The sequence below is a fragment of the Paenibacillus gorillae genome, from assembly GCF_000513275.1.
Classification (GTDB): domain Bacteria; phylum Bacillota; class Bacilli; order Paenibacillales; family Paenibacillaceae; genus Pristimantibacillus; species Pristimantibacillus gorillae.
Genome location: NZ_CBVJ010000015.1, coordinates 1 through 55,510 on the forward strand (window position 1 = coordinate 1; position 55,510 = coordinate 55,510).

A 55,510-nucleotide genomic window follows, 5' to 3' on the forward strand; every position below is an offset into this window, starting at 1 on the left:
TCCGCATCTGCCTTTTTATAAATTTAAAATGGTGAAATGGTTATCGCTCTACATATTCTGTTGCCCATCTATCAAAAGAATAGACAGTGTTTCCGTATGTATACGAGAAATTGCCCCCAATTTGACCTTCGACGTAAACTAGCAATCCAACACCTGATTCATTAAAATCCCAATTTACCCCAGGGTTAGGGAAGCTTGTCGTACCTGTCGAGGTAGGACCTGTAAAGGTTTTTGTTTCAGTTATAATTGTGCTACTACCGACTAAACCCCATGATGAAATTCTGACTTTGGGTGTAACAGTCGCATTTTTGACGGAATTTTTATCTACAATTTGAGTAATAATATTTCTTCCAGAAGCGGTCCATTTTGTAGAAACATGTGTCAATGAAAGAGTCAACCATCCACCTACACACATATTGCTAAGAGTTGTAATATTACATGAGATAGTAGCATCATAAGTTTTTGTTGTGTTAGTAATGGGGTTGCCAAATGTTTGCATGCCGCCGCCATCAGAATTAGAATCGATTGCATTATACAGAGCAGAAGCTTGTGGTGCAGAATCTTGACGTTCTTGAATAATCCTTTGCAAATCGTCAACATTACCATTTAAAGTTGTTCTTTCAGTCGTAATTTCAGTACCATCTACTACTTCTGTAAAGGTCTCAGTTGAAATTACTTCAAGGCCGTACAAGTCTTGCGGAGGAACTACTGTTTCCGCAGAAACAGGTGCAGCAAGTGACATCAACAAAACGCCAACCAGTAAAACACTACCAAATCTTCTTTTAAACAAAATTTCCTCATCCTTCCTTTTCGTAGATTCGTTTTACATTATGAATTAACTTTGATAAAATGTCTATAGTAAAATACAAAATAAGGAATGATATTTTAGTTGGAGGAGTGATATAGTATGGGTATTGGTAGTTTAATTGGAGGTTTGTGGATTCTTTTATTAATAGCAGTGATACTTATTATATTATTTTCTATTGTTAAATTTTCTGTTGATAAATCTAATTTAAGTAAGGATATTAGAAGTGAATTAAAAAGTGTAAAGAACGAGCTAAGAGAGATAAAAGCAATGCTTGAAAAAAAGAGTGATTTTTTTGTCCTGCAACTGCCACCTATAAGTGAGAGGACAAACAGCAGCGCCCGACACATACACTTACCTGTTTGGTTAGGCGATGAGCTGCAAAAGGTAGATTGCGGGTTGGTATGCGGGTCCTCGAATCCTGATGGCAGAAGTAATCTGCCGGAGGTGATCCTTAATATCTCGTCACAGACACACAACTTTCGCCACGAACATGCGTTCTCTTATTGCTTCCTGCATTGGGAGCATGAATATTTACAGCGTCTTAAAAGGGCGATTCTGAGCGTCTAGTGATGTATGGTTCGTGGTGGCGGAATAGGAACGCAACGCCTGTGCGTCTAGAAGTAGGGGGCGAATCCCGGCGTTTAAGTTGCTGACGTTAGTCAGCTATAAAATCCAATGCGGCTTTGCGGTGAAGTCTGGTCCGTGCATTGTGCTAACTGGCGACCAACGAGAAACTAAGAGCAAACCGTAATAAGGTGCGAATCATTGTCCACGATTAGCCAATTTTCGCACTGCCGGATGGCAACCGAACTTTTGAAGGGATGGTGAGAACCATCACCTCTAGTGATACACTTTGCGGAGACATCCAATTGAGACAGCACACTGAGGGGAATACCCCGGAGCGTTAAGTGTGCATTTGAGCGGCCCAATCCGGGCACGGCGCATTAGCGGTAGGCGCATGAAGAAATTGCCGCCATTTCACAAGCTATTTCCAAGGAGCCGTCCGGCTCCTTTTTTTGTTACGCCGATTCTGGTCCATATTGGCATTGGACTTTGTTCCCCCTTCTGACCTTGACTGCAAGGGTTAAGATTCGGCTCGCAGGCGCAATCCGACGAGTGTTAATAATCGTCGGGCTTACAACAAAACCGCTCCTTAATAAGAGGGGGCGGCTTTGTTGTGTGCTTCATGTTTAGGCTATTACGTAGAATTCAAATGCTTCGGGATGGCTCCAATAAGATTGGCGGACAAAAAGTAGACTTCTTTACTCGCAGCAATTGCGTAAAAGAAGTCTTCGTTAGTTTTGAGAGTGTACCTTTTTGGTTTCATCAGTTCGCCCCCTTGCTCCAAACTTCAACAGCAAAAGAGGAATATCCTTCCTTTTGTCGAAAGGGGTTGTTTGTATATAAGGGGGAGATTGAGATTAGACAGGTTATGATGTTATTAAGCTTAATTTTTGTAAGTATTTTTCTATTTATGGCGGTGTATTTCTCCATTAGTAATACGCCCATTATAAAGGACGTTCAAGGATTTGACGCTGGAATTTTTGTGGGGGCTTTAGGTGGGGTGTTAGGCGGTTCATTTACTTATTTTGCTGTGAAAAAGACTTTGGAGAATGATCGCCTGCGCGCAATTGAGGACAATAGATCTTATTTATCCATTACAAATAGAATCACTACTTACACTGCTATTATGAAACAAGGATCTACACGGATTTTGAGTACTGATGAAATCAGAAAATTACACAAAATTTACCCTGTAAATCAAAATAATGAAGTATTTTATTTCGAGATAAATCATAGTGGAAATCCTTCTGTGATCTATGATGTTAATTTAAAAATAACATATCCCAATAATAAAGTTGCGAATAACTATTTGGGGATTATTGAAAAGTCAACTAAAATATTAGTACCACTTTATCCAATATATTTACCTGAATCGAAGAAAGAAAATCCATCATTCGCAGAGATTACATATAGAACTTTAGGGGGGGAAAGAATTATTTACAGAATTAAATATGATCATATTAAGAATACAACAAAAGAACAATATTTAACTATTGAAAATAATAAAGAGAAATTAATTATTGATTCACCTGAACATACAGCTGTATCTTATATCAATTTATTGGAGGGAAAGTAAGGATGAACGTCAAACTACGGCAGAGTAGATTTCTTTACTCGCGGCTAATGTGAGAGGTGGTTGGTCTAATCTTCGACAACTAAAGAGGGATTTCCTTCCTTTTGTCGAATGGTTTGTGCGGGAGGGGTCAATGTGAATTTAAATAAAAGAGATCATTTCTATATTTTCGTAATAATGCTGATGGTTTTCTCTGCAGTTACTCTTTGCACAATTGTATTTTACAACTCAGAAAAAGCAGTGATGGGGATCAGCGTTGCTTCGACTCTTATTTCAATCGTATTAGCTGTGCTGGCAATAGCATACACCTTTATGGACAGCATGAGTTCGAAAAAACCATATTCATGATCTGAAAGTGACCACAGAGAAGTTAGCAGATTCGGTTGAGTTAGAAAAAGAGTTGATTAGTAAGTTTCAAACTCAATTGGGGGAAGTAACGTCGCTAAAAGACGAATTGTTCAGGAGTATCGTGGATACTGAAGAGTGGAGAACTACGTTAATAAATCGATTAGATGAAATGAAAAGTAAGAGTGACAGTGACAGTGATAGTGTAGTTACACTTGATAAGGTAAAAGAAATGTTGAATGAATTGCCGGCTCATCGACCGGAAACAAAAATGGATAGAGTAGATGCAATTTTGTTGCGCAATAGAATTGTGGAATTCTTGAAGGACTCGGAACCGACTTCGATAATGAATATACGTAATTATTTTGAAATTCAATCTGGTCACACCAGAAATGAAGTAACTCAAGCATTAGCATATCTTATCGGTTCCGGCCAACTGAAACATGTGATAAGGAATGGTGATTTATATTATAAGTATAATATGCCATTAACAGATGTGATTAGTTAATCTACCAAAAAGTCATCTCTCCTAGTTAGCAGGAAGAGATGACTTTTTAGATTCGGAGGAATCAAGCAATGAAAGTTAAATGTAATGGCCGAACCGGCTGCGGCAAGGGATTCGAGATTAAAGTTCAAACAATATCGCTGCCTGACGGAGTTGAGCATATATATATGCTTCAATTGCCCCTACTGCGGATACCGCTACACTGGCGGTTATATAGATCATGAGATTCGTCAGCTGCAGATGAAAATACAACAAGTTCAAAAGCGGTTCGGCGACAAGCGCTACAATAAAGAGGTTGTGATTAAGCAGGAGAAGAAGATAAAGCAAGAGATATCTAATAAGATGGATGGGCTGCGGAAGAAGATCGAGGATGCCGCAGCTGCTGAACAAGGGCGCTCAGATGAGTAGCCTTTTTTATTTTGTCCATTAGAGAGGATGAGACGGGATGAGTACAACGAAGCTTATATATGTTGGGCCAACAATCGAAGGTTTGCGGCAGAGCGCTACATACACCGGAGGGCTGCCAGCTAGCCAATCTTATTTGCTGGAGAAGTATCCGGAAATCAATATACTTCTTGTACCTCTCACTGCGAGTGCTACGACCATTGCTGCAATAAAGATCTCTGGCACACCCGAAAATGCTGCATTTAACAAATTGAGCGGCGGAGGCAGCCAGAAGGATCCGGAAAGATCAGGTGGAGAATCGATACCGCGCCCGTCCGCCGGACCAGTTGATGTGGAGCTGCTACGCGCAGCTACTAGCGGCAACGGGCCACAGCCGGTAATGTCGATTTGGCATTCACAGTTCGCGGGACAAGCGCAAGCCGAACAATATTTTTCGAGCTTGGCGAAATGAACGGAGTGTTTGTGCAATGCACCGTATTTAGCGCAACGGATCCTCAGAAGATGGTGACCCAATCTTCGGGAGGAAACGACGCTCATCCTGCGGACCGCTACTATTACGACAATGAAGCAATAAAATAGCCGGGTGGTGCAAGACGAATGGGCAAATGGTTTCCGTGGTGGATCTTACACAGAGGGAAGCACATTCGATAATCAAAAGGGTGGAAAGCGAAAGGCGAAGGGAAACTTCAAAGTTCCCACTGGATGGGATACGGAAGCAGGGACTCATACTTCTATTCATCGAACCGGTAGAAGTCGAGCAAATTCTTTTGCGAGATCCGTTAACGAATCATAGCCACCAGGCCAGCAAAAGCAACAGCGTTCGGATCGTGAGGATGTTGATTATAGCGGTATGCGAAACAAGCGGAGCGTATGGACCGTGGCAACTCAACCATTTCCAGAAGCCCATTTCGCCACCTTCCCTGAAAAGTTAATAGAACCATGCATCTTGGCAGGTGCCCCTGTTGGTGGTCGGGTAATTGATCCATTTGGCGGCTCTGGAACAACTTTAAAGGTGGCGTTAGAAAATAACCGGGAGTGTACGATCAGTGAATTAGGTGAGCAATACGTAGAGATTGCGGAAAAAAGAGCATCCACGATTCAACCGAAGATGCAATTCTAAAACAAATTAAAAAGGAGAGGGCTGCAGCTACTCTCCTTTTTAATTTTATAAGCATCACCCTCTGTACGCGATATCATTGATCGCGGGCGAGCTAACATTATGGGTTGATGACGGTCAGAATCTTACAGAAATTATATTCAATAAACCGTATTGTTACTAGCGGTAATACAAGGAAGGAGATGGATTGCGAATGGAAAAAGTCACTCCCACTCAACATCGAGAATTAACTGCTCCCCAGCACCGGGTGCTGCTCTTTGTTAAACATCACATTGCATCCAAAAGGTACCCCCCCCATCAATTCGAGAAGTTCAGGTTGGCTTGGGGTATGCATCAGAATCTAGTGTTCATGGACTTATGAAACAGCTGATCAAAAAGGGCTATCTATACCGGGATTCAAACGGTCCTCGAGCAATCAGAGTAATCGAACAGGGGAATAGTATTTCTCCGCGACCGGAAGTGCAATGGTTTACAGAACGCATGGAGGAAACTCTGCGGGCCAACGACCACAAAACAGGCTGGGCGGATTGTTCGGCGGACTGGCTAGCAAACCAAATGCACAAGAAATTGATGACACTGTGGCAATTATCTGACCCAGAGACAATCGTTACGCTGGCAGCCGATATTGCCAACTATTCCATGATGGTTGCAGATAACGCCCGCCGGCAAAAGGAGGCGAACAAATGAAAGTCATATCTGTTATGCAGTCGTGGGCGCAGCTCATTGTCTTGAAAGAAAAGTGGAACGAGACGCGGAACTGGGCGACAAAGCATCGTGGGCCGCTGGCAATCCACGCTAGTAAGAAAATAGATAAGGCAGCATGTGAACTGGAGCCGATCCGCTCCGTTCTTGCGAAGCATAGATTTCATGCCGGGAATCTTCCTACAGGCGCGATTATTGGCACGACCATCCTCGATGATTGTCACAAAGTAACGGCTAATGATGGCGAGTCTGCGCTAGTAGATCCTGGCATCCTCGTGGTCGGTAATGAGTTTTACTTTGGTGATTACTCTATTGGGCGCTATGCTTGGTCATTGCTGGATATTAAGCGCCTTGCTCCCCCCCCCCCCATTCCAGTTAAAGGAAAACTAAGCTTAAGGGAACACCCAATAGACACTGGTAATCGAACGGAAGCAGGTTGTTGTTCAGATAAGCAATTTACTTGAAGGCAGTTGTGCGAATTGCCCGAAGCGTGCTGAGCTTGGCTTGCTGCACGGGACCACATTCTCAAAAATCGACGGATTCTGTAATCGTGAATGCCAGATTGGTATGCAACTGCAGGATCTGGGAGGCCAACTCCGGTCGGCTATACGACCCCGAGTTAAGGTGGATTTTGAAGAATAGGAGGTTCAAATGATAAAGATCGCTGATGTAAAGTGGTCGGTTATATAGGTTTTGATCCACAACATGGTTCCTCTTAGTTTTAATACATCTTCACAATCTACAGTTTCTGCAGATAAGGTTTGGATTCTTTTTAATAATTCATCAGTTGATTCCAATTCAAAACACCCCTTACATCATGAATTATTGTAAGTAAATAAAAGCATATATAGCCTGTACAGGGTGTAATTTGACTGGTTTTGTCACATTTCGGAGCATAGAGCGGGCTGAATACATTCAAAAGAATGAACCAGTTGGAATTTTAATAAACCCCTGAAAGTTCAGGGGTTTGAAACTAATTGATAGTATTACCTAACAAGGATTAACAAATAAAAAGCGTGTAATGTGAACCGGCTGTCTTATAGGTGCAGGGGCACCAACTAGGGAGATCCAAGTATCAACTTGCTGACCGTCAGGTGATATACCGACGGGGTTGATAGCTACGGCACTAACATATGGACCAAAGTTGATGATAGCTAAAGTCCATTTAAAAAAACATGATGGTATATCGGCAGTAAAACTTTTATAGACATCTTCAGGTTCTGAGAGAGGTTTGATAGGTCTTCTGTCGGGGGGAAGTTGTTCTAGTGGAACAACATAAGGGTACAGAATTAATCTAACCCTCTCAGTAGGATTTGCATTGAAATAACGTGCCCAATCAAGGACTTGAGCCTGGGTAGCTCCCATTAATGAAGATGGAGCTTGTTGATTTGATTGTGTAAAAGTCAATTTATCATATCCCTTCAGTTCAATTAAGCCCATCGTATGCCCTTGAATTACTAATGGTTACAGTAATGTTTTTTACTGGTGAATAAACTGGCTAAGTAATACTGTTTATAGTTTGACCATCTTGATTAATGCTGAATGTGGAGGCGAAAAGATGCAGAGATGCGATTATAAAACATGTCAGGCGGAAGCTACGACTAAAGGTTATGTATTCGGGCGTGTGAAGGGAAGCGGAGATGATTTTTCATATTTACCTGTTAATGCCTGTGATGATGACAAAAAAATTGACGGTTTCTTTGAGGAAATCGACGGTGCGAGAAGCAATACACCGGACGCCACTGATGAATTTGCTAAAGCCTGCAGGGAGTTGAAAAGAAGCCTGGAGGAACTAGCAGAGCGATTGGGTGTATTTCGATTCTTATATTGGCTGGAAGCCAAGTTAAAGAATCACCTTAAAAAAGGCAGGTGAAGAAGTTCTATGGCCTTTGTAATTCAGGACATTAAGTCTGAGAAGTACCTCAAACATGACGGAACGGATAATGATCATCCTTATGATGACGTTGAAAAGGTAGAAGAGGCAGAGCAGTTTCCTAACTATAAGCACGCATGCTTTGCAGCCTTCTGGTATGCAGATATGACCGGAAATGGCGTGTTATTGATCGTGAAACCGGCATTCGGTACATCCAAGATAGAGGCGAGAGATTTAAACCAGAAGTAGAATCGGATCAATAACCATGAGCAAATTGATCACTACTTTTCAGACAACGACCCGACTCTTCCGCCAACCTAAGAAAATTGGAGATGTGCTTGAGTATAAAGATAAATCGTATTTGATACTTGGAATCGAGAAATTTGAACTTTACGGTAATAAGTTGAGAATATGGTTTACATGTCAAGACTTGAGCCAAACGGAATATATCTCGGTCAAAAAGGCATATCCCAAGGCGCATTTCATCGAATTGTTTGTGCAGTTCCGACATGATGATACTGAGAAAATAAGGCGAATGGAGCTCGGTAAGACGTGGACGGTACATGGCAAAGTTTACAAGGTTACGGAGTACACGGAGATAAAGCTGATCGGTACCGACATCTATATTTCAATGGCAGCTTGCCCAATTCATCCAATTGATCGCAAGGAAGCAAAGCGAAGCTGTTCACGGAGCGGCTAAAAAAACTGAATTTAGAATTGCTTTAATCGATTGAAAGGAGAGGTTCCGGATGGCAGGCAAACACTACGGTCCACCTGAGCAGTATGAAGACAAGCTCGTTAAGGTTATGCAGTGTTTGGGAACCACAGATTACAATTTCGACTGGGGCCGGCGCGGTGGCTGGGTAGAGTTTCGCATCAATGGCCAGCTTTACCGGTTCGACCGTTCCGTTGAAAAAGCTCAGGAAAACGGTCAAAAGATTTAATTTAGCAGCGATGCCTTCGCGCAGCTCGTGCTGGCGCTCGAGGATCTGGCGCGGCTTGCAGAGCGTGGTATTTATAAGCTGCAGACGTGGATCGAAGGTATGCGATACCTGCCGACACTGCTGGAGCTGTCGGCATGCTTCCGAGTATTAAGTTTTGACCACCTACCGGATATTGCCATGGTGACGGGCAGGTACCGTTCAATTGCTAAACAACAGCATCGAGATAACGGCGGGAGCAATGTACAATTCATTGCACTCCAAAAAGCAGCGGAAGAAGCAAAACGATATTTGGAGGAAGCATAATGGCGAAAATCACAATTCAATATGACAATGATAGGCCGGAAGAGGTTCATGAGGTTTCACAATTCGTATTGGTACATGTGCCGCCAAGTGAGCTGGAGGAGAATTTGATCATGACGGCCCAATGTTCCAATGAATTTCTGCGGAAAGCAATATCGGATGAAAATGCAAAGGATTACTATAAACAGGCATTCAAGGCAATGAGCAATAAGAGGTTAGGAAAGCAATTCTGAACATTCCAGAAATAGTGTATTAAAATCATAGCTACAAGATGCACCAGGATGCGCGCTGCGATTCTGACGGCAAACTGCTACCATTAAACCGAACATATGTTTGGGGTTGTTGCTATTGAGCGGCCCTTTATCAAGGATGCACGAACTTGCTAACCTTCTCGTACTTCAGAGATTCAAGACAATGCAAGAGAAGCAGATGCAAAATAACGTTGAACAGTTTTTGAATGAACGAAACATTCCTTATGAAAGGGAAAAAAGGTTGGATGACAAGGATATTCCTGACTTTTTAATCGATGGAATCGTCCTCGAAGTAAAAACGAAATGCTCAAATAAAGCGATATATCGACAACTCGAACGATACTCCCGCCATGAAAATGTAACTGGCCTGTTATTGCTAACTGGAACGAGTATGCATCTACCTCCAACAATTAACGATAAACCAGCTTTGATCGCTCCACTTGGAATGGGGTGGCTATGAGTAAGACATACGGCAAGTTGGAGCTGATAGAAGCTCAATGGCGGCTCTCAGGTATAACACCGCATGTTGCGATCCGGTTGAAACAAATATTCCCGCGAATCGCGAAATGGGATACTGGGCCGTTTAACTTCCCGACCGACAGCGCCCACAGTGCGGACTTATCCTGGTTCACGCAACGGTACCCGATGCAAATGGATGAAGTCAGCCAGCGGGCACTAATCCAAGGCCGTGAGCAGTTTGAGGCGGAACAAGCGCGAATGGAAGAAATTCTGCGACGTGATTACATGCCGCCGCCGCGAGTGGGATTTAAGCCGGGGCAAATGGTGCGACCATATCAAGCGCAAGCTGCTGAGCTGACGTTGTTCAGAAAGTCGCTGTTGCTCGGTGATGCGGTGGGATTAGGTAAGACATACAGCGCCGCCGCATTGATGCTTGACGGGAGAGCGCTTCCGGCAGCAGTTGTGATGCAAACACATCTTCAAGATCAAATGGAAAAACATGATTGAGGCATTCACATCGCTTCGCGTTCACAAAATCAAAGGCACTCGTCCATATGAGCTGCCGCCAGCAGACGTTTACCTCTACAAATACAGCCAACTGCTCGGCTGGATAGATACCTTTAGCGATGGATTTTTTAAAGCAGTCATCTAAGACGAAGTGCAGGAACTTCGAAGGGGCACTGATAGCGGAAAAGGGCAGGCGGCGAAGCGACTCTCCGGATCCGTCGAATACCGCCTAGGGCTGTCAGCGACGCCAATCTATAACTATGGAGTGGAGATACACAACATTATGAGTTTTCTCGATGGCAATGTCCTCGGCAGCTTTGACGAGTTCATGCGAGAGTGGTGTGTCGGTTATCGGGAAGTTAAGGATCCGGAAGCGCTGGGCTCATTCCTGAGAGAGCAAAATGTCTTCCTGCGCCGGACGAAAAAAGATGTCGGTCAGCAAATGCCGCCGGTGAACCAAATACCGTCCATGTTGACTCAGACGAAGAATCTCTGAAATCGGTAGAAGATTTAGCCTGGCAGCTGGCAATTAAGACGACGATCGGCTCATTCATGGAGCGCGGGCGTGCTGGCCGTCAGTTGGATTTGCTTATGCGGCATGCAACTGGAGTTGCAAAAGCAAAGTCTGTCGCCAGGTATGCAAGGATATGGTTGGAGTCATATGTCCCGATTATGCTGATGGGCTGGCACCGAGACGTTTACGATATTTAGCTGCAGGAACTGGAAGAGTTTAATCCGGTCATGTATACGGGCAGCGAGAGTGAGCACCAAAAGGCCGAAGCAGTTCGGAAATTTGTATCGGGCGAGACTAACATCTTCATTATGTCACTCTGAAGCGGCGCCGGACTCAACGGTTTGCAATTTAGATGTTCCACCGTGGTGTACGGCGAACTTGACTGGTCGCCAAAAGTACATGAGCAGATTAGCGGCCGGTTGGACCGGGAGGGGCAGGAGGAACAGGTAACTGGTATTTACTTGATTTCTGATGACGGCTCAGACCCGCCAATGGTCGAGATACTCGGTATCAAATCGTATCAGTCTCAGGGCATTGTCGATCCCGGCCAGCAACTAGAAGCTAAACATTCCGATAAAAGCTGTATTCAAGCTTTAGCAGAACAGTTTCTCATCAAGAAGGAGGCGGCAGCAGATGATTGAACTAACTGTTCCTCAGTACGATCTCATGCAAGTGATATCGAAGCATCCCGGCATCCGATACGGCGAGATACTTGAGAAGGAATTAATTCGTACAGAAGTCATATCTGGTCATTTGCACGCCCTAACAAAGAAGGGTCTGGTTCGTAAAGAAGGCGAAAAAAGCCGCTTCAAGTTTTACAGTACCGGCCTTGAATACAGACTTGAGTCAGAAACGGGTGTTTCTGGCACAACAATCAAGCCTAACAAGGTCGACAAGCTTATTAATGACGCCTTGAACACTGAGCTGACTGCAGAGCAGCAGCGGATCCTTAAAGAGAACAAACACCTGCCACGGACGGAATTGTCCAGATTGATCGGCATATCAAAATTCACATTGAACCTGTTAATGGATAGAGGATTGAAATTAGGAAGCCAAAATCGAGAGGAGCAATAAAATCATGAAAACAACGATTAACGTTGATTTTACAAAAAACAATACCAATAAAAAGAATGAAGTAGAGCTTGGCTTTTTCGTTCGCGGGGTGCGCTTACAGACGAACAAATCATTAAGTTAGCACGGATGAAGGCTGTCGGCGAGGTTGTTATCGAGATTAAAACACCTCAGACCGATTTTGATGATTATGATCGTGAGCAAACGACTCCTATGAGAGAAGGCATTCGGGCTAAATTAAATCCCGATTACACGGTTGATATTGAATCTAAACAAGAAGAATCCGGCGAGCAGCTCAGCATCGATGATGTAGGCAACGAGTGCAGAAGCCCGCAAGATGAGTCGTCTGGGACAGCGGGTGAAGGCAACGGAGCTGAGGAATCTGAAGAGTGGAAGCCGCAGAGGATGATTCGACGGATACAGAAGAATCCGATGACGGAGCTGACGATGACGATGCGCAAGATGATGAAAGTGATGAGGAAGAGTCTGCTGCCGGCGATTCTGGTGATGGGGCGTCAACTGAAGAAGACGCATGGTAATGCGTAAATGGAATTGGGGTTTAATTGCTGCGGTTGTTTTATGTCTCATGTTTTGGTTGTTAGCGTTTTGACTGGTTTATAAGCTGTAAATTGTTTTGGGCTCCCGGCGATCCCGGGGCCCACTCCCACAAAGGGGCGTGAGGGAAGTGGGTGATCGGAAACGAAAACGTGAAGCAATTCCTGAATTGGATGAACGGGGGTTCCTACTCGACTTAAAGGATCTTGAGGCGGGTTACCGGGCCACTTACAGAAATCTACGTGCAGCTCTGGTTGCAACGGGTTAGAACGGAACCCATCCAGATGAACCAATTTTGCGCAGCACTATTTCGGATATAAATTATGTAATCAACTGGATGCAAACAGGACGCCGGCCGCACAGTAAGCGCGGAATAGAGCGACGCGGCGTGTATGCAAATACAAAACTTATAGATCCGATGATTATGCAAAATTATAGCAACAACTATAACTCCCGCAGCGAATCGACTCTGACACCAGAGCAGAAATTCAAGCTAGAGCAGGCGCTGAAGATGTTGAGCCCGCAGGAACGCGAAGCTTACGAATTAGCGCATGGCCGGGGACTCCCGCACAGTGAGATTGCCAAACTGCTTGGAATAACCAAGGGAGCAATCGATAAGATGATCCAGCGAGCTCATAAGAAAGTATCGGGTGAGGAACAGGGAAATTTATTTCTTCTGGTGACGGATGAATGAAAGCAAGAAGAAACTCTTAGGAGGAATGGGAATGAGTGATAGGGATGAACTTCCAGATTCACTGGAAGTTAAACATATACAAAAGCTTTTGAATTGTGGCCGAAGACAAGCATATGAACTCGTTAACTCTGGACAATTTCATGCTGTAAGGGTTGAAACTAAGATAAAGGTTTCCAAGAAAGTCTTTTTTCAATGGTATGAAGGACAAGAACGCAGTAGTTAAAGGAGAGGTAGTCGGGAACAAAAGGAGCAAAGGTGACGGATTATTGACCTTTGCTCCTTTTGATAAACCTGTCCTTACTAAAAATAGAATTTATTTCGCTTGCTACAGGTGTTATCCATTTTATGTAATTTTAGACATGCATCAATATAAAATGTCGATTGATGCAAAATTAGAAGAGGAGGAATTAGCTTGGCAGTAATTAAAGATAAGACAATCAAAAAAAACCCTGGTACTTTGTTATTGAGGCGAAAGAGAGTAAGGGGAATGGTCGAATCAAGAGGCGAGGATTTGGAACGAAAGCGGCTGCGGAAAAGGGACGAAGAGAACTGCTTATTGAAATCGAAAAAGGGATTGATTTAAATGGCGACAAAATGCTTTTTAAAGATCTGCTGCATAATTGGTTGCGCGGGAGAAAAAAAATGGGGATGAAACTAGAAGGATTTATAAGTGGTTAATTAATGACCATATAATACCGGCATTTAAAGAGGAGGACATATTGGTTAAAAAAATCACACCATTAATGATAGAGAACATTTATCAAAGATGGGAAGAAGCCGGAGAAGATAGTTTGTGTAGTGACAATCAAAGGAAATGCCACACTATAATTAAAGCAGTCGGTTGGGGGATCATAACTATTAATCCGGCTGACCACGTAGAAACGCCTACTATTAAAGCGAAGGAAATGGATTATTGGACTTCTGAAGAATGTCATAGGTTTCTACGGGAAGCAGAAAAAGATAGATATTACCAAGCATTCTTACTAGCTATTGTTGCAGGAATGAGACAAGGTGAGATACTTGGAGCCGAAAAAACTGATGTTAAATTCACTGCAAAATCCCTTTCAATACACCAGACATTAGAACACGACGGAAAAAAATAACCCCGGGAACTAAAAGAGGGTTCGGACGGTCAATAGGTTTAGACATATTTACTCTAGAGAAACTTGAGAAACTGATTTATAGATCGAAAGTAGAGAAATTAAGAGCAGGTGATTTATATAAGGATAATAACTTGTTAATCTGCACACAGTTAGGAACACCTGTATAACCAAGAAATCTTAATCGATCTTTTAGTAGAATCATTGAGAGGATTAATCAAAATCTCCGTTGGAATGAAGAACCTCTTAAGAAAATCAGATTTCATGATCTTCGACATTCGCATGTCGTAATGTTATTGGAAATGCGAGAGAATTTAAAAAGAATAGCCGAGAGAATGGGTTGGTCCAGTGTAAAGACGCTTGATAGATACGCTCATATTACTCCACATATGCATCAAGATACCGCCGATACTTTTGGGAAAATGTTTTATTCTAAATCTAAACATCAGATCGTTTAGGAGTCAAAAAATGATCCAAATAAAACGCACCAAAAACGCGCCAATAGTGAAATTCATCCATTTTTCATCGAATCGTCTAAACGTGCTCATAAGAAAAAACCCTAACGTAGTAAGGGTTTCAGTGGGTTTATTATGGTAGGACGGATGGGGATCGAACCCATGACCCCTACCCTGTCAAGGTAGTGCTCTCCCGCTGAGCTACCGTCCTGCGATAGTTAATATAATATCACAAATTAAATTGAGAAATCAAGTATAAATTTAAGGAATTTATACTTGATCGTTTAGTAATGCCATTCCATTAAAACTTCACAACCGGCTCGGATGGCTGATGTGTCTCCTTTTTGCTTCTAGTGCCGATCCGTTTGCCCCATTTGATGGCAGGCACTTCGATATAGTTATAGGATGCTGCAGCTATGAGGATAGTCCAGAAGAAAGCCAGTACATAGATTATTGAAAGCGGTAGTTTGCCATGAAACAAGTAGATGAAGCTAAACAGCACGAGCAGGTGGTACAGGTATATGCTATAGGAAATATCGCCGAAAAAGGCAATGATACGAATGCTGAGGAGTCGCGTCACTCGGGCTGAGCCCAGCGCGATGATGATCAGTATGGCGCAGCTAACAGTTGTCGTGTAGTCATCGAGTATTTCTTGGTAATGGCGTAATCCGACGCGATTTCCTACTGCCATCGCTAGCTCCGAGTAAGTGAAGAGAATGTAGGCTAGACCGAGCAGGCTCCACTTCCATGCTTTTGAGCTTTTTACGAAAAGGCCGACAATGAACTCTCTGTGCTTGGCCAGCAGTCCGCCGATGAGGAATATGGTGGTGTAGTGAAGGGTATCCATGAAGCCAGTGTGAAATCCATAGCTATGATCATAACCGAAGATGTTTTTGGTGCCGCTAATAGCAGAGAGAGCCAGACACAATCCAAGCACCGTTTTCCAATTCCACTTCATAATAATGAGGGCTAGCAATGGGAAAATGATCGAGATTCGCATCTCTTGAACCAATGACCAGATAACATTGTTATATAGGTTGGAGTTATAGTTCCCGATAAGAAGCAGGTTTTCGACTACTGATTTTACAGTTACCGGTTCGTTCCATGAGGAGTTGAACCAGCTGCCTAGCGATGATATTCCTCCGGTGGACAGCCAAGAGCAGAGGAGGATCGAGAATACCATGGCAAACCAGAATGGAACGTAAATTCTTAATATTCTTTTTAATAGAAAGGTTTTGTAGGAAATGGCGTTGTTTTTCAAAAACGGGAGCATGAGAACGAAGCCGCTAAGCAGGAAAAATAAAATGACAGCGCCGTGTCCATTTTTTATAAACGCAAGGGGCGAGAATTTAAACAATAGAACGGATAGGGCCGGCTTGACCTCAACTTGATAATAATGACTGAAGACGACAGCAATCGCTGCCAAGCCTCTCATTGCGTCCAACTGTCCAATCCGGTTTTTATTCATCACTCTCATCCTCAATCTCTTTATTTGATACAAATTGTATCATAATGTTCGGAAATTGAGAAGACTTTGCTGGTATTTTTATGGGCCAGCGAGCATAGTTGACCGGGAGCGGGCATACATATACGAATCAGGCTTGCAGCTTGCAGGGCAAGTATGCAGCGGAAACCTATCTTTGAGGAGGGCGTTCGTTTGGCGGCGGAATATGCCCATTTGGCCATATGGTTAATTGGTCTGTTTGGTATTGTCATTACTGTAAGCGCTTGTGTTCTCAAGCTTGTTGTTGAAGATTCGCTCAGTTATGATCAAACCTTTCTCTGGAGAAGGAAGCTTCCTGCGGAATGTCTCGAAAAGGAATAATAATTGCCCTCTGCTGGGCATGCTACTGGAGTGTTTGAATTCAGGCAGCATATTAATGTATGAATCGCTGTCTACAAAAAGGAGAGTGCAAGCATGAGTCCAGCAGACGAGGGGCAGCGCGAGCATATCGTGGCGGTTCAGAAAAACGGAGACGGAGATTTAACATCGTTCAAAACGTCATCAGGCCGAATTCTTGATTACGCTACAGCACTTCAAGAGGTTCAAGATGGGCATATTGCAGGCGTGAACGCCTTTAAAGGAAGAGATGGAGAACTTCATATTCGCGGAGATGCGGATGGCGATCCAACAAACAATTTAGATCAGCTCCCTATTTTCTAAGTGCTTGATACAAAAATAGAACAGCGGCAAACGCTTGTTAAATCCAAGCGCTTGCCGCTGTTTTTTTATTTATACGAATAGGATTGTCGTTGCTTAACGAACTGCATAGGTCCTGTCCGGCCGATATATTCCTCCATCGTATCCCCGTAATGCATCAGCATGACTTTGGATTGAATATCCTCCGGAAGCGTTAACAGCTCCTCCAGCGAGGCGTGGACAACGCCCGGTGATTGCAGCTGGCAGTCATGGTAGATCGTCTGAACGCCCTCATCTACCAGACGCTGCATCAGCTCCCCATTGAACTTCATATCTGCGGAGTAAAAGAAACGGTCATTAAATAGGAAAGAGTAGCTCAGCTTCCCTGTTATATGATCGGTCTGAAACAGACGGACATGAAGGCCAGGGTGCAATTCGTAATTAATACCTTCTTTAAGTGGCCTTACCTCGAAGAAATCGCTCATCGCGTTGAGCGGCTCTTGCGTCAGTCCGCCCCTGAGCGTCTGCTCCCATAGTGGATCGACAAGCCCTTCAGCAATATACATAACCGGCTTTTTGCCGTAAAGAAACATCATTTGAAACGCATATTCCTCTAAGCCGCCTACATGATCGGCATGGATGTGGCTGACCAGCACGGCATCCAGATCGTTGAACGAAAGTCCGGCTGCATGCAAGGAGCTTGGCAGCGTAATGCCACAGTCGACGAGAAGCTTATAACCGTCCAGCTCGATGAGGCCGTTGTTGTTGTCATATTTTTTGGCAAATGCGCTCCCTGTTCCGAGCATCGTAATATTCATGGTTTACTCCTCCAATGGTTACGGACTTCTCACCACTTTATCAAAAGATGCGCAAACTGACAAACCAAGATACACATTTGGCCCGATCTACATATAATGCATCAGCATAACGGTGGAAGGGGCGGAAGTTAGAATGAGCAAAGGGAAGGGCAAGGCCAAAGTAATCAAGAAAAAGGCGGCAAGTGAAAGAAAGCAGTACCATTATAAGCTGGTGCTGTCGGGCACCTGCGGCGTATGCAAAACGCCATGCGCGCGAGGCATGAAGTACTGGGAGAGAATGCAGGAGCCGGGGTCGCTGGGTAAAGGCGTGCCTTGCATTTTAACCCGCACATACGGGTAATACTGGGCTGGGAGATGTGGAGCATTTCCCAGGCAATCGCGTTATTCTACAGCATTTTACAGCCGGGAACGGCAATGATTTCCACCCTGAGACTCAAGTGAAAAATATGCTTTTTTTACCGCAACTTTCATCTATAGGCCGAGTATAACCTTACATCCAAAGAGTAACCGGATGGAGGGTTTTCATCGATGAAATTCAGTAAAATTGCTATCCTTCTTGTCGTGCTGACACTGTGCGGAGGAACGTTAATGTTTGCGGATGCGGCCTCGCAGAAGGTACGTGTTATATTGAACGGCAGCGAGCTGGACGACAACGGACTGATTGTGGACAACAAAACCTATTTGCCGCTTCGGCAAATTGCGAACGGATTGCAGGCGATTGTCAGCTGGGACAATCAGACCAAGAAAGCAACGCTGTATAAACCGAATGTTCATATGATTCTGTTCCAGGACAAAGTCGTGTTCGGCAATGTGGACAAAGGCAACCGTTATACGTTCAACGTGCTGTCCCAGATCGATAATCTGACGACGGAAGTGTCCGCTGTTAAAGTTTCGATTACCGATCCTAACGGAACGGAAAAAGTCATTCAATCACAGTCAGTCAACATTACGAAAGATAATTTCTGGTATAGAACCGAGGATATCAAATATAACTTTGAGTTTGCCGGAAAATATGCGGTCCGCTTTTATATGAAGACAAGCGCGTCAGATGAGTGGACGGTTGTGTCCGAGAAGCTTATTTCCTCACAATAATTTTGGTAGAAAAGCGTAGTTTCATAAGCGATTTGCTCTTATTCTCGATTGAGGATAGGGGCTTTTTTTTACCTAAAACGTCTGCCGTCATTATGGTTTGACCGCTTTACTGTCTCATGGTACGATACGAGAGTATGTATATATAATTGAAATGGGGTATTCTGCAATGAGCGAGCATCAGCATGGAGACAACTGCGGCTGCGGACATGACCACGATCACGATCATGATCACGAAGAGCATGTGTTCATAGTAACAGACGACGAAGGCCAAGAACGTGAAATGGTTATGGTCTATACGTTTGAATCGGAAGATAAAGCTTATGCCGTATTGCTGGATCGCAATGATCCGGAAGCGGACGGTGTTATTTTCCGTTTTGAAGAAGAGAATGAAGAGACTTTCCTGGTTGGCATCGAAGATGATGCAGAGTGGGATCGCGTAACGGCGATTTATGAAGAAATTGCTCGCGTGGAGAATGAATCCCAAGGTTAATCGGGAGAAATTCAATAGTTTACAGGGTCAAAAAGAGAAAGGGCTGTCCTAAACTGACTTAGGGACGCCCTTTTTTTATGTCGTTCATTTCCGGGGATTATAGTAAATCGTCCGTCCATTGAAGAGCTGAAGCTCCGCTTGCAGCTGCTTTGCTAAATATTTGCATAGCTCGTTAGCCTTGGCCTTGTCTCCATGAGTGGATTGCTCGGGCAGCACAGCTTGAATCGTTGTGCCAGCTTCGTCTGTCCCAAAAATAATGTATTTGTAAGAGGGATGAGTGCCTTTCAAATAAAACCACCGGTCGTCCTGCTTCGTCTCAATCGTATAAGGAAAGGCTGCTCCTGCATAATCCCAATCGAGCTGCTGGCCGGTCAGAGCCGTCTGATCACGGTAATGAAGCAGCTTCTCCTTTAATTGAGCAAGCGACAGTTCACCTTCGGCGGAGCCTTGCACCAGTTTAATGTAAGCGCTTTGACCCATGCGTCCCACCTCCACGCCCATCATAGCATGCGGCAGCTTCCTTTTACAATAAGTGGAACAGCAATGCAAAAATACATTTTGTTTGTTGAGGAGGTACATCTGGTCCGGTGTCGAGCCAACGGCAAACGCCGGTTACGCTGCCTTGGTAGATCAGGCTGCATAACCGGCGTTTCTTTTCGCAGAGTAGAACTAGAAAATTGCGTTTTCCTCCACAATTACTTTCACAAATTGAATGCTGCGGTCCTCTGGACCCTTAACCGGCAAGCCAACCTCTACATGATCGATGATATAGTCGATGTTGTTTTGGGAAATGACCTCTCCCGGCAGAAGAATCGGAATGCCCGGCGGGTACACATAGATAAACTCGGCAATAATACGTCCAGCCGATTCCTTGAACGGAACAACCTCAGTTTCCCCGTAAAAAGCGTCACGCGGCGTCAGTGAAAGCTGCGGAATGTCCGGAATTTTAACGACCAGCTCACGCGCTTCAGCGCCTTCGTGGAACGCTGCGGACAAGCCTTTTAGCGATTCAATCAATTTATCGACAGAATCAGACGTATCTCCAGGGGTAACTAGGCAAAGAATGTTATACATGTCGCTCATTTCGATCTCAAGGTTATAATGCTCACGCAGCCAGTTTTCCGTCTCGTAGCCTGTCAGGCCAAGATGGCGGATATGAATGGACACTTTCGTAGGGTCAAAGTCATAAGTGGCTTCGTCGCCTAGTATTTCCTCCCCGAAGCAATGCAAGCCGGGGATCATATTAATCTGCTCGCGCGCATATTGGGCCAGATTAATCGCTTTTTCAGCAATATCATGACCGTTGATGGCGAGATTGCGCCGTGATGTATCAAGGGACGCAAGAAGCAGGTATGAAGTTGATGTTGTTGTCAGCATGCTGATAATGGTCTGAATACGATGCGGATTGACGCGGCCTTTGCGTACATTCAGCACAGAGCTTTGCGTCATGGAGCCGCCAAGCTTATGAACACTGGTTGCAGCCATATCGGCGCCCGCTTCCATTGCGGACATTGGCAGCTTCTCATGAAAGTGAATGAGCACACCATGTGCTTCATCGACGAGTACTGGAATGTCGTAGCCGTGAACGAGATCTACGATTTCTTTCAAGTTAGCGCAAATGCCGAAGTAAGTCGGGTTGATAACCAGCACAGCTTTAGCATCGGGATGCTTGTCCAGCGCACGTTTGACGGAGCGCGTCGTAATGCCGTGGTCGATGCCCAGATTGGCATCGCGGGCAGGACTAATGAAGACAGGGCGTGCCCCGGCGAAAATAATAGCAGCCATAATCGATTTATGCACGTTGCGCGGCACGATAATTTTATCGCCCGGCGCGCAAACTGTCATAATCATCGTAATAATGGCACCGCTTGTTCCTTGTACGGAAAAATAAGTGTAATCAGCGCCGAAAGCATCGGCTGCGAGCTTTTGGGCTTCTTCAATAACGCCGGTCGGTTGATGCAAATCATCCAGCGGGGCTATATTGATCAAGTCGATCGACAACGCGTTGTCGCCGATAAACTCTCGAAATTCGGGATCGCTGCCTAGGCCTTTCTTATGTCCCGGAATATGAAACTGTACCGGGTTCTGCTCCGCATGGCGGCGGAGTGCGCTGAAGAGCGGGGTTTGGTTATGGTCCATCGCTGTAATCCCTGCCTTTCGGTATCGTCAAAAAGTGCAAACAAAATTGAGTATAGCAAAAACAAGTCGGAATGCAAGCAGCATTTTTAGATTATAGAATCGGAGTGTACAAGCTATGAACCAAATCGAAGCGCCGGCAAGGCGCAAAAGCCCAGTGTGGAGCTCGCCGTTTGTTATTCAACTGCTCATTATTATGCTGCTTGTAGAATTTGTAAAAGGGGCATTGATCGTATCCATACTGCCCGTTTACATGGGTACGGTGCTTGGCCTGTCAGCTTATGCGATAGGCTGGTCGCTCGCGCTTCTATATATAGGAGACAATGCGTTCCGCAGTCCGCTGGGCTGGTTGATCGAACGGGTTGGTTACCGGCAGACGATGCTGTTCGGCATCATCCTGACCTTTGCCGCCGTGCTGATTGTCACTTTTATGCATCACGTCGGCTGGCTTATCTTTGCCTGCCTGCTGCTTGGCGTCGGTACTTCGCCGTTATGGCCTTGCGTCATTACTGGAGCAACAGCGGGCGGGGAATCGAGCGGTACGGTCATGAGCGTTGTCTATATGTCCTGGCTGATTGGAATCGGAAGCGGGCCGATCGTAATTAATTTTTTCATTGCGCATACGTATACACGCGCTTTCCAGATTTTAATCGGAGCTATGACGATTGCAGTTATTGTTACGCTGCTGCTTCCAGGCAGGAAACAATCGAAGGCGATGGAATCGGCGTCGGCAGATGCGTCAGGGGAAGGCAGCGCTGGACAGAATCTGACGGCTGCTAAGCCGATACACATTAGAGCTGTGGAATATATGAATAAACTTCGTGATTCCCTGCACGTTAGCAGACTGCTATATCCGGCTATGTTCGCGCAAAACTTCGCCCTAGGGCTGCTGACGCCGATTCTGTCGCTTTATGCGCGAACGGTGCTTCATCTCACTCCCCAGCAATACAGCTACTTTCTGGTGGCTGGAGGGGCTGTTACGGCGCTGGGGCTCATTCCCGTCGGCAAAGCTGTTGACCGCTGGGGTACGCGCTGGCTGCTGCATATTGGCTTTCTGCTCGCTGCAGTGTCATTGCCGCTGCTTGGGATGACCAGATATCTCCCGGCGGTTCTCGTCATTGTGGCTATCATAGGCATCGGTTACGCTTGCATTATACCGGCGTGGAACGCATTTATCGCTGAGCAAATTCCGAAGACGGAGCGCGGTGCGGTATGGGGATTTTTTCTGACGATTGAAGGAACGGGCATGGTGCTGGGCTCCATTATGTCCGGCAGGCTGTGGGACAGCTTTGGCCCGCACATGCCTTTTCAGTTGAGCGGCATCGTTATGATCGTGTTATTTGTTCTTCATTTGTTCATAACTAAGCGGCAGCGCGTTATGGTACGATAGCGAATGGAGGCGAATCGGCTATGCGAGACAAACGACTATTAATTGTAATGGCTATTCTAATGACAACTTTCCTCGGATTCGGGATCATCATTCCCGTTATGCCCGAAATTATCAAGGAAACTGCCCATCAAGGCTTTGAGAAGCATACCGGCTATATGCTTGCTGTGTATTCTCTCGTATCATTTGTGCTATCTCCTTATTGGGGAGGCTTGTCCGACCGGATCGGCAGACGTCCGATCATCCTGACTGGCGTTGTCGGTTTTGCGGTTAGCTTCGTCCTGTTTGGACTGGCATCGGGCAACTTGCCGCTCATGTATATATCCCGCGTGCTTGGCGGCCTGTTCTCTGGTGCTGTCACTTCCGTAATCGTTGCTTATGTTGCGGATATTACACCTAAGGAGCACCGGACTAAAGGGATGGCTCTTGTTGGCATGTCTATCGGCGCTGGCTTTACATTCGGCCCTGCTTTTGGCGGATTCCTAAGCATCATTTCGCTGGAAATGCCTTTTTATGTCGCATCCGGCCTAGCGCTCTTTACGTTTGTATTGGCTTACTTGAAACTGAAGGAATCGCTTGCTCCTGAGCAGCGCAGATCGGCATCCGAGCCTCGCGTGTCGCGTTGGAGCGCTTTTACAGGTTCGTTGAAGTATTTGTATGTGCTGGCTTTTTTCGTGACCTTTACACTTGCAGGCCTGGAGGCCACGCTGCAAATCTTCGGGATGAAACGGTTTGACGTGACGCCGCTTCAGGTTGGCGTGTTGTTTTTTGTATGCGGTTTTGTCGGGGCGCTCGTGCAGGGCGGCTTCGTGCGGCGCCGTATCAAGAAGGGAGACGAGCCGAAGTATATCGGTATCGGACTCGTCATTTCGGCAATCGGCTTTTTCATGCTGCTAGGCGCGCATTCGCTCTGGTGGGCAACTGTATCGCTGGCTGTATTCGGCATCGGCAATGCGTTGATCCGTCCATGCGTAACCTCGCTTATTACACAGAAAACGACTGTTGGTCAAGGGGTAGCCTCGGGCTTAAGCTCATCAATGGACAGCCTTGGCCGTATCGTTGGACCGTTGTTTGGAACGTTTCTATTTACGGTCGGCGATAACCTTCCATACGTATCCGGCGGTGTGCTCTGTCTGGCTGCGCTGTTGCTGCTTGTTCAGTTCCGCAAGCTGGACAGCCGACTGCGGCCTAGCTCGGAGACGAGCAGCACATAATAGTCTGATAATGATGAAAAAGAACCAATTCCAAGTGGAATTGGTTCTTTTTCATTATAGAAATTCATCTAGGGTTCATGGTTTTAAGACAAGAGGAATAGCCGCCGGTGTTTTTTGAGAGCGGACACGTCCAGTAGCGCCGTTGTATGTGTACATGAATTTGTAGTGAGGTTCAAGCGCGGAAGGCTACACTAGCGAGCGGTTATTTTTCAATATCGCTTGTTTTTATTCTCTAGACAATGGTAAGATTAATGGGAACGTATGTTTGTTTTTTGTATTATCCACGAATAGGGGGATAGGCGTGGTTGAAATCGTTGAAAAAGAGCAATTTCCGGCATTAGGAAAGAGGGTTGCTAATGAAGCTCACAAATGGATACCGCCATTATGGCAAGAAGCAAATAATAACTTTATTGAGATAAGCAACCTCGCCATCCATCATCATGTGCAAGCGGCTCCCGTTTGTTTCGTTAAGGAGTCGATACGTACATGATCCAATTGACGAACCGCCAGGCACGGCAATTTCTGTTATTGAAGCACGGGCTGTTAGGTGAATATCAATTTGCTGGAAAGCAGGGAGTATTGGATTTTGTGCGGCAGGTCGGCTGTATTCAATACGATCCCATTGATGTTTGCGGAAAAAACGCCGAATTGGTGCTACAGTCGCGAATCAAGGGATTTACCAAGAACATGCTCAACGAGTTGCTGTATAAAGATAGATTCCTGATCGATTATCCCGACAAGAATCTGGCTATTACCTCTGTCGAGGACTGGCCGTATTTTGAGCGGTATAGGCAGGCTGCAAGGCAACATGCCAAGCGCTATCCCGAAATGGAAGTGTTAACAGAGCAAGTGCGGGTTCACATCCAAAATCACGGTGTGCTAAGTTCGGATGATCTAAAATTGGATGGGAATTTCTCGTGGCAATCGGCCATCCACTGGAGCAGCGGAAACAATCCATCCCGGTCGGTGCTGGAACAGATGTACTCGACAGGCGAGTTGATTATCCATCACAAAAAAGGACACGTAAATATTACGATCTTGCCGGGAAGCACATACAGCCAAATCTGCTGAATACATCGGAGCCGCTGAAGGGCGAGCTTGAGCATCACAAGTGGCGTGTACTGCGCCGGATCGGCGCTGTTGGCCTTTTATGGAATCGCGCATCTGATGCTTGGCTAAACATATGGGGAATGAAAGCGGAGCAGCGCAATGAGGCTTTCCGCCAGTTGTTGGACGAAGCTCGCATTGTTGCTATTGCCGCAGAGCAATTGAAGCATACGCTGTACTGCCGCGCGGAGGACTTGCCGCTTATTGAAGCCGTCCTGCAAAATCCGGAGCCGAAATTTCGCTGCGAGCTGATTGCCCCGCTGGACAATTTGATATGGGACAGAAAGCTGATCAACGAATTATTTGGCTTCGATTACACCTGGGAGATTTACACACCCGCTATCAAACGGAAATTCGGCTATTATGTACTGCCTCTATTATACGGAGAAAGCCTCATCGGACGAGCCGAGGTCATCGCGGAGCGAAAAACCAGGACGCTCTTTGTTAAAAACATCTGGTACGAGAACGGCATAGAGTCAACAAAACAATTGCGAACAGCCTTGAACAATTGTTTACAAAATTTTGCATTATTCAACGGCTGCGAGACGATTTCGACAGAGTCTGTGGACTGATATTTCCAGTCAGTTAATTACATTTCGGGGTTAGCGCAATGATTTTCGGCAGCTTCGTTTGGTTAACGGAGTAATTTAAGTAAATGTAAATATCCACTTAGGAACTAGTGTTCGGTGCAATAAACTTAAATTCATTACAAAAAGGAGCTGTTGAATTTGTATAAACACATTAAAGATTTTGCCGCAACTTGGCAGTATGAAACGGAAGCAACTATGCGGACACTGGAGATGCTGACCGACGAGTCTCTTGGCCAACAGGTAACAAGCGATCATAGGACGCTTGGACGTGTTGCATGGCACCTTGTACAAACGTTGCACGAAATGCCATCTCGGACGGGACTGTCTTTCGAAGGACCGGGTGAAGATATGCCGGTGCCAGCTTCGGCAGCAAATATCGCGTCAGTCTATAAGAGGACCTCACAAGCGCTCCTTGCTGCTATACAGTCTAGTTGGAAAGATGAGAATCTGCTTATCATGAGCGATATGTATGGTGATCAATGGCCAAACGGCTTAATGCTGGATATTCTCGTAAAGCATGAGATTCACCATCGTGGTCAGATGACAGTCCTGATGCGTCAGGCAGGCCTTCGTGTGCCGGAGCTTTACGGCCCGACTAAAGAGCAGTGGGCTGAGTACGGAGAACTACCTCCAGTAATTTAGAGAAAGATTATATCGGCTTTGGCCATTTGGCTATAGCGGGATTTATAAGTATTTTATGATAGGATTGAAAGTGATGGCTTGAATCATAGATAAGAGGATACGATCGGACTGAAACTGTTGATTTTATTGAACTCCCAATGTATATAATAATGAGTGATTTTGCCGATTTGGACGGCTGCGACGCTGCTGACCATCGTCATCGTCCCATTTATCTATGAGCTGCTGTTCTTCTGGGCGTCGCAAAAGCAGCGCCGCGTTGTTCAGCAGTCACCGACTCCTCAATCGGTACATTAAATTGAAGTGAATAATAAAGAAGCTGTTCCATGGCAATGATGCCTTGGAACAGCTTCTTTATTTGAACTCGCCAATTAAGAACGCGCCAGCCGGTACAGCGGCATTAACGTCTCGAACGTTTCGGATGCAATCTGCAATAGCGCTTTGCCGTCGCTCAGCAGCGGGTCGCCGACAGGTATATGGCGGCCAATAAGCAGCTCCGCTTTTTGGACGTCACGGAAGCGAACGAGCGCTTTGCTCCAATCGTCTCTGGACATGCTTGCTACCGGAGTCGATTCCTTTTTCATATGATCAAGGGAAATTTCGAAGCTCTCAGGTACAGCGGCAATGACATCATCAAGCTGATTCAGATAGGCAGAGGCGATGTTTTTCTTGTTCGGCACTTCATAGATCAAGGCTAGCCATAGAAACAGATGATCGTCGAACAAGCCAAGCTGGAAATGCGGATGCGCTTTGTAGCCGCGCTTATTGTCACAGATCGACATCCACGTATCCTTAGGCGGATTAACGGTGCGGCGGGCATGCTTGGCAATATGTAAAAACATCTCGTTGCCCGCATGCAGCGCAAGCTCCTGTGTCAGCCCTTCGCCGATGATTTGGAATTTTGGCCGGATTCTGTCCTGAATAGCAGCCATTCTTTCTTCTAGTCCTTCTATGTGAAAGACTTCGAAATCGGCTTGCTCGAAGCCGTGAAACGCCTCAGCGGCAGTGGCAGCAGTCGTTGGTGCAGTCATCAAGTCCATCTCCTTATGAACGGGCGTTTAGCCCGGAAGTTTTAAATAGAAAATTGCGATTTGCGTACGGTCCCGAAGCTCCAGCTTCCCCAATATTTCCGATATATAGTTTTTTACCGTGCCTTCACTGAAAAATAACGCAGCAGCGATCTCCTTATTGGACAGCCCGTCCGCAATATGGCGGACGATCTGCTGCTCTGTAGCTGTCAGGCCGTAGGCGTCCAGCTTACTGGATGAATCCGCTGGTGCCAGCGCAAGCTCTGCGGACGGAGGAGGCTGGCGGTCCAGCATGCCGGCCAGCTTGCGGGCAATAGCCGGATGGATGAGCAGCGATCCGTCATGAACGGTTTTGATGCCCGCGATGATTCGGCTCGGCGAGACATTTTTGAGCAAGTAGCCATTAGCTCCGTTGCGTATCGCTTGCGCGATGTATTCGTCATCGTCGAAGGTAGTGAGAATAAGCACGCAAGGCGGCTGGTCGAGCGCTTGCAGCAGCTTGGTGCCCTCTACGCCGTCGCATTCCGGCATCCGTATGTCCATCAGAACGACGTCTACCGGCGTATTTGCCGCAAATTCGGCTGCCTCACGACCGTTGCCGCAAGTTCCGGCTACCTCAAGCTCCGGATCTAAACCGAGAATAAGCATCATGCTTTCCCGGATAAAAGGATCGTCGTCGACGATCAGTACTTTAATCATGGCTGCATATTCCTCTCCTGCGCAGTCTCGGCACGCCGGGCGGCATCACCGGTCAACGGAATAATCGTCGTAATCTCAAATCGCTTCTCCGTACGCCATTCCAGACGGCCTCCGATCAAAGCGATTCTCTCCTTCATCCCTCTGATGCCCAGTCCGGCCGCTACCGGCTCCCTCGGCAAAGCCCCATTGTTGGCTATCGTCAGCGCAACGCTTTTCCCGAGGAAATGCAGAGCAACTTCAACGACCGTCGCTCCGCCATGCCGTACCGCATTCGTAATGGCCTCCTGTGCATTCAAAAACAGAATCAGTTCGATGCTGGGATAGATCGGCTGCATATCGCCTTGTACCGTAAAGCCTACTTCTATCCCCAATGCTTCGCCGGAATCGGCGACAAGCCGGTCAAGCGCGTATCGCCGGGCATCGTTATCCTCGGGCGCAGCCAGTCTGCGCACGGTGCGGCGCATGCGTTCCATGCTGTCCTGCAGCTGGTCGCGAATTTGTCCGATCATCGTTTGTGCACGAGGCGGGTCGGCGTCAAATAGCTGCATCGCGGCTTCGGACATCATTTTGACGCGAATAAGCCGGTGGCCGAGGTCATCATGGATATCCTTTGCAATCCGGTTTCGTTCTTCTAATTGAGCATATTGCTCGATCTGGGAAGCATAGTCGATCAAGCGCCGCCTGGCCGCTTCCAGCTCTTCATGGCTTAAGGCAAGCGCATCATACAAATGCTCCGTCTGGTGCTGCTTGGCGGCGTTGGCATTACCGATTGCAAGTATGCCTGCCGTCATGAGCCAGAGCAATAATATTGCAATTATGACTTGGGGTTCCTCAGACTGCAGCGGCACGGCAAGCAGCACTCCGCCGCCGATCGTCCAAGCAAAAGCAATCCCTGCTGGCGGTTTGGCTGCAAACGCTCCGATTAGCGTTGCGAAAGGGAGCAGAAACAGAATGCCGTGATACGTGCTCGCCAGCCAGCTGAAGTAGAACAGCTCTGCCAGCAGCAGCGGCAAGGCTATTCCCGGAAACAATTTTCCTGCACGGACGATGAGCAAGGCGATCAGCATATAAGCCGTGTAGCCGATATAGTCGCCCGGACCGATGCTGAGAATTGTGACGATCGCAGGAACAGCAACGAGCAGGCTTCGAATTCGGTGCAGCAGATTCATCATAGCGACAAGGCTCCCTGGTACTGGTTCTTTGCGGCATTCCGGTGCATGCCGGCAAGCCCGCTTATGGTTGCATTATAGCATTAACCGATTGCCGGAGTAAGCCAAGGTGACTTTTGTCATCTGCAGAAGATGACTTTGTAGACCTGTATTGCGAAGCTTTACCTTATACAATGATAACAAATGAAGCAACCGGAAGGATGAAGATAATATGAATTTTGTGAAGTTCCGCGATGTAGTGAAAAAATACGATACGACGCTGACTGTCAACCACCTGACGTTCGATATCGCCGAAGGCGAAGTGTTCGGATTGCTTGGCCCGAACGGAGCGGGTAAGAGCACGACGATTGAAATGCTTGCTGGTCTGCTGGAGATGAACGGCGGCGATATTACAGTAGACGGATTTTCGATTCGCAAACAGCCGCTTGAAGTAAAGAAGAGAATCGGAATCGTACCGCAAGAGCTGGCGATCTACGAAGGTTTGTCGGCGAGAGACAACGTTACCTTTTTCGCCAGACTGTATGGCCTGTCCGGCAAGCTGCTGAAGGAACGGGTCGACGAGGCGCTGCGCTTTGTCGGGCTGCTGGAGCGGGCTAAGGATTTGCCCTCCACGTTCTCGGGCGGCATGAAACGGCGTCTTAACATTGCTTGCGCTATCATGCACCGTCCAAAGCTAATTGTTATGGATGAGCCGACGGTTGGCATCGATCCGCAATCACGTAATCATATTTTGGAATCGGTAAGGGAACTCAATCGGCTAGGCTCTACGATCATCTATACAAGCCACTATATGGAGGAAATCGAAGCGCTTTGCTCCAGAATCGGCATTATGGATGAAGGCAAGTTAATTGCAATCGGTACGAAGGAGCAGTTGAAGAAGCAGTCCGGTCAAGAGGAGCGGCTCGTATTTGAAGTCGAGCGATCAAACGCTCAGGCGCTTTCCGAAATGACAGAGCATCTTGCGGTGAAACGGTGCGAGGAGCAAGCGGAGGACAAAACGATTGAAGTTGTCGTTAAAGATTCGCCGTCCGTCCTGCAGGATTTACTCTTTATTTTACAAAAGCACGGTATTGGTTTGCGTAAAATAACGCGCGTCGAACCGAACCTCGAAACGCTGTTTTTACAAATGACCGGGCGCAAGCTGCGCGACGAATAGGGGGATGCGAAATGCGGATATGGTGGACGACGGTCTATTACGAGATCATTAAATACAGCAAAATGCGCTCGATGCTGCTTCTGCTGACGGGGCTTCCGCTTGTGCTGATTTTTCTGCTCGGGAATGCTTTCAATCAAGAATTAAAGCCTGCTAAAGTGGCGGTTTACATTAGCGATCAAGGAGAGCTGCGATCCGGTATTGAATCATTCTGGAAGGATCCGTCGATTCAAACTTATATGGAAACGTTAAGCGCAGCATCGGAGACGGAAGTGAAAGATCTGGTGCGAGAGGGAACGGCGGACTACGGCGTAGTTGTGCCGGCCGATTACTCCAGCCGGATATTAATGGGTCAGAGTGCCGAATGGAAAGCTTATCCCGGCCGGTATGAGGAGCGCAATATCGCAGCTAGAGCGGTTATCGATTCCTATATGTCCAACACCAATTTAAAGCTGGCGGCGATGGAGACGCTGGGCGCTGCTTACTCGTCTTCGCCTGCAGCATCGTCTAGTGATGAAACGGCCAGACCGGGAGAGGCGGTCTTTCGTGTCGGCAACGTATCGGGCGGCAAGGAAGACGTATTCAAATCGGTGTCGGCCGTTCAATATTACGCCGCCGCCTATCTAATTATGTTTCTATTGTATGGCGGCATGTCCGCAACGCTGTCGCTTATGAATCAGCGGAGCCGGGGAACACTCCAGCGCATTTACGCCGTTCCTGGCGCTTTCCGCAAAGCGGTTGCAGGCATACTCACCGGCGCGTTGGCGTTGGCTGGTCTGCAAGCTATCGTCATTATTGGATTTTCTGCTGTCGTATATGACGTCGATTGGGGCGGGCGAGTAGGATGGATTGCCTTGACCTGTCTGTTGACGGCGATTGCCGGCACGGGATTGGCCGTTACCTTGGGTTCATTGGTCGGTTCAACGAAATCTCTGCAAACATTGTTTGGCATCGTCGTATTCGTGATGACGTTTCTAAGCGGAGGGATGGTTCCTAATATTGAACAGATGGTTGGCGGAGCGGGCAAATATACGCTTAACTATTGGGCTAACGAGGTGCTTCGGACGATTATGTACGAGAATGATCCTTCGAAGATTTGGAGCGGAATTGGAATTTTGGCTGCAATCGCCTTCTGCTTGGCATTAATTGGAGCTGTTAGACTGCCAAAGGTGGTGAAAAAACATGCGTAAAATCTTAGTTATTGCTTTTCACCTCATTCGCCGTACGATGGGGACGAAAAGAGGTTTTTTACTCAATATTCTTATACCAGCCATCGCGCTGTCTTTAATCGCTGGATTATTCTCTAACTTGTCCGACAGCAAGCCAATCGTGCAAGTTTCTAATCAGGATCAAGGCATGATGGGGGGCTATGTGGAAAAGTCACTTCAGCAAAATGGAAGCTATGAAATTGTGGAAGCGCCGAATGCCACGGAGCAGGAGATGATGGATGCCATTCAAGCGGGGAAAGCCCATGCATCTGTTCTGATTCCGGTGGATTTCACCTCGAAGCTGCTGGCCGGTGAAACACCGCAAGCCTCCATCTATCGAATGGGCGAACAGCTGTGGAGTGCCTCGCTCACCGAGGAGCTGCAAAGTGAGGCAAGGAAGCTGGCAGCAGCGGCCATGATGGTTGAAAACACGAGTGGCGAGCAGCAAGCAACATTATTGGCCTCGATCCTCGATAAGGAAGGAGAGGGCAAAGCTTCTGTCCGCGAAGAAACGATGAGATTAGGGCAGGCTGTTGCCCGTCCCGAAGTGATTGGCATTATGATCATGTTCGTTATGCTGCTTGTCAGCCGTTCTATCGGCTACGTGATGGAAGACCGGGAACAGCGGACGATGGCGAGAATGTATGCAGCCCCCCTCCGGGCGCTGGACATCGCCTTTGGCAATTTCGCAGGCAGTATGCTGCTAGGTACATTCCAGCTTCTCATCGTGTTCGGCATGTCGCATTTCATCTTCGGATTTATGTCGGGCGTTCCCTTCGGTCCGTTGTTTCTCGTACTGGAATGTTTCCTGTTTGCAGCTGTCGGTATGGCTACGCTAATAGGCGGATTGGTGAAAAATAGCGTTCAGCTTGGCCAAATCAACAATTTGTTCATTACCCCTACATGCATGATCGGCGGCTGCTTCTGGCCGTTGTCGATGATGCCGGACTTTATGCAAAAGCTGGCTAATTTCACACCGCAAAAATGGGCCATACAAGCGTTCGACCGCCTAAGTGCAGGCGGAACGGTCAGCGACGTGCTGCTCCAGCTTGGCATTCTGCTGTTGTTTGCTCTTGTGCTCACTGCGTTTGGGGCAACTGTACTTCGCCCGAATCGTACGAACTAGATTCAAGAGATGCCGGCCATTTCATAAAAGATTGAATTTTATAACAATTCCTTGACTTGCATATGGTTAATGCTGTAAATTGGTCAAAAGCTTAACACATCGACCATTATGATAACAGCGTTGACCAAGGATATAACCTCCATTCGCGTCCGTCACAGAGAGGAAGCCACCGGCTGAAAGCTTCCATGTGCGAATGGAGCGTTGCCCTGCCTTGCGAGCTGCTTGGCTGCAGCAATGCGGCGGAGCCGGGACGGACATGGATCCGCCCCGTTACCTAAACAAGAGCAGTCCCCGTCCCGGTCGTATGTCCGGTTCTGGAGACAGCTGCATAAGGGTGGTACCACGAGCGCATTCGTCCCTTACGAATGCGCTCTTTTTTATTTTAAACCAAAGCAGGAGGAATTTTGCCATGAAACAATCCCAATTATGGATGCCTACGCTGCGTGAAGCGCCTGCGGATGCTGAGGCGGTCAGCCACCAGCTGCTGCTGCGAGCAGGCATTGTCCGCCAGCTTGCCGCAGGCATCTACACGTATTTGCCGCTTGGGCGGCGGATATTAAGAAAACTGGAGCACATCGTGCGCGAAGGAATGGATCAAGCCGGTGCTCAAGAGCTGCTGCTTCCTGCTATGCAGCCGGCAGAGCTGTGGCAGGAATCGGGACGTTACGACAAATACGGGCCGGAGCTGGTCCGGCTGAAGGATCGGCAGGGACGTGAATTTGCTCTCGGGCCGACACATGAAGAAGTCATAACAGCGCTCATACGGAATGAGCTGCATTCCTACCGGCAAATGCCAGTGACGCTATATCAGATCCAGACGAAATTCCGCGACGAGAAGCGTCCCCGCTACGGATTGCTGCGGGGCCGTGAATTTCTAATGAAGGATGCTTATTCCTTCGATGCGGATCTGGAAGGGTTAGATCGCAGTTATCGGCGCATGTACGATGCTTACAGCCGGATTTTCAGTCAGATCGGATTGAAATTCCGTGCGGTTGAAGCAGATCCGGGTACGATTGGCGGTGATGGCGGCACCCATGAATTTATGGCTTTGGCGGATATCGGGGAGGATACGATTGTTGTATGCGATCAGTGCGATTATGCAGCCAATTTAGAAAAAGCAGAGTTCAGGCGAGAAGCAGCTGCCTGGACCGGGCAACAGCAGCAAATGCGGGCAACGGAGCCGGAGAAGCTGCATACACCTTCCATTCGGAGCATTGATGCACTTGTTCAAGCACTTGGCTGTGGTGCAGCCGACATTATAAAGACGATCATTTATTTGGCGGACGGGGCTCCGCTAGCCGTATTGGTCAGAGGGGATCACGAGGTTAATGAGCTAAAGCTTCAGTATGCACTGTCGATTACCGAGCTCCATCTGGCTGATGCCGATACGGTGACAAGGACAACAGGAGCAGCCATCGGATTTGCAGGTCCAGCCGGATTGCCGATTGCTGTGGCTGTCGCTGTTGATGCTGCTGTCGCCGATATGCCGGTTGGAATCACAGGGGCGAATGAAACGGACTATCACTGGAGCGGCATCCGGCCGGGCATTGACTTCAAGCTTGGCATTCGCGGCGACTTCCGGAATGCCGCCGAAGGCGATGGCTGTCCGCGCTGCCAGACTGGACAGCTTGTGTTCCGCCGCGGCATTGAAGTCGGGCAAGTGTTCAAGCTTGGAACGAAATACAGTGAAAGGCTGAACGCCCGTTTCATCGATGCGGCCGGCAAAGAGCAGCCGTTTATTATGGGATGTTATGGTATCGGAATTTCCCGCCTGCTCTCCGCTGTTGTGGAGCAGCATCATGACGCCGGGGGCATCAGATGGCCGCAAGCGATAGCGCCGTACCAGGTTCATATCGTACCGGTGTCCATGAGGGATCAGCATCAGGTGGAAACGGCTGAACAACTGTATGCCAAGCTGTCGGCGAGTGGCATGGAGGTGCTGCTCGACGACCGGGATGAGCGTCCGGGTGTGAAATTCAAAGATTCCGATCTGATCGGCATTCCGCTAAGAATTGTCGTTGGGAAAGCTGCTGCGGAAGGCAAAGTGGAGCTGAAATGGCGGGAGTCGGGAGAGTCACAAGTGGTCTCGCTTGACGAGGCATGCGCTATCGCAGCCGGCAAGAAGCAGGAGCGGGACAACTGCCTATAAATATTCATTGAAATGGGGACAAGGTCTGGCTGAATAAGCGGGCTTTGTCCTATTTTTTTAAGTTTTGGCAAGCTTAAGCTGAAAATTAGTCAATAATCCAAGTTGCCATAACATAAGATGAAGTATAAGATAGTGATAAGAACAAATTGTCAGAACATTTCGTCAAATGATCAAAGGGAGGGATTGCCGTGAATAAGAGCTACGAAGTCGAATATTGTAATTTGGAGCTGCGATTTGACCGCCGGCAAATCCAAAACCTCATCCGTGATCTCATTCAGGAAGGGTACTCCTTGTATTGGAGCGAGACGGAGGGGCAGTTTTTAATTTCCATTCGTACCGGCCGAAAGCTCGTCAAGCTTCGGTTTCAGCGAATGAAAAGCCGCTACAAAATTGTCGGTGATTATATTATTAAAGACGAGAAGCTGTCGGAGCTGCTGGAAAAGCTGATTAACGACTCACGTGGACATGCGGTGGTCAAGCGGATCAAAGATCGTCAAATCGTCATAGAGAACATTATGTTCGGCGAGATCATACGACTTGTGGAGGTGTCCGGTATGGAGCATCGAATTGTTTATCAGAAGAAGCCTTTCGTTACAATAGAAGAAATGATTAAGGCGTTTCAGTCGAAAAGAGCAGAGGAGCGCGCAGCCGTGCTGCGTTACGAGCTCGATTATGAACTGTCGGTGCTGTATGACGCGCTCCAGGACAACAATGAGCAAACGATTGCAGATTCGAAGGAGAAGCTGGCGCTGCTTCGTTCGGAGATGCTGCAGCTTGAACTTTGACCCCCGTTTTTTAGGCGGAAGCGGAATGAATTCGCTTCCGTCTTTTTTGTTGCCTTTTATGATGATTTTCGAATGAAAGGGAATGATGAAGTGGGATTGGTTCTGAATGGGAGGCGCCAGGAACGACAAAATGTGCGTAAATAGTTTTCTTCTCGGTCTAAAAAGAGTAATATAGAGCTATTGATCACCATTTGATCACCAAAATTTTATAGAGAAGGATGGAACAAACCAGATGTCTAAACAGCAAATCGGCGTTATCGGATTGGCAGTAATGGGCAAAAACTTGGCCCTTAACATTGAAAGCAGAGGGTTTACCGTCTCGGTATACAACCGCTCCCGCGAGAAAACGGATGATTTGGTCCAAGAAGCCGCTGGCAAAAATCTCGTTCCTACTTACACCATCGAAGAGTTCGTGCAATCGCTGGAATCACCGCGCAAAATCCTTATCATGGTACAAGCTGGCGCTGGTACTGACGCGACAATCGATTCCCTCGTTCCGCACTTGGATAAAGGCGACATCATCATCGACGGCGGCAACGCTTATTTCCCTGACACGCAGCGCCGCAGCAAAGCGCTTGAAGAGCAAGGCATCCGCTTTATCGGCACGGGCGTTTCGGGCGGCGAAGAAGGCGCGCTGAAAGGCCCTTCCATCATGCCTGGCGGTCAAGAATCCGCGTACAAGCTGGTTGAGCCGATTCTGACAGCGATTTCCGCTAAAGTCGGCGACGACGCTTGCTGCACATACATCGGACCGGACGGCGCTGGCCACTACGTGAAGATGGTTCATAACGGCATTGAGTATGGTGACATGCAGTTGATCTGCGAAGCCTACGACCTGCTGAAAAACGTGCTGGACGTAAGCACGGAAGAGCTTCACAGCATCTTCACCGAGTGGAACAAAGGCGAGCTCGACAGCTACCTGATTGAGATTACAACTGATATCTTCTCGAAATACGATCCGGAAACAGGCAAACCAATGGTTGACGTTATTTTGGACTCCGCTGGCCAAAAAGGCACAGGCAAATGGACAAGCCAAAGCTCCCTCGACCTTGGCGTACCGTTGTCGATCATTACGGAATCCGTATTCACACGCTTCCTGTCCGCTATGAAAGAAGAGCGCGTAGCAGCAAGCAAAGTGCTGAGCGGCCCGGCAAAAGCTCCTTTCCAAGGCGACAGAGCGGCATTCATCGAAGCGGTTCGCAAAGCGCTGTTTGCAAGTAAAATTTGCTCGTACGCACAAGGCTTCGCTCAAATGCGCGCAGCTTCGGAAGAGTATGACTGGAACCTTCGCTACGGCGACATCGCGATGATTTTCCGCGGCGGCTGCATTATCCGCGCAGGCTTCCTGCAAAACATCAAAGATGCATACGACAACGATCCAAGTCTGAAAAACCTGCTGCTCGACCCTTACTTTACGAACATCGTCGAATCGTACCAAGGCGCATGGCGTGAAGTTGTAGCTGCAGCTGTAACGAATGGCGTTCCGGTTCCGGCTTTCGCAAGCGCACTGGCTTACTTCGACAGCTACCGTTCCGAGCGTCTGCCAGCTAACCTGCTGCAAGCGCAGCGCGATTACTTCGGCGCACACACGTTCAAGCGTGTGGACAAAGAAGGCAGCTTCCACTTCAACTGGCTGCAAAACTAAACTAATCGGCATTCGCTTTGCGATGCGGGTCAGCCGTACCTGGCGTCGTCAAGCCGTACGCAGCTTCGATCAGCCAGGCACGCAGGCGGCCGGCTTCCTGAGCGGAGCAGTGCCTTCTGTGGACGAGCGACATCGCTGCTTCCGCGAAGCAATGAAAGTTTTTCAATAAGCGTGGCTGCGAAAGTTCCGTTAAGGCGGGATCTTCGTCAGCCACCTTTTTTTTAATATACTCCAGCATCCAGACGACGTCCTCGCGGCATAACGGGTGATCGGGATGAAGGATTCGGCTCAGACGCGAATCTGCGGGATGCGGCGGTGGGATGTTACGGTTTAGGGTCATGCCGTCGTCACTCCTATCGGTTTGTTATGGGATTATAACTTTATGCTTAATAAGCATCATTATCATCATTACGGCATATGCAACTTTTTTATACCCTATTCGCTGCAAAAAATGATATGATATTTGGGACAAAGTCGGAATTATTCATAAAAGTGGGGCGCTCTAACTTGGGACAAGAAGCTAACGGCAAAATTGTATTAGTCGGTTTCATGGGAACCGGGAAGTCGACAGTGAGCCGCTTGCTGGCGGACAAGCTGGGCTGGGTACGCTTTGATTCGGATGAAGAGATCGAGCGTCTGGAAGGCAGGAAAGTCTCGGATATTTTCGCAGCCGAAGGCGAAGCGGGCTTTCGCGCCATCGAAAGCAATACGCTTATTTCGCTGCTGGAAGCCGGCGGCAACGCGATCATTGCGACGGGCGGCGGAGCCGTTCTGCGTGAGGGCAACCGAAGCGCGATGCTGGACAACAGCTTCGTTGTAGCGCTGAAAGCTGATGCCGAGCACATCATTTCGCGGGTTAAATCGGATACGTCTCGCCCCTTGCTGCAAGGCGACGTTGCAGCGAATGTGAACCGGATTATGGAAGCGCGCAAGCATGCGTATGATTTCGCTCATTTGCAGCTGGATACGACAGCTCTGACGGCGAACGAGGCGGCTGAAGCGATACTGCATCAATTGCATAGCCGCAGCAGTCAGACATAGCCATTGTTTAACTCCGGGCACTGCCCGCATACTACTATATAGATAAGGGAGACTTGCAGCACTATGGATGTTATCGTTACTCCTACGCCCGAACTGAAGGGCGAAATTCAGGCGCTTTCCTCGAAAAACTATACGACTCGCTACCTGCTCGTTGCAGCATTGGCAGAAGGAACGAGCACGATCTATTACCCTGCACATAGCGAAGACAGCGATGCGATGCGCCGTTGTATTCGTGATCTGGGTGCAATTGTAGAAGAAGATGACGAGAAAATCGTCATTACAGGGTTTGGCAAAAATCCGAAAGCGGTAGACACGCTGGATGTCGGCAATGCCGGAGCGGTTCTTCGCTTCCTGATGGCCATTGCTGCTCTTTGTCCGGATGTAACTTTCGTTAACAAATACCCGGATTCGCTGGGCAAAAGACCCCATAACGATCTGATCGATGCGCTTGGTCAAATCGGCGTTTCGGTAGAGCATGACGAAGGCAAGCTGCCGATCCGCATTCGCGGCGGCCAGCCTGTTGGCGGCAAAATCCAAGTATCAGGCAGCGTTAGCTCGCAATTTCTGAGCGCATTGCTGTTTCTGACTCCGCTGTTGAAAGAGGACAGCGAAATTGAAGTGCTGCATGATCTGAAATCGAAGGTTGTTGTTGGTCAGACGCTTGAGGTGCTTGAGCAAGCGGGCATCGTCATTCATGCCAGCGAGGACTTGATGCATTACCGTGTTCCAGGCAACCAAAGCTATCAGGCGAAAACCTATTCCGTACAAGGCGACTACCCGGGATCGGCAGCGATTCTTGCGGCAGCGGCTGTGACGAATTCCGACGTGATCGTGCATCGTCTTGAAGAGAAGAGCAAGCAAGGCGAGCGTGCTGTCGTTGATGTGCTGAAAATGATGGAAGTGCCGATGACGCATGAAGGCGGTATCGTACATGTTAAAGGCAACGGCAAGCTGAAAGCTGTTGAATTCGATGGCGATCAGGCAACTGACGCGGTACTGGCTATGGTTGCTGCTGCTGTATTCGCAGAGGGAACTTCGCGTTTCTATGATGTAGAGAACTTGCGCTACAAAGAATGCGATCGGATTACCGATTACTTGAATGAGCTTCGCAAAGCGGGAGCCAACGTAGAGGAACGCCAAAGCGAAATTATCGTTCATGGCCGTCCGGAAGGCGTAGAAGGCGGCGTGGAGATCAATGCCCACTATGACCATCGCGTTATTATGGCGCTTACGGTTGTCGGCCTGCGTGCGAAGCAGCCGCTGCGTATCCGCGACGCGCATCATGTTGCCAAATCGTATCCGATCTATTTCGACCATCTCAAAGCGCTGGGCGCGAACGTAGAATGGGTAGAATAACGACTGCAAGCTGATGCTGATATGATAAAGGAGGGTTTACGAATGGCTTTTGAGAATCCATCCCGTGATCGAATTAAGGAACTGCTGCAGGACAGTAATGTGATCGCTGTAGTCGGCTTGTCCGAAAAGCCGGACCGCGTATCCTACATGGTATCGGAAGCGATGCAGGCAAAGGGATACCGGATCATTCCGGTCAATCCTAATGCCGAGACGATTCTGGGCGAGAAAAGCTACCCTTCCCTTCGTGATATTCCGGAGAAAGTGGATGTCGTCAATGTGTTCCGCCGTCCGGAGCATACGCCTCCGGTCGCCGAGGAGGCGGTTGCTATCGGCGCGAAGACGCTGTGGCTCCAGCTTGGCATCGCCAATGATGAAGCGGCTCATATCGCCGCTGAAGGCGGCATGAACGTCATCATGGACCGCTGCATTAAGGTGGAGGATTCCATTCTTCTGCCGCAAGGCAAAGCAAACGGATAACGATTGAAGGGCGGGCCTGCGGGGCAATGTCATTAAGTTTAGCTTACTTAATGAATTGGCCTGTGCGGCCCGCCCTTTTTTTATTGCTTAAGACAAAGAGAAAGCGTTCTCTCCATGCTTTGACAAAAACGCGGGGAACCCTTACCATCGTTAGTAGACAAGTGAAAGGCAAGGAGGTGCGGAATTGAATTTCTTGGGAAGCTTTCAGCAGCTGGGCAGGGCGTTTATGCTGCCGATGATCGTGCTTCCGGGTGCGGCGATATTTTTATTTCTCAGTCAGCTTCCTTGGGGAATGATTGGATTGCCTGCGATGTCAGGCTATTTGCAGACTGCAAGCGAAGCGATATTTACCTTTTTGCCGTATTTCTTTGCCATTGGCATCTCATTGGGATTAACGGGCAATGCACTCGCCGCTGGTATGGCCGCAATGGCCGGCATGGTCATTTACGTCAGCATTACTGGTTCGGCTGAATTGAAGATTGAACCAACGGTGTTCATCGGCTCCCTAATCGGGATGATATCCGGTTTCAGTTATGAACGATTTAAAAACTTGCGTTTGCCGGAATATATCCAGTTTTTCGGAGGCCCGCGTTTTGTGCCTCTGTTCGTAAGCGCTGTCTCGGTGGTGTTCTCGATCGCGATGGTCGGCATTGCGCCTTATATTGAGAGGATGCTTGTCGAGCTTGGTGAAATCGTAGCCTCAGGCGGCGGTTTTGGCGTGTTCCTATACGGCTTTGTCCATCGGATTCTGGTCGTATTCGGCCTGCACCATCTCGTCAGCCATGTTTTTTGGTTTCAGATCGGCGGATTCGAGACGGCGGACGGCTCGATGGTATACGGCGATTTGCCGCGTTTCTTCGCAGGCGACCCGACGGCTGGTTATTTCATGGGAGGCATGTACCCGACCATGATGTTCGCTTTGCCTGCTATCGCATTTGCGATTATCCATGAGGCAAGGGAAGACTTGAAGCCGAAGATCCGCAAAACGTTTTTGTCTGCGGCTCTCGCGTCATTTTTGACGGGGGTAACGGAGCCGGTCGAATTTGCGTTCCTGTTCGTCGCGCCTTATTTGTTCGTCGTACATGCTTTGCTGTCCGGCGTCATTATGTGGGTGACCTATGAGCTTGGCATCCGTCATGGTTTCTCATTTTCCGGCGGTGCGATCGATTATGTTATCAACTTGCATCTGGCTACGAAAGGCTGGCTGCTTATTCCGATCGGCATCATCGTAGGCATTGTGTATTATGTTCTGTTCCGATGGGCCATTAACCGTTTTCGTATTCCGACTCCCGGCAGGGAAGAAGGCTCGCAGCTGGATGAGTGGGCAGGAGATATTCCGTACCGCGCTCCGCTTATTTTGCAAGCCATCGGGGGCAAAGACAACATTATTCAGATGGAGTCCTGCATAACGAGACTGCGGCTTAAGGTCGCGAATGAGCGACTGCTCGATATTAATGCATTGCGCAATTTGGGCGCAGCAGGTGTCATCCGCTTGGGCGGAGGCAATGTGCAGGTCGTCTTCGGCACGTATTCGGAATTGATCCGCGGCGAGATGATCAAATCAATTCAGCGCGATCAGGCGCAAGTATTGTTCAGCTCTCCGATGCAAGGCCGGATGATTCCGCTGGAAGAGGTGCCGGACCCGATATTCTCAGGCAAGCTTGTTGGAGAAGGGGTCGCCTTTATTCCGGACAAGGGAGAACTCGTATCGCCGGTTAAAGGCGAAATCATTCATGTGTACCCTACGATGCATGCGGTCGGCATCCGCACGCCGGAAGGGCTGGACGTGCTGCTTCATATTGGCATCGATACATCTCAGCTGGGCGGCAAGGGCTACTTCAACGCCGTCGTGAAGGAAGGCGACGAAGTGCTGCCTGGAGCGCTGCTGGTGAAGTTTGATTTGCAGCGCATCCGCAAAGAAAGCAAGTCGATTGCCACGCCTATGGTTATTACGAATTCGGATCTGGTCCGTTCGTGGCGGTTTGCTCCGTTTAAGGCAGTCAAGAAGGGGCAGTCTTCGGTAATGTCCGTTGTACTTAAAGAGAGAAACAGTGGAGGGGAAGGACAATGATACAAGGAATTGGAGCGTCGTCAGGCATTGCGATCGGCAAGTCCTTCGTCTTGCCGAGCTGGGAGTGGGAATTTCCCGAGCAGCGCGTTGACGTCGCTGATTTTGCTCGCGAGTTCGAACGGGTCTATGAGGGAATCCGTACGTCCAAGCATGAGATCGAGCAGATGAAGGACGAGCTTCGCGAAGTGGTTGGCGTGGATGAGACGAATATTTTCGATGCGCATATCGCGATTTTGGACGATCCGGTTTTCATGAATGAGATCCAAGGCATCATCCAGCGCCAATATAAAGCTGCGGAAGTTGCAGTCAAGGAAGCGATCGATCATTTTGTAACGATGTTCGATTTGCTGGATGACGATTATATGAAGGAGCGTGCGCTGGATATTAAGGATGTCGGCAACCGGTTATTGAAGCATCTGCTCGGCGCGCCTGAAATTACACTCCCATCGGATACGCTTCCCTTCATCTTAATCGCCAAGGAGCTGTCGCCTTCCCAACTGGCTCATATCAATCCGCAAAACGTTCTCGGCATTGTGACGCTGGTCGGCAGCGCAACTTCCCACTCCGCCATTATGGCAAGGGCACTTGGGGTTCCGCTCGTCGTAGGCGTAGAAGCGAAGCTGGAGGAGCCGATACAAACCGGTCAGACGCTAATTATCGACGGATCGACAGGCGCATTGTATCTGGACCCTGAGCAGCCGCTGATCGACAAGTACTCCGAGCTCCAAAGCGTGCAGAAGGAAGCGAGAAAGCAATTGAACAGCATTGCAGGACATAGACCGGTTACTCCAGATGGTAAAATGCTGGAGCTGGCCGCAAACATCAGCTCGTATAAAGAGCTTGAAATCGCATTGTCGAGCGGTGCGCACGGCGTTGGATTGTTCCGTACCGAATTTCTTTATATGGATCGTAATCGCTTCCCGAAAGAGGAGGAGCAATTCGAGGTATACCGGAGTGTGGCAGAACGTCTAGATGGTGAGCCGCTCATTATCCGGACGCTGGATATCGGCGGGGACAAGCAGCTGGATTACTTTAATATGACGGAAGAGGATAATCCGTTTCTCGGTTACCGGGCGATCCGAATTTCCTTGCATCGCAAGGATCTGTTCAAAACCCAGCTTCGCGCTGTGCTGAGGGCCAGCTTTTATGGACAGGTCAAGCTGATGTATCCGCTTATTTCATCAGTAGAAGAGGTTAGAGCTGCTAATGCGGTGCTCGCGGAGGCGAAACGGGAGCTGGAAGCGGAAGGCATTCCTTTCGATAAAGGCTTAAAGGTTGGCATTATGATTGAAGTGCCGGCAGCGGTCATTATCGCTGACTTGCTTGCACAGGAAGTTGATTTCTTCAGTATTGGGACGAATGATCTTGTGCAATTTACGCTTGCAGTTGACCGGATGAATGAGGAAATTTCGCATCTGTATGAACCGTTCCATCCTGCTGTGCTCCGGATGCTGAAGCTGACGGCAGAAGCAGCGAAGCGGAATGGCATTAAGGTGGGCGTATGCGGGGAGCTCGCAGGGGATTTACGGGCGCTGCCAATATGGCTCAGTCTCGATGTGGATGAGCTTAGCATGTCTTCGCACTCTATCTTGCAAGTGAAAGAGCGGCTGCTCTCCACGAGTCAGAAGGACAGCCGCGCCTTGCTACCTCAGCTGCTGGAATGCCGGACGAGCGCCGACATTCACGAGAAGCTGAAGCAATTCGCTGATGGCGTGGCCGTAGTTGGACCAGCGCCTGAATTATAAAGCGGCGTTGCTGTTTACACTTGTTTTTCCAAGGCGTCGACAAAGGCTTTGGCATAAGGAGGAAGATCGGGCGGACGTCTGGCCGAGATGAGGTTGCCGTCTACGACGACCGCTTCATCAAACCATTCCGCTCCCGCATTTTCCATATCATCACGAATGCCGGGTGTGGAAGTCACTTTGCGGCCTTGCAATATTTTGGCTGATACGAGTACCCAGCCGGCGTGACAGATTTGGCCAATCGGCTTGCCTGCGGCATTCAGCTCTTGGACAAGCTGCAGCACCTTCGGGTAGCGGCGAAGCTTGTCCGGCGCCCAGCCGCCTGGAACGAGCAGTCCGGCGATATCATCGGCATTGACTTCATCGAAGCTAATGTCGGCTGTTGCCGGTACGCCGTATTTGCCGATATGCTGCTTGCCTTTCACGGGTCCCGCGTAGAGGACGGTTGCACCGGCCTCGCGCGCGCGATAGACAGGGTACCACAGCTCCAAGTCTTCAAATTCGTCATCGAGCAGACAGATGACTGTTTTATTGTGCAGTGACAAAAGTATGTACCTCCTTCTATGAGTGCATGCTGGCATTTCCATTACATTGTATCGAAGGAGACCGGATGAAGCAAACCGATAGAACCAGACTTGCAGGCGTGCTGAGATTCATTCCGGCTGTGATCTGGATGGCGGTCATTTTTATGCTGTCCTCACGAACCGGGGATGAAGTAGGCTCGCTGCTTCCTTTTTTTCAGCAATTTTTCCCGTCGATGGAAAGCTTTGATTGGGGCCATTATGTTTCGTATTTCGTGCTTGCCGCTGCTATTGATTTTGGTATCGGGAAACGCGCCGACCGTCTTGTATGGAAGGTCGCTATCGTCTTGTTATGCGGCTTGTACGGCGTGACGGATGAGTATCATCAATCCTTTGTTGGCGGGAGAACACCGGACATAATGGACATTCGCAATGATATGATTGGCGCTGCAGTGTGGGTGCTTCTCATTAGCATTCCGCCGCTTCGGAAGCTATGGCGAAAATTCTAGTAAAAATTGCATAGCGCTTGCAGCAGGATTTTTTGCAAAAAAGGTCGAATAATTTACGCATCTCATTATGCGATTATACGGATCGTGAGAAATGACGGCATGCCGTCAGCGTGAAGGAGTGGACCAACTTGCAGAAAAGGTGTCATTGCGGTGACATCATGAAGATGAAGCTTCGAACAGTTATCTATTCGGGCAAGGTCGAAATCGATAATGTACCGATCTATTCCTGTTCGGCATGCAGCCGCAGCGAAGTATTCCCTGAAGTGAAACCGGACTTAACCGGATTAATTGCCCAGTTGGGCGCAAGTCCATCTAAACAGACGTTTTTGTTTAACGAATGCAATGAATGGGCAGATTTGCTAGTAGAGGCAAGCGGAGACAGGAAACAACCGGATACCAGTGCAATAGAGCGGCTTATTGGGGAGCGGGTCAACTCGCTGCTTGATTTGATGCTGCTGGCCCAATCACTGGACGATCGGGATTGGATGGCCGACATTAGCAAAAGATTGTCGCAAATCAGCCGCCGCTCGATGCATACATAAGAAAAATGCACGAACCATTATCCATTACTTTCCATGCGTTGGGCCGAACAGGTGCGAACATTGCGAAAAGCCGTATTTTGTCGTATTATTACCTTAATATGCCGTGAACGATTTACACAAAAATGGGTAAAAGTAAAAAAATTGAGATAATGGAGAGAAGCCCCGTGACGGTAACCATTTATGATGTAGCAAGAGAAGCAGGAGTATCGATGGCTACGGTTTCCAGGGTTGTCAACAACAATCCGAATGTGAAACCGGCAACTCGCAAGAAGGTGTACGAGGCTATTGAAAGGCTCGGGTATCGTCCGAATGCTGTAGCGAGAGGTTTGGCAAGCAAGAAGACTACAACGGTCGGAGTCGTTATTCCCGACATTTCCAACGCGATTTTCGCGGAAGTGGCGCGCGGAATTGAGGACATTGCGAATATGTATCATTATAATATTATTTTATGCAATGCCGATAAGCGCAAAGACAAAGAGATTCGCGTTATCAATACATTGCTGGAGAAACAGGTTGACGGTTTGCTGTTTATGGGCGGCGCTGTAACGGACGAGCATATGCAAGCATTCAAGACGGCTAATGTACCAATCGTGCTCTGTGCGACAACCGATGAGAACGGCGATATTCCGTCCGTCGACATTAACCATGAAGAAGCTGCTTATGACGCTGTTCACAGACTGATTGAGCTTGGCCATACGCGTATCGCTATGATTAGCGGCACACTGCAGGATCCGGCCAACGGCTATTCCAGATTCCAAGGCTATAAGCGCGCGCTTGAAGAAGCGGGTATTGCCTATGATGAGTCGCTTGTACGAATCGGCAATTACCGGTACGAATCCGGCGCTGATGCGATGAAATATTTCATCGAATTGAGCGAGCGTCCGACAGCCGTATTCTCGGCAACGGATGAGATGGCGATCGGCGCGATCCACAGCATTCAAGATAACGGACTTAAAGTTCCGGAAGATATATCGGTTATCAGCGTGGACAACAGCCGTATGGCATCGATGGTCCGTCCGCAGCTCACTGCGGTTGCCCAGCCGATGTATGACATCGGTGCGGTGTCGATGCGTCTGCTGACGAAGCTGATGAAGAAGGAAAGCGTAGAACAATCGAAGGTTGTATTGCCGCATGAAATTATTGTCCGGCAATCCGTTGGAGGTTTGTCGAAATAATGAGTTTCAGCAAGATTGGCATCATCGGGGCGATGGCGGAAGAAATCGAGCTCCTGCATCAACATGTGGAAGCTGCGAAGAGTTTCGTCAAAGCGGGTATTACTTACTATGAAGGCAGTCTTCATGGCAAATCTGTCATTTATTGCAAATCCGGAGTAGGCAAGGTGAATGCTGCGGTATGTACGCAAATTTTACTCGATTTGGGTGCGGATTGCGTGTTGTTTACCGGCGTAGCTGGCGCAGTTGATCCAATGCTCGAGATTGGCGATATCGTCGTATCCTCCAGCTGCATTCAGCATGATATGGACTGTTCGCCTCTTGGCTTTGCTAGAGGGGTCATTCCCTACCATGAGCGTTCGGAATTCGTAGCGGACGAAAGACTCGTTAAGCTGGCTTCCGAAGCGGCGTCCAAGCTGTTCTCCGGCCGCAGCCTGACAGGCAAAGTATTGTCCGGCGACCAATTTATTGCAAGCCGTGAGGCTGTACAGCAGCTGCATGAAATTTTCCAAGGGGCATGTGCGGAAATGGAAGGGGCTTCGGTCGCTCAAGTATGCGATCTGAATGAAGTGCCGTTCGTTATTATCCGTTCCATGTCGGACAAGGCTGATGGATCGGCTCATGTCAACTTCCCGGAGTTTACAGTGAAGGCATCCAATCACTCCTATCAAATTATCGATGAAATGTTGAAAAACATATAATAATGAAAGAGCTGTATGGAAGTGTGACTATTCCGTACAGCTCTTTTTGATTTAAGTGAGATCCTGCACAGCAATAAGCCGGACAGCACGATTTTTATTGGTGATCTCTTCGCGGCGGGGAATAGGAGGAACCTCGCTCCAATCATCCAGCCACCATTCCGGAAGCTCCTCCGGGCTTAGCGGCTTCCATCTGTCCAGCCATTGCTGAGGAAGCGGAGCATTGCTTCCTTCTTCTTCGAGCGCAGCTGCGATCGGATGGTCAGTCATCGCAAGCCATACAAGCGACCATGCCCGAGGCACAACCCGCCAAATATCGTAACCGCCTCCGCCTAGAGCAGCCCATCTTCCGCCAGCGTAGCGATGAGCTAATTCATGAATTATGGCGGGCATTTCCTTATAGATTCGCATGCTGCAATGAATATGAGAGAGCGGATCATAGGCATGCGCATCGCAGCCATGTTGGCTTATAATGATATCCGGCTTGAACGCGGCAGCTACTTTTTCTACAGATTCACGAAAGCTTTCCAGCCAGGAATCGTCCTCGGTATAGGGTTCAACCGGTACATTGAAGCAGGTGCCAAATCCGGCATCTGTTCCTTTCTCATGGACAAATCCGGTTCCGGGAAACAAAAACTTTCCCGTCTCGTGAATGGAATACGTGCAAACCTGCGGGTCGTCGTAAAAAACCCACTGTACGCCGTCGCCGTGATGAACGTCAGTGTCGATATAAAGGACCCGGGCGTTATAGGTTTGTCTAAGATGACGAATGGCGACGGCTGCATCGTTATAGACGCAAAAACCGGCGCCGCGATCCGGAAACGCGTGATGGAGACCGCCTGCCATATGATACGCATGAAGCGCTTTACCGCTCATCACTTGATCGGCAGCTTCTACAGATCCTGCGACGATGGCAGCTGCTGCCGTATGTATGCCGGGAAAGAAAGGCGTGTCCTCCGTATCGAGCCCGTACTTGGCGGCTGCACCGATATCGTCTGGCGAGGGATGATCCTCGCTTAGTTTTTCAACGATATCTACGTAATCAGGCCGGTGTACAAGCGTCAACAGGCTGTGATCAGCCGTGTAGGCGGGAATGACGATCGCTTCTTCCTGTAAGGCATTGGCGGACTGAAGCAGCTCTCCCGCCAAAGTTAATCGAATGGGATTGAACGGGTGTTCCTCTCCGAATTTATATAATGCCGATTCTGGATGGCGAATAAATACAGCGTTAGAAGACATTGCTCCGAGGTCCTCCCTTGGCGTTTGCGGTCATGGCTTGCGGCCGCGAAATGGCTTGCTATCTGCGCTCCTGCAATGAATGAAATGGGAGCATCAATACATAAATCGTTGGCGAAAGCGGACCCGATCGAATTGTTCTACTGATCGAAGCGGCACCTCTTTGCCGATTTTAACCATTAGGCAGTTGGCGGGATGGGAGCATATTTCCGGATCGTCTGTGGCGAACCATACCATGCCGACCGACTTCATCAGCTTCTCCATCATGGCGCGGTATTCCCAGACGTTCAGCTTGGTGCCTTCGAGGTCCCAGTGCCAATAATATTCGGTCGTATAGACGATAACGTTCTCAAGCTGTTCATCGGCGAAGGAGAGCTCGATCATTTTTTTCCCGAGGCTGTATCCGCGATAAGCGTCGGCCACTTCGATGGCCCCTAGCTCAATAAGATCCTCCATGCCGCCCTCGGACCAGCGTTCAAGCTCGTCGGGGTAGTGGAAGGTGACGTAACCGACGATGACGTTGCCATCCCTGGCCGCAATAATTCGTCCTTCTTCCAACTCGGCGATTTCGATTAAAGCCGCATGCTGATCTTTGGGTCTGCGGAATGCGTCTAGATCAGGATGCATAGAGTAGGTGCGCAGCTCGTCCGGGGTTATCGGCCCCGCTACGATCAGCTCGCGCTCCCCTGAGGTTGCAATTGTCGTATGCTGTAAAATTTTACGATGCTCCAAAAGCATGTGCCCCTTTCTTTGTTGCGATAGCGGTTGCACAATTGTTCTATAAATTGGTTATAGCAGAGTTCAGAGCAAATGAAAAGCATAGTCGAACGGAAAGTGATTATGCTATAATTGGTTTGGCGGTTGAAGAACCAATGGAATCCTTAATGAATGTCGGCTTGTTTGCCTGCAAGTACCGGCTATTATATGTAAGCGTATTCTTGCTTGGTTCACTTTTTAACAGATTTGATGGGAGATGATAGAATGTCCAACTTGCATCAAGAGCGAATTCCGGCAGTTGCATTGAATCCAAACCTGGTTAATTATGATGAGGCGGCCGCCGCATTCAATTGGGAAGACATCGAGCGTCAATTCAGCTGGTATGAGACCGGCAAGATTAACATGGCACATGAAGCTATAGATCGCCATGTGCAGTCTGGCAAAGGATCGAAGATCGCTTTGCATTACAGCGACAACGCAAGAGACGAATCATACACATACGAACAGCTTAGCAAGCAATCCAATCGCTTTGCGAACGTGCTGCGAAGCCGCGGCATCTCTAAGGGTGAGCGAGTATTTATTTTTATGCCAAGAACGCCTGAGCTTTATTTCAGCGTACTTGGCGCATTGAAGGTTGGTGCGGTCGTGGGGCCGTTGTTTGAGGCCTTCATGGAGACGGCGGTCAAGGACCGGCTGCAGGATAGCGAAGCCGTCGCAATCGTTACGACGCCTTCTTTGCTGGGAAGAATCAAACGTGATGAGCTGCCTGCGCTCAAACATATTTTTGTATTTGGCGAAGACGTGGAGACGGATGACACCGTTGTCGATTTTGGAGCTGAGATGGCGAAGGCTTCGGATGAAGCGGAGACAGAATGGCTGGATCGCGAGGATGGACTCATTCTTCATTATACTTCCGGGTCTACCGGCAAGCCTAAAGGCGTATTCCACGTTCAGAACGCTATGATCCAGCATTATTACACGGGGAAAGTCGTACTTGATCTGAAGGAGGACGACATCTACTGGTGTACGGCCGATCCGGGTTGGGTAACGGGAACTTCCTACGGCATATTTGGTCCTTGGCTGAATGGGGCTACTAATGTTATTCGCGGCGGACGATTCAGTCCTGCGGACTGGTACAGCACAATTCAAAAGTACGGCGTAACTGTCTGGTACAGTGCGCCTACCGCCTTCCGCATGCTGATGGGTGCGGGCGACGATACGGTGAAGCAATATGACTTGTCCAGCCTCCGCCACGTACTGAGCGTAGGCGAGCCGTTAAACCCTGAAGTGGTGCGTTGGGGAATGAAAGTATATAACCAGCGGATTCATGATACATGGTGGATGACAGAAACGGGCGGACAGCTCATTTGCAATTATCCGTCGATGGATATTAAACCGGGTTCAATGGGCAAGCCGCTTCCTGGTGTAAAAGCAGCCATTATTGATGATCAAGGCAATGTACTGCCTCCATACCGGATGGGCAATCTAGCGATTCGTACGCCTTGGCCGTCCATGATGCGCAAAGTATGGAACAATCCGTCCAAATACGAGGAATACTTCCGTCTGGAAGACTGGTATGTATCCGGAGACTCCGCTTATACGGACGAGGACGGTTATTTCTGGTTCCAGGGGCGGATCGACGACGTTATTAATACGGCCGGGGAGCGGGTAGGCCCGTTCGAAGTGGAAAGCAAGCTCGTCGAGCATCCGGCTGTAGCAGAAGCGGGCGTAATCGGCAAGCCAGACCCGATGCGGGGGGAGATAATTAAAGCATTTATTGCCCTTCGCGAAGGATATGAGGCATCCGATGAGTTGAAGCAGGAAATCGCGCAGTTCGTAAAAGTCGGCTTGTCGGCGCATGCGGCACCGCGTGAAATTGAATTCAAGGATAAGCTGCCGAAGACACGCAGCGGCAAAATCATGCGCCGCGTGCTGAAAGCTTGGGAATTGAATTTGCCTACAGGCGATTTATCCACAATCGAAGATTAAAAGAAATCCCCCGGGTTATAACCCGGGGGATTTCTTTTAATCAATTGCAGTTTATTGAACCTTAACCTGATTGGAAGGCGACGATTTGCCGGATTCATTCTCTGCAGCAATATAGAACGTGCCCGATACAATCGTTATCGGATATTCGAATGAGGTCTCCGAGGTAGTGCCAACTTCGACGAAATTGCCGTCATTGTTTGCGCTGTAATAGATGTGATAAGTGAACACTTGATCAGAGACCGGATTTGGCTTCCAGGAGAGCCGGACGCTCAGATCAGTCTTCTCCCCCGAAAGTCCGCTTGGAGCGGCAGGATGGGCAAGCTCAGGCTTAGGAGTGCCCTCTGGATTGTTGCCTCCACCTTGATTGCCGCTGCCATTCCCATTATTGTTGCCATTTCCGTTGCCATTTCCGGGATTTCCGTTGCCCTCCGGCTCGCCGTCTCCAGGCAGACCTGGAAGGCCGGCCGTATTGCCGAAGAGCATCATTGCGCTTTGTACCGATTCTTTGCCAGCGACGTCTACCGCAGTTACATAGAACCGGTAACCCTGTCCGCCAGCAACGTTCACTTTGAACTTCAGTTCATCCCCAACGAGCAGGGAGTCGCCGACTTTCTTGAAAGGCTCTTGGTTAATCGCTTGATACAGACGATAGCCGACAACATCCTTCTCGCTGTTCGCGCCGAAACTGATCATTACGACACCAGAGCTGATCGATTGCAGCTTGACATTGCCTGGTGCTGAAGGAGCACTGCCATCATCCACGCGAGGATCGACCTTTGATGGTGCATCTTTGCCAGCATCAGCAGGCAGGTAGAAGGACAGTGGTCTTCTGCTGCTTGCCGGCAGCTTCGATTGCGCTGCTGAAATTTCATCCATCAACGCATCAAGCGGCCGTTTCCGCTTAATAACGATTTGCTGACGCTGCATATCAGAAGGTGTTTCCGGCTTTGGTACATAGTTGACGCCTTGATAAGGGATATAGGCCATTTTGACAAGTGCATCGTCCGATTCCTTCGGTAAAAACTTTTTGTTGAACCAGTCGGTCACGAGCATGCCAGCTTCATTGGTTAACTGGGTTGGCCGCTTGCCGCTGGCGCTGGATACGGTCGCTTTGACGATACCGTCCGGACGTGTAAATTCCTTCGTCGGGAACAGCTCCGGCTTTTTCTCCGTAACCTGATTCATCATCAATGCCCAGATAGAACGAGCGCGTTTTCTGCCATCATTGGATAGTGTGTAGATTTGTTTCTCATAACCGGCCCATACGCCTAAAGTGATGTCAGGCGAGAAGCCCATGAACCACACGTCTCCATAGCTTTGGGTGGAACCTGTTTTACCGGCAATCGGAATTTTACCGTAGCTTTTGAATTGTGATGTCAACGCATGAGCCGTACCGGAGCCGCTCGAAATAACGGTCCGCAGCATATCCGTAACGAGGAATGCCGTTTGCTCCGAGTAAACCTGCTTCGGTGCTGCTTTATGCTCGTAGACCGGTTTACCGGATGCATCGGTAATGCGTTCAATCATATAAGCGTCATTGAAAACGCCTTTGTTCGGAATGGTTCCGTAAGCATTGGTCAACTCTTCAACGGAGACGCCGATGCTGAGACCGCCGATTACGCCGGTTTGGGCGCCATCATCCTGCGGCTGAAGCGTTGTAATGCCAAGATCTCGGGAGAACTGCCATGCGTTCTTAATTTGGACATCATCCAAGAAGATTTTGAGCGCTGGTAAGTTCATCGAGCGGTTAAGCGCTTCACGAGCCGTTACGAGCCCGGCATATCTATTGTTGGAGTTTTTCGGGATATGGAATCCCTTTTGTCCATCCTTCAATACAATTGGCGCATCGTCTACGACGCTTGCCGGCTGAATTACGCCTTTCTCGATAGCAGGCAGGTAAGCAGCGATCGTCTTCATGGTCGAGCCTGGCTGACGTGTCATTTGCGTAGCAAAGTTCATTTGCTCCTCGTAAAAGTCACGGCCCTCCAGCATGCCCAGAATAGCGCCTGTCTTATGGTCAAGCATTACCGCTGCAATCTGCTCGATGCCTTTCTCCTTGCTTACAGGAGAGAAGTTTTTCTCATTGGAGCCGATCTCGCGCATAATTTGATAGACGTCTTTGTCGATCGTCGTATAAATGTGGTATCCGCCGCGAAGCAAATGCTCGCGAGCTTCCTCGATCCGTGCCGCATTTTCTTTTTTGCGGAGATCAGCTTTCGTCAGCTTTGGATCCTCTAGCATCAGCAGCACTTCTGCCGCTTGCCGCTCGGCTTCCAGCATTAGATAAGGATAAGTCGTATAAGCTTTCTCGCTTGGCGCAGCGAGTGACTTGCGAATGTCGAATGCTTTCGCTTCATCATATTGCTGTTGATTGATGCGTCCGGTTTGCAGCATGCGCATCAGCACCGTGCTTTGACGTTCCATCGCGAGCTGGAAGCCTTTTTCGCTAAACTGGCCTTTCCCGTTAAATGCCGTATAAGCGGACGGGCGCTGCGGCAAGCCGGCAAGATAAGCAGCTTGGGCAATATTCAACTGATTGAGGTCGGTAATGTTGAAGATGCCTTTAGAGGCTGCTTTGATGCCGTATAAGTTATAGCCGCTTGAACCGTTGCCGAAAGGCACCTTGTTCAAGTAGGCAGCCAAAATTTCATCTTTCGTCAAATAACGTTCCATCCGGATAGCAAGGAAAATTTCTTTGATTTTACGGCTGTCTGTTTTGTCCAGGCTTAGAAATACGCGGCGGGCAAGCTGCTGAGTAAGCGTACTGCCCCCGGTTTGGGTATCTTCATTAAGCAGCTTCTGCTTAACAGCCCGGCCGATCCCGTTAATGTCGACGCCATGATGCGTTTCGAAGTTATTATCCTCAATCGCGAGCACAGCATTTTTCACTTGCTCGGGAAGATCTTTGTATTCGATGAGAATCCGGTCTTCTTCCGTCCGAAGCTGGCCGACTAGTGTTTCGTCGTTGAAGTAGACGAAGCCGGTAGCGGAGTTCTCGTTCACTTTTTCCTCAATAAGCGTGCGCGGCCGAACCACTTCGTCTTTGACAAGTGCGGATACATAGCCGGTAACGGCTCCGCCTGCCAATAAAGCGATGAAGATGGCGAAATAAATCATCCACTTAACGGTTAGAAAAGATACGATTCCGAAGGTGCGCCAAGCGCTTCGGGATGGCGTGGATTTGCGGTCTTCCTGCATATAAATAAACTCCTCCTCCAAATAACCAAAAACTATTATAACATAAAACACCATCAGAGGAAGCCTAGAGAAGATGCTTCCATGGAGTGTGCTCCGTATCATAAGTTGATGCATTTGAAAATGATAAGCATACAATCCTTATCGTTAGACGAGACATATGCAGGAAATGTTGTGGTCATAGGCTGAAAAAAATGCTGGAATATCGGACAAATTGTAATTTTTCTTGGCGGTACGAAACATAATGGGCTCCATTCGCGTACTAACTTACTATAGAGGTAACAACATCTGGATGTAGAGAGAGGAGGAGGAAATGGAGGCTATATTTTGGGGCTGTATCGTATTCGGGGTGTTGTTTGCCGTCATAAGTGTCATATTTGGAGATTGGATCAGTCTGGCACTGGATGGCATGCTTGATTTTTTATCTCTCGACGGGTATCCCTGGATGCAGCCAATGTCGCTGGTTGGCGGCATTACTGCCTTCGGCGGCGCAGGGTTGCTTTTGACCGACAATACCTCTATGAGCAGCGGGTTGATTACGATCATTGCTCTGCTGATCGCTATCGTTGTAGCCGGAGGCGTGTATTTTATTTATGTTAAACCGATGGAGCAAAGCGAGAATTCGCTGGCTGTGTCCGAACAAGAGTTTACGGGCAAGCTGGCGGAGGTGCTAGTGTCGATTCCGTCGAAAGGGTACGGAGAAGTAATGCTCAAGGCGGGAGCGGGTCATACGAATCAAATTGCGGCGAGTTTCGACGGGGAGCCCATTCCTGAGGGGATGCGGGTTGTCGTTGTCGAGGTCAGAGACAGCACCTTGTACGTTGCCAAAGTAGATCTTCAGTCTTAGCAAAAACAGAGATAACGTACCAGAGTAAGGCCTACAAGAGAGGAGAATGATGGGGTTATGCCAGAAGACTTTTTAATACC

General features: G+C 48.3%; 68 protein-coding genes, 1 tRNA gene and 2 pseudogenes (1 of these 71 cut by a window edge). 56 read left to right on the forward strand and 15 right to left on the reverse strand.

The window, feature by feature from the left end; genetic code table 11:
- Nucleotides 1-40 precede the first annotated feature (40 nt).
- A complete protein-coding gene (locus TY10_RS01655; protein WP_042159937.1) occupies nt 41-790 on the reverse strand; it encodes a hypothetical protein in 750 nt (249 codons plus the stop codon).
- A gap of 117 nt (nt 791-907) precedes the next feature.
- Between TY10_RS01655 and TY10_RS01660 the strand changes: the two genes are divergently transcribed.
- The 10 genes from TY10_RS01660 to TY10_RS32425 all read left to right on the forward strand — a co-directional run bounded on the left by TY10_RS01660 (nt 908) and on the right by TY10_RS32425 (nt 6,661).
- Complete coding sequence (locus TY10_RS01660) at nt 908-1,375, forward strand: hypothetical protein (RefSeq protein ID WP_042159939.1); 468 nt, start codon at nt 908-910, stop codon at nt 1,373-1,375.
- Between the two features lie 610 nt (nt 1,376-1,985).
- Nucleotides 1,986-2,948 (forward strand): hypothetical protein, encoded by a 963-nt coding sequence (locus tag TY10_RS01665; protein WP_042159941.1) that lies wholly within the window; start codon nt 1,986-1,988, stop codon nt 2,946-2,948.
- A 132-nt stretch (nt 2,949-3,080) separates the two neighbouring features.
- The gene (locus TY10_RS01670; RefSeq protein WP_042159943.1) at nt 3,081-3,293 is read left to right on the forward strand and encodes a hypothetical protein; all 213 of its coding nucleotides are present in this window, start codon (nt 3,081-3,083) and stop codon (nt 3,291-3,293) included.
- Nucleotides 3,294-3,300: 7 nt separating this feature from the next.
- Nucleotides 3,301-3,798 carry a hypothetical protein gene (locus tag TY10_RS01675; protein ID WP_042159945.1) on the forward strand — a complete coding sequence of 166 codons (498 nt, stop codon included), beginning with the start codon at nt 3,301-3,303 and terminating at the stop codon, nt 3,796-3,798.
- Nucleotides 3,799-4,035: 237 nt separating this feature from the next.
- Nucleotides 4,036-4,203, forward strand: a complete 168-nt coding sequence (locus TY10_RS30190) for a hypothetical protein (protein WP_155985651.1) — start codon at nt 4,036-4,038, stop codon at nt 4,201-4,203.
- Nucleotides 4,204-4,240: 37 nt separating this feature from the next.
- Complete coding sequence (locus TY10_RS01685) at nt 4,241-4,651, forward strand: hypothetical protein (protein WP_042159949.1); 411 nt, start codon at nt 4,241-4,243, stop codon at nt 4,649-4,651.
- A 399-nt stretch (nt 4,652-5,050) separates the two neighbouring features.
- Nucleotides 5,051-5,320 carry a DNA methyltransferase gene (locus tag TY10_RS01690; protein ID WP_052350287.1) on the forward strand — a complete coding sequence of 90 codons (270 nt, stop codon included), beginning with the start codon at nt 5,051-5,053 and terminating at the stop codon, nt 5,318-5,320.
- Nucleotides 5,321-5,617: 297 nt separating this feature from the next.
- Nucleotides 5,618-6,004: a LexA family transcriptional regulator gene (locus TY10_RS29550; RefSeq protein WP_272945259.1), complete on the forward strand. Its 387-nt coding sequence runs from the start codon at nt 5,618-5,620 to the stop codon at nt 6,002-6,004.
- Nucleotides 6,001-6,483, forward strand: coding sequence for an ASCH domain-containing protein (locus TY10_RS01700; RefSeq protein WP_042159952.1), 483 nt, complete (start codon nt 6,001-6,003; stop codon nt 6,481-6,483). Before TY10_RS29550 ends, TY10_RS01700 begins: the two co-directional genes overlap by 4 nt.
- Nucleotides 6,467-6,661 carry a zinc-finger domain-containing protein gene (locus TY10_RS32425; RefSeq protein WP_420329371.1) on the forward strand — a complete coding sequence of 65 codons (195 nt, stop codon included), beginning with the start codon at nt 6,467-6,469 and terminating at the stop codon, nt 6,659-6,661. The genes TY10_RS01700 and TY10_RS32425 overlap by 17 nt, the downstream gene beginning before the upstream one ends.
- 348 nt (nt 6,662-7,009) lie before the next feature.
- On the opposite strand, the gene TY10_RS30195 is transcribed toward TY10_RS32425, so the two are convergent.
- Entirely contained in the window at nt 7,010-7,459 is a 450-nt protein-coding gene (locus TY10_RS30195) for a hypothetical protein (RefSeq protein ID WP_155985652.1), read from the reverse strand.
- A gap of 118 nt (nt 7,460-7,577) precedes the next feature.
- Here TY10_RS30195 and TY10_RS28545 point away from each other — a divergent pair, with 118 nt between their 5' ends.
- The 17 genes and pseudogenes from TY10_RS28545 to TY10_RS32430 all read left to right on the forward strand — a co-directional run.
- The gene (locus TY10_RS28545; protein WP_052350289.1) at nt 7,578-7,892 is read left to right on the forward strand and encodes a hypothetical protein; all 315 of its coding nucleotides are present in this window, start codon (nt 7,578-7,580) and stop codon (nt 7,890-7,892) included.
- Nucleotides 7,893-7,901: 9 nt separating this feature from the next.
- Nucleotides 7,902-8,141, forward strand: a complete 240-nt coding sequence (locus TY10_RS01710; protein ID WP_052350290.1) for a hypothetical protein — start codon at nt 7,902-7,904, stop codon at nt 8,139-8,141.
- A gap of 16 nt (nt 8,142-8,157) precedes the next feature.
- Nucleotides 8,158-8,592: a hypothetical protein gene (locus TY10_RS01715; RefSeq protein WP_052350291.1), complete on the forward strand. Its 435-nt coding sequence runs from the start codon at nt 8,158-8,160 to the stop codon at nt 8,590-8,592.
- 49 nt (nt 8,593-8,641) lie between these two features.
- Nucleotides 8,642-8,836 (forward strand): hypothetical protein, encoded by a 195-nt coding sequence (locus tag TY10_RS30920; RefSeq protein ID WP_202903127.1) that lies wholly within the window; start codon nt 8,642-8,644, stop codon nt 8,834-8,836.
- Nucleotides 8,837-8,863: 27 nt separating this feature from the next.
- Nucleotides 8,864-9,139 carry a hypothetical protein gene (locus TY10_RS30925; RefSeq protein ID WP_202903128.1) on the forward strand — a complete coding sequence of 92 codons (276 nt, stop codon included), beginning with the start codon at nt 8,864-8,866 and terminating at the stop codon, nt 9,137-9,139.
- Nucleotides 9,139-9,369 carry a hypothetical protein gene (locus TY10_RS01725; protein WP_042159953.1) on the forward strand — a complete coding sequence of 77 codons (231 nt, stop codon included), beginning with the start codon at nt 9,139-9,141 and terminating at the stop codon, nt 9,367-9,369. The genes TY10_RS30925 and TY10_RS01725 overlap by 1 nt, the downstream gene beginning before the upstream one ends.
- Nucleotides 9,370-9,550: 181 nt before the next feature.
- Entirely contained in the window at nt 9,551-9,847 is a 297-nt protein-coding gene (locus TY10_RS01730) for a hypothetical protein (RefSeq protein ID WP_155985653.1), read from the forward strand.
- Nucleotides 9,844-10,353, forward strand: a complete 510-nt coding sequence (locus tag TY10_RS29560) for a DEAD/DEAH box helicase family protein (protein WP_052350292.1) — start codon at nt 9,844-9,846, stop codon at nt 10,351-10,353. The genes TY10_RS01730 and TY10_RS29560 overlap by 4 nt, the downstream gene beginning before the upstream one ends.
- Nucleotides 10,346-10,498 (forward strand): hypothetical protein, encoded by a 153-nt coding sequence (locus TY10_RS30200; protein WP_155985654.1) that lies wholly within the window; start codon nt 10,346-10,348, stop codon nt 10,496-10,498. Before TY10_RS29560 ends, TY10_RS30200 begins: the two co-directional genes overlap by 8 nt.
- A gap of 6 nt (nt 10,499-10,504) precedes the next feature.
- Nucleotides 10,505-10,849: an SNF2-related protein gene (locus TY10_RS30205; protein WP_155985655.1), complete on the forward strand. Its 345-nt coding sequence runs from the start codon at nt 10,505-10,507 to the stop codon at nt 10,847-10,849.
- A 380-nt stretch (nt 10,850-11,229) separates the two neighbouring features.
- On the forward strand, nt 11,230-11,508 hold the full coding sequence (locus TY10_RS29570; RefSeq protein ID WP_052350294.1) for a P-loop NTPase family protein: 279 nt from the start codon (nt 11,230-11,232) through the stop codon (nt 11,506-11,508).
- Nucleotides 11,501-11,941: a MarR family transcriptional regulator gene (locus TY10_RS01740; protein WP_042159957.1), complete on the forward strand. Its 441-nt coding sequence runs from the start codon at nt 11,501-11,503 to the stop codon at nt 11,939-11,941. The genes TY10_RS29570 and TY10_RS01740 overlap by 8 nt, the downstream gene beginning before the upstream one ends.
- 126 nt (nt 11,942-12,067) lie before the next feature.
- Complete coding sequence (locus tag TY10_RS01745; RefSeq protein ID WP_042159959.1) at nt 12,068-12,484, forward strand: hypothetical protein; 417 nt, start codon at nt 12,068-12,070, stop codon at nt 12,482-12,484.
- Between the two features lie 304 nt (nt 12,485-12,788).
- The gene (locus TY10_RS01750; RefSeq protein ID WP_052350295.1) at nt 12,789-13,187 is read left to right on the forward strand and encodes a sigma-70 family RNA polymerase sigma factor; all 399 of its coding nucleotides are present in this window, start codon (nt 12,789-12,791) and stop codon (nt 13,185-13,187) included.
- Between the two features lie 31 nt (nt 13,188-13,218).
- The gene (locus tag TY10_RS01755) at nt 13,219-13,410 is read left to right on the forward strand and encodes a helix-turn-helix domain-containing protein (protein ID WP_042159960.1); all 192 of its coding nucleotides are present in this window, start codon (nt 13,219-13,221) and stop codon (nt 13,408-13,410) included.
- Nucleotides 13,411-13,807: 397 nt separating this feature from the next.
- Complete coding sequence (locus TY10_RS01765) at nt 13,808-14,290, forward strand: hypothetical protein (protein ID WP_042159964.1); 483 nt, start codon at nt 13,808-13,810, stop codon at nt 14,288-14,290.
- Between the two features lie 194 nt (nt 14,291-14,484).
- A pseudogene (locus TY10_RS32430) lies at nt 14,485-14,745 on the forward strand (tyrosine-type recombinase/integrase); the annotation flags it as partial.
- Between the two features lie 133 nt (nt 14,746-14,878).
- Here the strand turns inward: TY10_RS32430 and TY10_RS01770 are convergent.
- Both TY10_RS01770 and TY10_RS01775 read right to left on the reverse strand, forming a co-directional pair.
- Nucleotides 14,879-14,953: transfer RNA gene (locus tag TY10_RS01770), tRNA-Val, on the reverse strand.
- A 90-nt stretch (nt 14,954-15,043) separates the two neighbouring features.
- The gene (locus TY10_RS01775) at nt 15,044-16,210 is read right to left on the reverse strand and encodes an acyltransferase family protein (protein ID WP_162160561.1); all 1,167 of its coding nucleotides are present in this window, start codon (nt 16,208-16,210) and stop codon (nt 15,044-15,046) included.
- A gap of 189 nt (nt 16,211-16,399) precedes the next feature.
- Here TY10_RS01775 and TY10_RS30930 point away from each other — a divergent pair, with 189 nt between their 5' ends.
- Nucleotides 16,400-16,567: a hypothetical protein gene (locus TY10_RS30930; RefSeq protein ID WP_202903129.1), complete on the forward strand. Its 168-nt coding sequence runs from the start codon at nt 16,400-16,402 to the stop codon at nt 16,565-16,567.
- Between the two features lie 93 nt (nt 16,568-16,660).
- Entirely contained in the window at nt 16,661-16,906 is a 246-nt protein-coding gene (locus TY10_RS01780; RefSeq protein ID WP_042159968.1) for a DUF3892 domain-containing protein, read from the forward strand.
- Between the two features lie 65 nt (nt 16,907-16,971).
- On the opposite strand, the gene TY10_RS01785 is transcribed toward TY10_RS01780, so the two are convergent.
- Entirely contained in the window at nt 16,972-17,700 is a 729-nt protein-coding gene (locus tag TY10_RS01785; protein ID WP_042159970.1) for an MBL fold metallo-hydrolase, read from the reverse strand.
- Between the two features lie 133 nt (nt 17,701-17,833).
- Here TY10_RS01785 and TY10_RS01790 point away from each other — a divergent pair, with 133 nt between their 5' ends.
- The 3 genes from TY10_RS01790 (at nt 17,834) to TY10_RS01800 (ending at nt 19,282) form a co-directional block, all read left to right on the forward strand.
- On the forward strand, nt 17,834-18,040 hold the full coding sequence (locus tag TY10_RS01790) for a hypothetical protein (RefSeq protein ID WP_042159972.1): 207 nt from the start codon (nt 17,834-17,836) through the stop codon (nt 18,038-18,040).
- A gap of 188 nt (nt 18,041-18,228) precedes the next feature.
- A complete protein-coding gene (locus TY10_RS01795; protein ID WP_042159974.1) occupies nt 18,229-18,792 on the forward strand; it encodes a stalk domain-containing protein in 564 nt (187 codons plus the stop codon).
- A gap of 166 nt (nt 18,793-18,958) precedes the next feature.
- Nucleotides 18,959-19,282 carry a DUF1292 domain-containing protein gene (locus TY10_RS01800; RefSeq protein WP_042159976.1) on the forward strand — a complete coding sequence of 108 codons (324 nt, stop codon included), beginning with the start codon at nt 18,959-18,961 and terminating at the stop codon, nt 19,280-19,282.
- 84 nt (nt 19,283-19,366) lie between these two features.
- On the opposite strand, the gene TY10_RS01805 is transcribed toward TY10_RS01800, so the two are convergent.
- Nucleotides 19,367-19,762 (reverse strand): DUF1885 family protein, encoded by a 396-nt coding sequence (locus TY10_RS01805; RefSeq protein ID WP_042159979.1) that lies wholly within the window; start codon nt 19,760-19,762, stop codon nt 19,367-19,369.
- 189 nt (nt 19,763-19,951) lie between these two features.
- Nucleotides 19,952-21,421, reverse strand: coding sequence for an aminotransferase class I/II-fold pyridoxal phosphate-dependent enzyme (locus TY10_RS01810; RefSeq protein WP_042159980.1), 1,470 nt, complete (start codon nt 21,419-21,421; stop codon nt 19,952-19,954).
- Between the two features lie 115 nt (nt 21,422-21,536).
- Between TY10_RS01810 and TY10_RS01815 the strand changes: the two genes are divergently transcribed.
- From TY10_RS01815 to TY10_RS31960, 6 genes and pseudogenes are all read left to right on the forward strand, one after another.
- A complete protein-coding gene (locus TY10_RS01815; RefSeq protein WP_042159983.1) occupies nt 21,537-22,808 on the forward strand; it encodes an MFS transporter in 1,272 nt (423 codons plus the stop codon).
- A gap of 20 nt (nt 22,809-22,828) precedes the next feature.
- A complete protein-coding gene (locus TY10_RS01820; RefSeq protein WP_042159984.1) occupies nt 22,829-24,019 on the forward strand; it encodes a tetracycline resistance MFS efflux pump in 1,191 nt (396 codons plus the stop codon).
- Between the two features lie 301 nt (nt 24,020-24,320).
- Nucleotides 24,321-24,509 carry a hypothetical protein gene (locus TY10_RS01825; RefSeq protein WP_042159986.1) on the forward strand — a complete coding sequence of 63 codons (189 nt, stop codon included), beginning with the start codon at nt 24,321-24,323 and terminating at the stop codon, nt 24,507-24,509.
- A gap of 98 nt (nt 24,510-24,607) precedes the next feature.
- Nucleotides 24,608-25,698 (forward strand): annotated as a pseudogene (locus TY10_RS01830) (winged helix-turn-helix domain-containing protein).
- A gap of 156 nt (nt 25,699-25,854) precedes the next feature.
- Entirely contained in the window at nt 25,855-26,358 is a 504-nt protein-coding gene (locus TY10_RS01835; RefSeq protein ID WP_042159988.1) for a DinB family protein, read from the forward strand.
- A 159-nt stretch (nt 26,359-26,517) separates the two neighbouring features.
- Nucleotides 26,518-26,652, forward strand: a complete 135-nt coding sequence (locus tag TY10_RS31960; RefSeq protein WP_272945258.1) for a hypothetical protein — start codon at nt 26,518-26,520, stop codon at nt 26,650-26,652.
- A 74-nt stretch (nt 26,653-26,726) separates the two neighbouring features.
- Here TY10_RS31960 and TY10_RS01840 read toward each other — a convergent pair whose 3' ends face one another.
- Genes TY10_RS01840 through TY10_RS28565 form a run of 3 tightly spaced genes read right to left on the reverse strand, consistent with a single transcriptional unit; the run spans nt 26,727 to nt 29,254 of the window.
- Nucleotides 26,727-27,386, reverse strand: coding sequence for a DUF1054 domain-containing protein (locus tag TY10_RS01840; protein WP_042159990.1), 660 nt, complete (start codon nt 27,384-27,386; stop codon nt 26,727-26,729).
- Nucleotides 27,387-27,413: 27 nt separating this feature from the next.
- Nucleotides 27,414-28,082 (reverse strand): response regulator, encoded by a 669-nt coding sequence (locus TY10_RS01845; RefSeq protein ID WP_042159993.1) that lies wholly within the window; start codon nt 28,080-28,082, stop codon nt 27,414-27,416.
- Complete coding sequence (locus tag TY10_RS28565) at nt 28,079-29,254, reverse strand: sensor histidine kinase (RefSeq protein ID WP_052350296.1); 1,176 nt, start codon at nt 29,252-29,254, stop codon at nt 28,079-28,081. The genes TY10_RS01845 and TY10_RS28565 overlap by 4 nt, the downstream gene beginning before the upstream one ends.
- Nucleotides 29,255-29,462: 208 nt before the next feature.
- Here TY10_RS28565 and TY10_RS01855 point away from each other — a divergent pair, with 208 nt between their 5' ends.
- The 6 genes from TY10_RS01855 to gndA all read left to right on the forward strand — a co-directional run bounded on the left by TY10_RS01855 (nt 29,463) and on the right by gndA (nt 37,317).
- Nucleotides 29,463-30,407, forward strand: coding sequence for an ABC transporter ATP-binding protein (locus TY10_RS01855; protein WP_042159995.1), 945 nt, complete (start codon nt 29,463-29,465; stop codon nt 30,405-30,407).
- A gap of 11 nt (nt 30,408-30,418) precedes the next feature.
- Nucleotides 30,419-31,594: an ABC transporter permease gene (locus tag TY10_RS01860; RefSeq protein WP_042159997.1), complete on the forward strand. Its 1,176-nt coding sequence runs from the start codon at nt 30,419-30,421 to the stop codon at nt 31,592-31,594.
- Entirely contained in the window at nt 31,587-32,738 is a 1,152-nt protein-coding gene (locus TY10_RS01865) for an ABC transporter permease (protein ID WP_042159999.1), read from the forward strand. The genes TY10_RS01860 and TY10_RS01865 overlap by 8 nt, the downstream gene beginning before the upstream one ends.
- 409 nt (nt 32,739-33,147) lie before the next feature.
- A complete protein-coding gene (locus tag TY10_RS01870) occupies nt 33,148-34,887 on the forward strand; it encodes a proline--tRNA ligase (protein ID WP_042160001.1) in 1,740 nt (579 codons plus the stop codon).
- Between the two features lie 188 nt (nt 34,888-35,075).
- The gene (locus tag TY10_RS01875; RefSeq protein ID WP_042160003.1) at nt 35,076-35,672 is read left to right on the forward strand and encodes a hypothetical protein; all 597 of its coding nucleotides are present in this window, start codon (nt 35,076-35,078) and stop codon (nt 35,670-35,672) included.
- Nucleotides 35,673-35,904: 232 nt separating this feature from the next.
- A complete protein-coding gene (gene gndA, locus TY10_RS01880) occupies nt 35,905-37,317 on the forward strand; it encodes an NADP-dependent phosphogluconate dehydrogenase (RefSeq protein ID WP_042160004.1) in 1,413 nt (470 codons plus the stop codon).
- Nucleotide 37,318: 1 nt separating this feature from the next.
- Here gndA and TY10_RS01885 read toward each other — a convergent pair whose 3' ends face one another.
- Nucleotides 37,319-37,657 carry a hypothetical protein gene (locus tag TY10_RS01885; RefSeq protein ID WP_042160007.1) on the reverse strand — a complete coding sequence of 113 codons (339 nt, stop codon included), beginning with the start codon at nt 37,655-37,657 and terminating at the stop codon, nt 37,319-37,321.
- Nucleotides 37,658-37,824: 167 nt separating this feature from the next.
- Between TY10_RS01885 and TY10_RS01890 the strand changes: the two genes are divergently transcribed.
- The 5 genes from TY10_RS01890 (at nt 37,825) to ptsP (ending at nt 44,007) form a co-directional block, all read left to right on the forward strand.
- Nucleotides 37,825-38,358 (forward strand): shikimate kinase, encoded by a 534-nt coding sequence (locus TY10_RS01890; protein ID WP_238327402.1) that lies wholly within the window; start codon nt 37,825-37,827, stop codon nt 38,356-38,358.
- 63 nt (nt 38,359-38,421) lie between these two features.
- A complete protein-coding gene (gene aroA / locus TY10_RS01895) occupies nt 38,422-39,714 on the forward strand; it encodes a 3-phosphoshikimate 1-carboxyvinyltransferase (RefSeq protein ID WP_042160009.1) in 1,293 nt (430 codons plus the stop codon).
- Between the two features lie 42 nt (nt 39,715-39,756).
- Complete coding sequence (locus TY10_RS01900; protein ID WP_042160010.1) at nt 39,757-40,191, forward strand: CoA-binding protein; 435 nt, start codon at nt 39,757-39,759, stop codon at nt 40,189-40,191.
- 184 nt (nt 40,192-40,375) lie between these two features.
- Complete coding sequence (locus TY10_RS01905) at nt 40,376-42,262, forward strand: glucose PTS transporter subunit IIA (protein ID WP_042160013.1); 1,887 nt, start codon at nt 40,376-40,378, stop codon at nt 42,260-42,262.
- Entirely contained in the window at nt 42,259-44,007 is a 1,749-nt protein-coding gene (ptsP, locus tag TY10_RS01910; protein ID WP_042160014.1) for a phosphoenolpyruvate--protein phosphotransferase, read from the forward strand. The genes TY10_RS01905 and ptsP overlap by 4 nt, the downstream gene beginning before the upstream one ends.
- Nucleotides 44,008-44,021: 14 nt before the next feature.
- On the opposite strand, the gene TY10_RS01915 is transcribed toward ptsP, so the two are convergent.
- Nucleotides 44,022-44,585, reverse strand: coding sequence for a type 1 glutamine amidotransferase domain-containing protein (locus TY10_RS01915; protein ID WP_042160106.1), 564 nt, complete (start codon nt 44,583-44,585; stop codon nt 44,022-44,024).
- Nucleotides 44,586-44,614: 29 nt separating this feature from the next.
- On the opposite strand from TY10_RS01915, the gene TY10_RS01920 reads away from it, so the two are divergent.
- From TY10_RS01920 to TY10_RS01935, 4 genes are all read left to right on the forward strand, one after another.
- Nucleotides 44,615-45,034, forward strand: coding sequence for a VanZ family protein (locus tag TY10_RS01920; protein WP_042160016.1), 420 nt, complete (start codon nt 44,615-44,617; stop codon nt 45,032-45,034).
- A gap of 128 nt (nt 45,035-45,162) precedes the next feature.
- On the forward strand, nt 45,163-45,576 hold the full coding sequence (locus TY10_RS01925; RefSeq protein ID WP_042160018.1) for a hypothetical protein: 414 nt from the start codon (nt 45,163-45,165) through the stop codon (nt 45,574-45,576).
- Nucleotides 45,577-45,740: 164 nt separating this feature from the next.
- Nucleotides 45,741-46,751 carry a catabolite control protein A gene (gene ccpA, locus TY10_RS01930; RefSeq protein WP_042160020.1) on the forward strand — a complete coding sequence of 337 codons (1,011 nt, stop codon included), beginning with the start codon at nt 45,741-45,743 and terminating at the stop codon, nt 46,749-46,751.
- Entirely contained in the window at nt 46,751-47,449 is a 699-nt protein-coding gene (locus TY10_RS01935; protein ID WP_042160022.1) for a 5'-methylthioadenosine/adenosylhomocysteine nucleosidase, read from the forward strand. The genes ccpA and TY10_RS01935 overlap by 1 nt, the downstream gene beginning before the upstream one ends.
- Before the next feature lie 51 nt (nt 47,450-47,500).
- Here the strand turns inward: TY10_RS01935 and TY10_RS01940 are convergent, their stop codons facing one another.
- Together TY10_RS01940 and TY10_RS01945 are read right to left on the reverse strand one after the other, a co-directional pair.
- Complete coding sequence (locus tag TY10_RS01940) at nt 47,501-48,685, reverse strand: acetoin utilization protein AcuC (protein WP_042160023.1); 1,185 nt, start codon at nt 48,683-48,685, stop codon at nt 47,501-47,503.
- A 93-nt stretch (nt 48,686-48,778) separates the two neighbouring features.
- Nucleotides 48,779-49,414 carry a GNAT family N-acetyltransferase gene (locus TY10_RS01945; protein ID WP_042160025.1) on the reverse strand — a complete coding sequence of 212 codons (636 nt, stop codon included), beginning with the start codon at nt 49,412-49,414 and terminating at the stop codon, nt 48,779-48,781.
- A gap of 249 nt (nt 49,415-49,663) precedes the next feature.
- Here TY10_RS01945 and acsA point away from each other — a divergent pair, with 249 nt between their 5' ends.
- On the forward strand, nt 49,664-51,388 hold the full coding sequence (gene acsA, locus TY10_RS01950; RefSeq protein WP_042160027.1) for an acetate--CoA ligase: 1,725 nt from the start codon (nt 49,664-49,666) through the stop codon (nt 51,386-51,388).
- Nucleotides 51,389-51,439: 51 nt separating this feature from the next.
- Here the strand turns inward: acsA and TY10_RS01955 are convergent, their stop codons facing one another.
- Complete coding sequence (locus TY10_RS01955) at nt 51,440-54,586, reverse strand: penicillin-binding protein 1A (RefSeq protein WP_042160029.1); 3,147 nt, start codon at nt 54,584-54,586, stop codon at nt 51,440-51,442.
- A gap of 310 nt (nt 54,587-54,896) precedes the next feature.
- Between TY10_RS01955 and TY10_RS01960 the strand changes: the two genes are divergently transcribed.
- The gene (locus TY10_RS01960; protein WP_042160030.1) at nt 54,897-55,430 is read left to right on the forward strand and encodes an NfeD family membrane protein; all 534 of its coding nucleotides are present in this window, start codon (nt 54,897-54,899) and stop codon (nt 55,428-55,430) included.
- A gap of 57 nt (nt 55,431-55,487) precedes the next feature.
- Nucleotides 55,488-55,510: the start of a flotillin family protein gene (locus TY10_RS01965; RefSeq protein ID WP_042160032.1), read on the forward strand. 1,531 nt of this gene lie beyond the right edge of the window; 23 of the gene's 1,554 nt are visible here — the first part of the coding sequence; the start codon lies at nt 55,488-55,490; its stop codon lies off the right edge, out of view.

Excerpts from the sequence above, each read along its gene's own strand:
- TY10_RS01660 (WP_042159939.1), top strand. The coding sequence starts at position 908 with ATGGGTATTGGTAGTTTAATTGGAGGTTTGTGGATTCTTTTATTAATA.
- TY10_RS30190 (WP_155985651.1), top strand. The coding sequence starts at position 4,036 with ATGAAAATACAACAAGTTCAAAAGCGGTTCGGCGACAAGCGCTACAAT.
- TY10_RS01685 (WP_042159949.1), top strand. The coding sequence starts at position 4,241 with ATGAGTACAACGAAGCTTATATATGTTGGGCCAACAATCGAAGGTTTG.
- TY10_RS01690 (WP_052350287.1), top strand. The coding sequence starts at position 5,051 with ATGCGAAACAAGCGGAGCGTATGGACCGTGGCAACTCAACCATTTCCA.
- TY10_RS01700 (WP_042159952.1), top strand. The coding sequence starts at position 6,001 with ATGAAAGTCATATCTGTTATGCAGTCGTGGGCGCAGCTCATTGTCTTG.
- TY10_RS30195 (WP_155985652.1), bottom strand. The coding sequence starts at position 7,459 with ATGGGCTTAATTGAACTGAAGGGATATGATAAATTGACTTTTACACAA.
- TY10_RS28545 (WP_052350289.1), top strand. The coding sequence starts at position 7,578 with ATGCAGAGATGCGATTATAAAACATGTCAGGCGGAAGCTACGACTAAA.
- TY10_RS01710 (WP_052350290.1), top strand. The coding sequence starts at position 7,902 with ATGGCCTTTGTAATTCAGGACATTAAGTCTGAGAAGTACCTCAAACAT.
- TY10_RS01715 (WP_052350291.1), top strand. The coding sequence starts at position 8,158 with ATGAGCAAATTGATCACTACTTTTCAGACAACGACCCGACTCTTCCGC.
- TY10_RS30920 (WP_202903127.1), top strand. The coding sequence starts at position 8,642 with ATGGCAGGCAAACACTACGGTCCACCTGAGCAGTATGAAGACAAGCTC.
- TY10_RS01725 (WP_042159953.1), top strand. The coding sequence starts at position 9,139 with ATGGCGAAAATCACAATTCAATATGACAATGATAGGCCGGAAGAGGTT.
- TY10_RS01730 (WP_155985653.1), top strand. The coding sequence starts at position 9,551 with ATGCAAGAGAAGCAGATGCAAAATAACGTTGAACAGTTTTTGAATGAA.
- TY10_RS29560 (WP_052350292.1), top strand. The coding sequence starts at position 9,844 with ATGAGTAAGACATACGGCAAGTTGGAGCTGATAGAAGCTCAATGGCGG.
- TY10_RS30200 (WP_155985654.1), top strand. The coding sequence starts at position 10,346 with ATGATTGAGGCATTCACATCGCTTCGCGTTCACAAAATCAAAGGCACT.
- TY10_RS01740 (WP_042159957.1), top strand. The coding sequence starts at position 11,501 with ATGATTGAACTAACTGTTCCTCAGTACGATCTCATGCAAGTGATATCG.
- TY10_RS01745 (WP_042159959.1), top strand. The coding sequence starts at position 12,068 with ATGAAGGCTGTCGGCGAGGTTGTTATCGAGATTAAAACACCTCAGACC.
- TY10_RS01755 (WP_042159960.1), top strand. The coding sequence starts at position 13,219 with ATGAGTGATAGGGATGAACTTCCAGATTCACTGGAAGTTAAACATATA.
- TY10_RS01775 (WP_162160561.1), bottom strand. The coding sequence starts at position 16,210 with ATGAATAAAAACCGGATTGGACAGTTGGACGCAATGAGAGGCTTGGCA.
- TY10_RS01780 (WP_042159968.1), top strand. The coding sequence starts at position 16,661 with ATGAGTCCAGCAGACGAGGGGCAGCGCGAGCATATCGTGGCGGTTCAG.
- TY10_RS01785 (WP_042159970.1), bottom strand. The coding sequence starts at position 17,700 with ATGAATATTACGATGCTCGGAACAGGGAGCGCATTTGCCAAAAAATAT.
- TY10_RS01790 (WP_042159972.1), top strand. The coding sequence starts at position 17,834 with ATGAGCAAAGGGAAGGGCAAGGCCAAAGTAATCAAGAAAAAGGCGGCA.
- TY10_RS01795 (WP_042159974.1), top strand. The coding sequence starts at position 18,229 with ATGAAATTCAGTAAAATTGCTATCCTTCTTGTCGTGCTGACACTGTGC.
- TY10_RS01800 (WP_042159976.1), top strand. The coding sequence starts at position 18,959 with ATGAGCGAGCATCAGCATGGAGACAACTGCGGCTGCGGACATGACCAC.
- TY10_RS01805 (WP_042159979.1), bottom strand. The coding sequence starts at position 19,762 with ATGGGTCAAAGCGCTTACATTAAACTGGTGCAAGGCTCCGCCGAAGGT.
- TY10_RS01810 (WP_042159980.1), bottom strand. The coding sequence starts at position 21,421 with ATGGACCATAACCAAACCCCGCTCTTCAGCGCACTCCGCCGCCATGCG.
- TY10_RS01815 (WP_042159983.1), top strand. The coding sequence starts at position 21,537 with ATGAACCAAATCGAAGCGCCGGCAAGGCGCAAAAGCCCAGTGTGGAGC.
- TY10_RS01820 (WP_042159984.1), top strand. The coding sequence starts at position 22,829 with ATGCGAGACAAACGACTATTAATTGTAATGGCTATTCTAATGACAACT.
- TY10_RS01840 (WP_042159990.1), bottom strand. The coding sequence starts at position 27,386 with ATGACTGCACCAACGACTGCTGCCACTGCCGCTGAGGCGTTTCACGGC.
- TY10_RS01845 (WP_042159993.1), bottom strand. The coding sequence starts at position 28,082 with ATGATTAAAGTACTGATCGTCGACGACGATCCTTTTATCCGGGAAAGC.
- TY10_RS28565 (WP_052350296.1), bottom strand. The coding sequence starts at position 29,254 with ATGATGAATCTGCTGCACCGAATTCGAAGCCTGCTCGTTGCTGTTCCT.
- TY10_RS01855 (WP_042159995.1), top strand. The coding sequence starts at position 29,463 with ATGAATTTTGTGAAGTTCCGCGATGTAGTGAAAAAATACGATACGACG.
- TY10_RS01860 (WP_042159997.1), top strand. The coding sequence starts at position 30,419 with ATGCGGATATGGTGGACGACGGTCTATTACGAGATCATTAAATACAGC.
- TY10_RS01865 (WP_042159999.1), top strand. The coding sequence starts at position 31,587 with ATGCGTAAAATCTTAGTTATTGCTTTTCACCTCATTCGCCGTACGATG.
- TY10_RS01870 (WP_042160001.1), top strand. The coding sequence starts at position 33,148 with ATGAAACAATCCCAATTATGGATGCCTACGCTGCGTGAAGCGCCTGCG.
- gndA (WP_042160004.1), top strand. The coding sequence starts at position 35,905 with ATGTCTAAACAGCAAATCGGCGTTATCGGATTGGCAGTAATGGGCAAA.
- TY10_RS01885 (WP_042160007.1), bottom strand. The coding sequence starts at position 37,657 with ATGACCCTAAACCGTAACATCCCACCGCCGCATCCCGCAGATTCGCGT.
- aroA (WP_042160009.1), top strand. The coding sequence starts at position 38,422 with ATGGATGTTATCGTTACTCCTACGCCCGAACTGAAGGGCGAAATTCAG.
- TY10_RS01900 (WP_042160010.1), top strand. The coding sequence starts at position 39,757 with ATGGCTTTTGAGAATCCATCCCGTGATCGAATTAAGGAACTGCTGCAG.
- ptsP (WP_042160014.1), top strand. The coding sequence starts at position 42,259 with ATGATACAAGGAATTGGAGCGTCGTCAGGCATTGCGATCGGCAAGTCC.
- TY10_RS01915 (WP_042160106.1), bottom strand. The coding sequence starts at position 44,585 with ATGCCAGCATGCACTCATAGAAGGAGGTACATACTTTTGTCACTGCAC.
- TY10_RS01920 (WP_042160016.1), top strand. The coding sequence starts at position 44,615 with ATGAAGCAAACCGATAGAACCAGACTTGCAGGCGTGCTGAGATTCATT.
- TY10_RS01935 (WP_042160022.1), top strand. The coding sequence starts at position 46,751 with ATGAGTTTCAGCAAGATTGGCATCATCGGGGCGATGGCGGAAGAAATC.
- TY10_RS01940 (WP_042160023.1), bottom strand. The coding sequence starts at position 48,685 with ATGTCTTCTAACGCTGTATTTATTCGCCATCCAGAATCGGCATTATAT.
- acsA (WP_042160027.1), top strand. The coding sequence starts at position 49,664 with ATGTCCAACTTGCATCAAGAGCGAATTCCGGCAGTTGCATTGAATCCA.
- TY10_RS01955 (WP_042160029.1), bottom strand. The coding sequence starts at position 54,586 with ATGCAGGAAGACCGCAAATCCACGCCATCCCGAAGCGCTTGGCGCACC.
- TY10_RS01960 (WP_042160030.1), top strand. The coding sequence starts at position 54,897 with ATGGAGGCTATATTTTGGGGCTGTATCGTATTCGGGGTGTTGTTTGCC.